This is a genomic window from Alteribacillus sp. YIM 98480, assembly GCF_009765375.1.
Taxonomy (GTDB): Bacteria; Bacillota; Bacilli; order Bacillales; family Marinococcaceae; genus Alteribacillus.
Genome location: NZ_VTOK01000009.1, coordinates 115,344 through 173,014 on the forward strand (window position 1 = coordinate 115,344; position 57,671 = coordinate 173,014).

Sequence of the window (57,671 nt, forward strand, 5' to 3'; positions counted from 1 at the left end):
AAAGAATATAGGTGTCAGCTGCTCCTCCATTTGTAATGAACACCTTAGAACCATTCAAAATATAACGATCCTTTTTCTTTACTGCTGTTGTTTTAAGGGATGCCGCATCACTTCCTGCGCCGGATTCAGTCAGCGCAAAAGCGCCAAGATACTTTCCGGAAGCCAATTTGGACACATACTTTTTCTTCTGTTCTTCATTGCCAAAATATATAATGGGATTTGTGCCAACAGACGTATGCACAGATAAAATAACTCCTAAAGCTGGACTCACTTTTGATAATTCTTGAATAGCGATTATATAAGAAAAAAACTCCATTCCAGCCCCGCCGTACCTCTCTTCGACTGGTATGCCCATTAAACCAAGCTGACCCATCTCTGTTACGAGCTCTTTTGGAAAACGATCTTCCTCTTCCATCCTTTTCACTTCCGGCTTTATACGATCATTAGCAAAATCACGAACCATTTTCCTCATCATGGCTTGTTCCTCTGTAAAGGTGAGATTCATTCGTGACTCCCCTCCGTTGTTATTTTACTTATTGTAGTTATAAAAGCCGCGGCCCGCTTTTTTTCCAAGCCATCCTGCTTTCACACACTTGCGGAGCAGTGGACAAGGCCGGTATTTATCATCCCCGAAACCATCGTGGAGTGTTTCCATGATGTACAAACAAGTATCAAGACCAATAAAATCGGCTAGGGTGAGCGGTCCCATTGGGTGATTCATCCCCAATTTCATCACTTGATCAATATCTTCTGGAGAAGATACACCCTCATATACTGTATAAATTGCCTCATTAATCATTGGCATAAGAATTCTATTGGAAACAAAACCTGGGAAATCATTTACTTCGACGGGGGTTTTATGAAGAGACTCTGCTGTTTGTTTGACTGCATCGAATACCTTATCACTTGTTGCGAGTCCTCTTATAATTTCTACTAACTTCATCACTGGGACTGGATTCATAAAGTGCATGCCAATGACTTGAGAAGGGCGTGATGTTTCTGCTGCAATTTCTGTGATAGGAAGAGAAGAAGTATTTGTCGCAAGTATGGCGTGAGGTGGAGCACATTCATCAAGCTCCTTAAATACTTTCTTTTTCACATCCATATTTTCAACAATTGCTTCCACTACTAAATCTGCTTTTGAAGCATTTTCTAACTCCGTGGATGGAACTATACGACTTAGTATTTCTGATTTTTCCTCACCTGAAAGCCGTCCTTTTTCGATTTGTCTCGTCAAATTCTTTTTTACTCTTTCTAAACCTTTTTCGACCTGATTCTCTTCTACATCGTGCAAGTAAACATAATATCCAGACTGGGCATGAACCTGAGCAATTCCTGACCCCATCTGACCAGCACCGACAACCATTATCGTTTGAATATCCATATTATCTCCTCCTGCATCCTCCCTATTTATAGGCTGGTACTAAGATCTGACTGTAGTTTTATACTTCAATCATGATGGCATCCCCCTGGCCGCCGCCGCTGCAAATAGCAGCAATGCCGGTTCCTCCTCCTCTACGTTTTAATTCATTAGCTAAAGTTAAGATGATCCGCGCTCCACTTGCACCAATTGGATGACCAAGAGCTACCGCTCCTCCGTTTACATTTACTTTGTCAGCATCAAGGCCAGCCAGCTGTTCACCAATCAGAGCCACTGCTGCGAAAGCTTCGTTTACTTCAAATAAATCTATATCCTTGAGGGATTTACCTGTTTTCTCTAATAATTTATTAATTACCAATCCTGGGGTCTTCGGAAAATCCCCCGCTTCTACTGCAAGAGCTGTGTGACTTATAATGGCAGCAAGGGGCCGTTTCCCTTCCTTTTTCGCACGCTCTTCACTCATTACTACCATAGCACAAGCACCGTCATTGACACCTGGTGCGTTCCCCGCCGTAACCGTACCTTCTTTTGCAAAAACCGGCTTTAACTTTTGCAGCGCTTCGATAGCAGTGTCTTTCCGAGGACTTTCGTCTTCAGAAACGACAAGAGGGTTTCCCTTTCTTTGAGGAATTTCTATCGGTGTAATTTCTTCTGAAAAATAACCCTTTTCTTTTGCTTCATTCACCCGCTGATGGCTGCGAAGAGCCCAGTTATCCTGCATTTCCCGGGAAATACCGACTTCATTCGCTGCTTGGTTCCCATATACTCCCATATGAACTCCTTGGAAAGAACAAGTTAAACCATCATGGACCATCAAATCTTTCATGGAAGCATCACCCATTCGTGCTCCCCAGCGTGCTTTCGGCACAAAATATGGAGCATTGCTCATTGATTCCATTCCTCCGGCAACTAAGACTTCTCCGTCTTCTGCTCTTATTATTTGATCAGCCAGCGTCACACTCCGCATCCCAGAAGCGCACACTTTATTAATCGTTTCTGTCTCTACTTCCCATGAAAGGCCTGCATGGCGTGCAGCCTGGCGCGAAGGAATCTGCCCCTGACCGCCTTGTAATACATTTCCCATAATGACTTCTTGAATTTCTTCAGGGTTTGTCTTTGTGGTCTCTAATGCCCCTTTTATCGCTTCGCCGCCTAACTCAGATGCCGTTAAACTGCTTAATGCTCCGCCAAATTTTCCAAATGGAGTACGTGCCCCGCCAACTATTACTGATTTTGCCATACTATCTTTCCTCCTTTTTGTGTAAGCAAGAAAAGTCCAGAAACCTCGCATTAATTTTTTGTATTTTCTAAACAATAAAAATTTAAAAATCGATCGAACGCTCGCTCACTTTTTGTATCAAAAAAAATCCGTATACATGTTGAAAAAAGGGGGAATATCGATTCCCCCGCTATCAATATTTCTTGCGCCTCTGCTGAAAACGCTTTCCTCACCTATTAAACTACTTCAAATTGGTATAAAAATCAAGTATTAATTTACCAGCACTACTTCATTTATTACTGTTTAGAAGCTGTCGTTATATGCTATTCTGCTTCTGCTGCTTTTTGTCTTTCCCCCACTACGGACCGTTCTAAGATTTCTGCAATATCCATCGTTTGGATATCCTCATCAGCTTCTTTGGCTTTGACCCCATCTGTCATCATCGTCAAGCAGTACGGACAGGCGCTTCCGATCATCGATGGACTCGTTTGGAGCGCTTGTTCGGTCCGGGCAACATTTACCCGCTGGCCAGCTTCTTCTTCCATCCACATCATGCCGCCGCCAGCTCCACAGCACATTCCATCCTGACGATTTCTCTCCATCTCAACGATGGTAAGTCCCGGAACCGCCTCTAAAATATCTCGCGGCGGATCGTACACTTCATTGTAGCGCCCGAGGTAACAAGAATCATGATATGTCATCGTTTCTTTCACTTCATGACGTGGTGTGAGCTTTCCTTCGCGCACGAGCTGGGCAAGTAATTCGGTATGGTGATACACTTCCACGTTTTCTAAACCAAATTCCGGATATTCATTTTTAAACGTATTGTAAGCATGTGGATCGATGGTGACGATTTTCTGCACGTCATTTTTTTGAAATTCGTTAACATTAGAAGAAGCAAGTTCCTGGAACAAAAACTCATTTCCGATACGTCTCGGTGTATCCCCGGAGTTCTTTTCTTTGTTGCCAAGGATTGCAAAGGTGACCCCTGCCTCATTCATTAATTTCGCAAACGATTGGGCTATCTTTTGGCTGCGCTTGTCATAAGACCCCATGGAACCGACAAAGAACAAGAATTCAAACGTTTTGTCTTCTTTTTTCAATTCTTTCACAGTTGGGGCTTCAATATCTTCGCGGGCTTCTCTCCATTTTTCGCGTTCTTTTCGGTTAATCCCCCACGGGTTGCCCTGTCGTTCAATATTCATCATCGCGCGCTGCGCTTCAGAATCCATTTTCCCTTCCGTCAACACTAAATAACGGCGTAGATCAATGATTTTATCGACGTGTTCATTCATAACCGGACACTGATCTTCACAGTTGCGGCACGTCGTACATGCCCAAATTTCTTCTTCGGTAATGACATCACCAATTAAGCTGACGTCATAGCCGGCAGCAGCTTCTTTTGCTCCTTTACCTTGAGCAGCCAGCTGGTTTCCATTCGTTCCGCTGAACGCATATGCCGGCAGCCACGGCGAACGGGACGTGACAGCTGCCCCTTTTTCGGTTAAATGGTCTCTCATTTTAATTAATAAGTCCATCGGGGACAGCATCTTCCCAGAACCTGTGGCCGGACACATATTTGTACAGCGGCCGCATTCGACACAGGCATAGAGATCTAACAATTGTTTTTGGTTTAAATCTTCAATCTTTCCAACCCCGAATTCCTCTTTGGTTTCATCTTCAAAATCAATCGATGACAACTGCCCTACCGGATGAGTCCGGCCCAGCCACACATTGGCGGGCCCCGCTATAAGATGAGCGTGTTTGGATTGCGGGACGTAGACTAAAAACGAGAGTAAAAACAATAAATGCGCCCACCAGAATACATAAAACAGTACACCTGCTGCCCCAGCACCAAGTGGGGAAGCAACAAAAGCAATGGCCGAAGCAATCGGTTCAAAGCCCGTTAATCCTTTGCCGAGCCACACCATCTCCATCCCTTTAGCAATCATTTTCGACGTCATTAAGCCGCCGATAAATATCAGCACCAATCCTGCTTTCCAGCCGCGTTTTAAGCGAACCAGCTTTTCTACATAGCGGCGGTAAAACGCCCAAACAACTGCCGCCAAAATCATAAATACAACGACTTCCTGAAACAAGGTGAAATAAGGATATACAGGCCCAAGCGGGAGGTGGCCCCCTATCTGCAGTCCTTTCCAAATCGTGTCGATGGCACTAAACTGCACGAGCAAAAATCCATAAAAGAACATCACATGAATGGTTCCGCTTTTCTTATCTTTCAGTAGTTTCTTCTGTCCAAACACGTTGGTCAAGATCGCTTCCCATCGCTCTTTGACCGTTTGATTAAATTCTGCCTTTTGACCGAGCTTAATGTATTCGTACCTCGTTTTCACAAGCTGAGCAAAAAGGTAAACAGCATAAAAGGTAACGACAATAAAAGCTATCCAATTCACAATTAAAAACGTATCCATATCTATTCTCCTTTCTACAGCAGGCATAACCCGGCAGCACTATAAAAGAAAACGCTTTCTTTTACGAGCTTTGATTATCGGTTCTGCGAGAGTTAGAACCGATAAAATTCTGAATTGGACCAATTTTATATACATTATAACAAAAAAATTAGTGAGTGAACATTCAGTCGAGTGTTTTTTTTAAATTCCTATCATTTCAAGTGCTAGTTTATTAATTTTCGGGCATTATAATAACAAGATCTCAAAATGTTACGGGAGGTTCTGCCGATGGTGTTTGTTTTTTATTTTCTTATCGCCATGTTGCTGGTCATTTTGTATATTTGGCTGGATTTTTTTCTAGGAAAAAGAAAACATCTTCACCAGCAAAACGCCGTTTTTTATCCATCAAGAGAAGGGCAAGTTCAATGGATTGATACCGGTAAAGTTTTTTTTGAAACAATGTTTGAAGACATTCAACATGCAAACAGCCACGTACATGTACTTTTTTATATCTTTCGAAACGACAGCATTGGCAGTCAGTTCATTGATCTTCTCATTCAAAAAGCTTCGGAAGGAATCGAAATAAAAGTTCTTGTCGATCGAGTTGGCTCTGGCTTGAATCGTGAAGGTCGGCAAAAGTTAAAGAAAGCAGGAGTTCTGTTTGCATATGCTAAAACTCCTTCTTTCCCTTTCTTTTTCTTCACTTTAAACCGCAGGAATCACCGTAAAATAACGGTGATCGATGGGAAAATCGGATATACTGGCGGATTCAATGTCGGGGATGAATACCTGGGGCATGATCCTAAATTAGGCCTTTGGCGTGATTTTCACTTGCGTTTTTACGGGGAAGGAGTACAAGATTTACAATCGCAATTTCTAGAAGATTGGAAACAAGCAAATAGGAATTCTTCTAAAAGAGAAAAAAGTTACTTCCCTTCGTTAGAAAAGGGCAGGCACACATTCCGTTTTTTTGCTACGGAAGGACACGGTTTAGATACTTTCTTTATGGAGGGTATAAAAAAAGCGAAAAACTATATTTATATTGCCAGTCCATACTATGTGCCGAGTATAGAGCTGCAAAGCGCTCTTCTGGATGCATTAAAACGAGGGGTAGACGTTCGTATTATTCTTCCAGAAAAAAAGGACCATCCCCTCGTAAAAGAGGCGTCCTTATCCTATTTAGAAGACTTGATAAAAAGCGGTGCTTCTATCTTTCATTTTCAGCAAGGGTTTTTTCATGCAAAAACTGTTTTAATAGATGATAAGTTCTGTGATGTGGGTACTGCTAATTTTGATCAGCGAAGCTTTTTTTTAAACTGTGAAATGAATACTATTCTTTCTTCTCCTTCAAATATAAGTTCTGTCAAAAACCGGCTTGAGAAAGACATGTCCCAATCAACCATACTTCATCTTGACGAATTGCAATACCGCCCTTTTAAAACAAGAGTAAGAGAAAAAATTGCAAGTATAGTGGAACCTCTTCTTTAGTACTTGCCCTTTCTCTTATTTCTTGGTGCCAATAACTGTTATAGTTAGAAATGGCTGTCCCACAAGTCCGTTTTCCGCAAACACAACAGGAATAATCCTCATGAACAAGTGCGCCATCTACTCCAACTCTCTTTGCTCGTTCTCATAGTATCTTCTTTTCTTTGCCGCGTGTGAGGTTCAGCTCCCTGGCATGTCTTCACATTGCCCTCTTCCCCGCAGACTCCTCGTATATTCCAGTTTCCCTTTAACTAACCTTTTGAGACAGCCATATCTCTAATGTATAGTTTATAGGAGGCTGTTTAGAATTCAAAAAATTTAATTTTAAAGTCCCTGATTTTTTAGTTTGGTTTTTGGAGATATTGTTCAAGAAGGCAGTGTCCCCTTGTGTAACTTTAGTGTGTGGAGGTTTTGAAAGGGGCATTCTTTAATTAAGAAAGCAAGTTATTATCTTTGCTTTGCAACTCATTAACAAATCGCTTAACTACTGCGTTGTATGCATCAGGTTCCAAGGTAGGAACTTGGTGCCCTACACTTCCTACGAGCACCACATCCTTTGCGGCCTTTAATGCGTACTTATAAAATAAATACTGATAATAATGGACATACCAATCACGAGATCCATAGACGAGCAATGTTGGAACTTGCAGCTGCGGCAGCCTCCAAGTACAGTTGTAATAAAGCCCTGATTCATAAAGAGACTGCAATAAAGATGGATTGATTCCTTTTACCGTTTCAGCGATAGCTTCTCTGTGTGAGGCTTTTTTTGAGTTTGAAAAAGAAAGCATTTGCGCAAGCATTACATTCCATTCATTTTTTGCAATCCAAATACCTGTTTCAAACTCTTTTCTTAAAAGGGTAGTACAAACCTCTGGAAAGGCTCCTACGAGAACGATGCCTGCTGTTCGATCCGGCCAATTTAAAGCGAATTCTAATGCCACCGAACTTCCGCTTGAATAACCGCACAATACAATTTTTTTATGGCCGCGTTCATTCGCTAAATTCAGAAGATCTACTGCCCATTCGGAAATGGATAACGTTCCAGCACCGTCACTGCTGAAACTATGACCCCTTGCATCCATTAACACTACTTGAAATTCAGGGGCAAGGTCACGCTGCTCCATAAAAGTAGCTGCTCCCATAGAAGGCGGATGAATAAAATATAATGGCATGCCGCGTCCCCATACTTGATAATGTAAGGTTGCTCCTTGAGAAGAGAAAAAAGGCACTAGTTGTTCACCTCAGTAACGGTCAACTTCCCCCGCCTTGTAACAAGGGAAGCACCCATTCATATATTTTATAACCTAGAAATATTCCAATGATACCCATCACTCCAGCAAGAGCCGGCGGTGCCGGGATCGGCAAACGAATGATAGCAAATACTAATCCCACTACGATCCCTGTAAAAAGGGATAAAATAACCTCTTGCATTCCAGTCACTTCCTTCTGCCTAATTTGTATCAAAAGCTCGTCTTTTATACTTTCTATCAAGATAATAACATGTATTATAAAAATTCAGTTTGCTTACGAAACAGTCTACAAAAACTAAATTTTATACTGTTTTGCTAATATTGTTTCCTCCCTATGTTTAGAAAACTCGTCCTTATACATGCTAAATTTTTATCCTTTTTTATCAGCGCAAAAGAGCCGTCCCAGATTAGGAACGGCCCTTTACTTTTTTACATTTTTTCTGGAGCAGAGACACCAATTAATCTCATTCCGTTTTGTAAGGTGGTTTGCACAGCTTTGACTAAAACTAGACGTGCTTTTGTTTTTCTTTCATCCTCGCTGTCAACGACCCGTTCCGCATTGTAAAAACTGTGAAAAGCAGATGATAGTTCATGCAAATAATTGGTAATGCGGTGTGGAGCATATTTCTCTGCAGCTAAAGCTACTATCTCAGGAAACTCACCCATTTTTTTCAACAAATCATATTCTTTTTCTGTTGCCACAGCACTTAGATCAGCCTCAGGCTCAAAAGCAAATCCTTTTTCCTCTGCTTGTCTAAAAATGCTGCATAAACGAGCGTGAGCATATTGAACGTAATATACCGGATTTTCATTGGACTGTGATTTGGCCAGATCCAAATCAAAATCTAAATGCGTATCCGCACTTCTCATAGCAAAGAAATAACGTGTTGCGTCTATACCGACTTCTTCCATTAAATCGCGCAGCGTCACTGCTTTACCAGTACGTTTACTCATTTTTACTTTTTCTCCGTTTTCATACAAGTTAACCATCTGGATGATTTGGGTTTCAAGCTGCTCCTTATTATATCCTAACGCTTGTACTGCTGCGCGCATCCGGGGAATATAGCCGTGATGATCCGCTCCCCATATGTTAATGACTTTTTTAAAGCCGCGTTCAAACTTATTTTTATGGTAAGCAATATCCGGAGTCAAATAAGTGTAAGTACCATCACTTTTTACTAGTACCCGATCCTTGTCATCTCCGTAGTTAGTTGATTTAAACCAGATCGCACCGTCTTCTTTATATACCTCCTGGCTTTCCTCTAAGAGTTGAAGTGTCTCTTCAATTTTGCCGTCTTCATAAAGGGAGGTTTCTGAAAACCAAACATCAAAATCAACCCCGAAATCCAGCAGGTCTTGCTTAAGCTTTTCCATTTCCCGCTTTAAACCATACTCACGGAAAAAAGCCAGCCGTTCTTCTTTTTCGACGTCGACATATTGTTCGCCGTGTTTTTCTGCTAATTCTTTTCCAAATTGCTGAACATCTGCCCCGTGATAGCCATCTTCCGGCATGTCTGCATCAACGCCTAGAGCCTGCAAATAACGAGCTTCTACCGACAGGGCAAGATTTGAAATTTGGTTGCCGGCGTCGTTAATGTAATACTCTCTGGTGACGTCATATCCTGCCATAGTTAATATGTTGCAAAGGGAATCACCTACTGCTGCTCCTCGGGCATGTCCTAAGTGCAGATTACCAGTAGGATTGGCAGAAACAAATTCCACCTGTACTTTTTCCTGCCCGCCATAATTAGTCTTTCCGTAGGTCTTTCCTTCATTGACTATAGAAGGAATCAAGTCACGTAAATAACTATTATCAAGAAAAAAATTAATAAATCCCGGGCCTGCTATTTCCATTTTTTCAATAGAGGCCTTGGATTTATCAAAATTTGAGGTGATATCTTCTGCAATGAGTCTAGGCGCCTTTTTGGCAACGCCAGCTAACTGCATGGCTAAGTTAGTCGCAAAATCGCCATGCTCTTTTTCCTTAGGTGTTTCTAGAATGATAACCGGCAGCTCTTCTTTTGAAACGATTCCTGCTTTTTCAGCTGCTTGAGCGACTTCTTCTTTAATTCGTTCCTTCATCTGTTCCACGATGTTCACGTTTATGTTTCCTCCTCTATTGAAATAGTGACATCATATCGTCCGGCAGCGGAACCTTGTAAGGTTAAGTCATAACCAAATTGAATTCGTCCGGTTTTTCCACTGTCAGACCACATAACAGCTACTTGATCTGTTTCTGCTTCTGTTCTTAGTTTACCAAAAGGTGTTTCATAACTTCCTTCAGTAATTTCTCCATATTGATAAAGCTGCCGCATTGCTACAGATCCTGAGCGAATCACTGTGATTTCCTGTTCCCCTACTTTTAAAACAGTAGACACCTCACCTATGTCATCTAATTCTTCTTTAAAATTAACATAAGTGAAATTATTTTTTTTATAAAGCTCACCTTTTGCTTCGAGGTTTACCTGGTCTTTTTCACCTTGTTGACGAATGTTTGTCGTCATTTTCACTTCTACTGGCGTTTTGAGGGTTTCAGACATGCTCTATTCACTCTCCTTCTGATTTTACGGAAGCCTTAGTCATTCCTTACACTTTATCCCTTTAACAAAGTTGCACATTAAAGTATAAATAAGGCACGTCCATTTATAACCAGGTCTGAGCAGCAGGGAAAATTTTTTACCTATCTAGTACTTCTCCGTATAGAAAGTGTAGCGATTCCTTATGATCCATGCAAGGAGAAAACGAAAATTTCCTTTATTTCACGGGCGTTGCTGCAAATGATCTGATTATAAACACTCTATGTACGAAATCTTTTATCTATTCCTACGAGAAATGATGCGCATCTGATTTCCGAGAACCTCTTGCATACTGTTTCCATCTTTTTACCGCTATTACAGACGTTCCAGCTCCAAAAAGAAAACCTGCCATAACATCGGTTGGATAATAATGACCAACATATATACGCGATATAATGACGAAAAGGGAGAACATAAAAGCTGTGACTCCTGCTTCTTTTTTATTAGGTAAGAAAGTATACATTTTGGCGTTTATGATGTCTAGCTTCAGTGCCCAGCCGCTCAGGCGCACACGATAAAGAGAAACTTTTGCTAAAAACGCCACGTCTTGTGGCATTTGCGACATTAGCACATCCTATGCGTCGACGTGTGCGATCTTAGTAGAAGTTCATTAAGATTAGCTGAACGTCTTATGTCTTTCCTTTCGACTCCGGGCCCCCTGCGCGAAAACTCCAGAACCTATCGCGGGCTCCCAGGATGGGAGTCAGTTCGGCGTTGTCACAGGACGTGACGCTCGTAGCCGAACTTCCTTCTTTTAAGGCGCTTGCGTCTTTCTTACTTACCACCCATAGCAAAACAGCGAATACACCCATAATCAATGCCTGATCACTAGGAAAAGAAGGAGATGCTCCTCTTTCTATCAACAGCATAACACTTTCATCATTCATAAAAGGCCTTGCCCTGTTAATAGACATTTTAATAAGCTCGTTTATTCCCATCGCAATTGTTAAAGTAATATTCCTAATACTCCCCATAGACGCTGTTTCATAAACAATAATACTAGAAGAGCTAAAACTCCAATTATAATGCCGTACAGAGATTAGAAAAACTCGGCTTGCCGCCAAGTCCAAATGGAGGGAGGCGTAGTTTTACTTACACTTTGATCCTTCAATAAACTTATTCTTTCCAAAGTATAAAAAACGCATGGCAGCATCCAGCCATGCTGTATTGCCTGCCATGCCATTAATCTTTTCAAACAAATACAAGTCCATAAGCTATATTCTCTTTATTCTGCGCAACTAATTTAAGTTTTGGCGTTTCAATTTATTTTTGGCGCGTTTTAAAGGAGAAAGCTTTTCTTGTTTTTGTTTATTTTTCTCTTTAAGGTTAAAGTTTTCAGCATCTTGCCTGTTTTTATCATCCGTCGCTTCTTCCGGTGGTTTCTTTTCCTGTTCTTCTGGAGAACGGGGAGTTTCTGTTTTTGGTTGAGGCGGTGCAGGGAGGTGAACGCTCGAAGCAGCAGACTCCCTTGATCCCGGCTGCATTAATAGAAGTCTTATAGCGTTTCCTACGAACACTCTTCCCTCTTCACTCTCTAAAAAGGATTGTTGTTCTTTGTTCAATCCATCTGAAGGAATAGAGAGGTTCAAATGATTTTCAACCTGAGACTGCTGCGCTCGCTGTGACTCTAATCCTTTTTTTATAAGATGCTCGGTTAAACGGTTTCGACTCCAATCAGGCTCTTCTTCTAAAATTTGATTGAATTCATCGACCCAATCCGCTTTTAAAGAAGGAGCAAACGTCCGGCCGAGACCTTTTACATACCCTGCTTTATTCCCTTTAGAATTGGACACGCCACCACCCCCTTTCTATTACCCTGAATTAAATGTTAGTTGACCGGCTCTAGTTTTGCTTCTTCTTTTTCTGTCAGCTGAATGAGATTAGCGATTAAATACCCTCTAGAAGTGAAAAATGGGGCTTCTTCCACTTTATCCGGCATGATTACCCACTCTTGTCCTTGAAGTTCCATAAACTTTTCTTGTACCTCTTTGAATACAGGATATCCAAAAAGAACGCCTCCGCCTACTAAGACCAGTTCATCGACACCGGCACTATTCCAAGCGGAAGTAAGTGCTTTTTTGTGGTCGTTCGCATATTTACGAATTTCTTCCATAACAAGCTCTGTGATATCGGTTGTTTTTTTGGATTTTAGCAGCCGCACTTCAAAGGTTGGCGTTTCCGTTTCCCCTCTGATTACTTCCAGAATACTAGGCTCAATTACTTCACTCATGAACTCCTCACGAGATTGATAAGCACGTTCTGAATCATCTAAATCAAATAATTCTTTCAGTGCTCTAAATTCATCAAGGTTGTCCACTTTTTCTCTAATTCTGTCGATATAAGGGTTCGTTCCTTCGATATCGAGACTTTGTGATAAATTCCCGTCAATACCTTCTTCGGTAAAAATAATCATTTCGGAAGTGCCTGCCCCTAAATCACCTAATGCATAAGTCTCTGACAACCGATCCTGCAGAGAGGTTTCCACTAATTCACCTTGCTGGATATCAAAGTTTAAAGAAAGATCTGTTATTGCACCTTCGCCATACATTTTTCCGCTTCCAATCACCAAAGTTACGGTTTTCTTCTCTAAAGGTCCGTCCATAAATTCTACTGTATGCGTTCCTTTTACGCTTTCTAACGCTTTTTCAGAGCCTAATTCTTTAATTTCGCTAACTGGAAGTCCGCCGGCATAAGGAATGTGTATTTCTTCTTTATTTTCTTTGGCTGCCATTACTGCTAAACCTGAGATGGTAGTTATGACATGAAGATCATTGGAGAATTTTGTTGTAGACATATTCTTTTGTGTCTCCTCCATCGGATTGTACGTTGGTTCTTCTTTTCCTTTTTTATTTCTGGCGTAATGACCAACATATACATATCTCTCTTGATTTACAGTAGACAGTGATTTTGAGGTGATTTTTAAGTGAAGCTTTTTCTCTATAGTATTCGTCTCTGTGGAGCCTTCTACGGCAGACTTTTTATCTTCTGCTGGAGCAACAATCGTTGGAATTGCAAAGGAGGCAATGTTCCCGTGTCTATTTAAGTAACTGAATTTCGCACTTTTATTTCCTTGGTCAACCCCTGAGATTATTATATTTTTATCATAGAGTTTTTGGATAACATCTAACATTTTTTCTCCTCCGTTCTGGATTTTTCTGATATAGTCTTCCAAATTAAAACATAAAACATTTCAAAGATTAGTATAAATGAATTCAAACATGTTCACAAACATGTTTGCGAAAAAATATTTTTTCTTTTTTATACTTTAGGAAAGTCTAACTTTGCTAAAGGAGCAAAGTATAAGAAAAACTACGGTTTCCGCCATTTGGACTTGGCTAAAATCCAATTTTTTCCAATGAGGCATCAGAAGCATACAGGTGATTTTAAATTTTCAAACAAGTTGACAAACATGTTTATAACTATTATTAACATGTTTATTAACATAACTATAAAACTTGTTAGCTAACATGTTTGCCTGATGAATAAGCGCCCCCTTTCTGAAAACTCTTTTCTCTTATTATACGTAAACTATCTTTTCTTTCGGATTACATTTTCATTTCGAGCAGTAAAATTTGAGCATGAAAATGCTTAGAAAAATTCGGCTGTTCTCCATGTAAACGAAACCGTCTGCCTCCATGTTCCTTATCCTGTTTACTACTTTTTTATCGTTCTAAAAAGAGACCGGCCTAACTATACTCTTGCTGCCAGTCTCTCCTCCTGCTGTATTACTCTGTAAATAACAAACCTTTCTCCGCTTCTATCAACTTGTCATATGCATAAACCGCTATCGCTGTATCCTGCACACCAGTTCCGGTCAAGTCACAGAAAGTGATCTCGTTCTCATTTTTTCTTCCTTGGGCTTTCCCTAAAGATAATTCTCCTAGTTCCACTATTTCACTTGTCTCCTCAATAACGCCATTTTCAAGGGCATGGTGGTGCTCTCCTAATCGAAAGACTTGATTTTTAGAATCACATGCAAGAACATCCACTGCCCCTAACACTTCAGGATGGACTTCATTTTTCTCCTCAGCATCCGACCCCATCGCTGTAATATGAAGACCTGGATGCAGCCATTCTTTTTGAATGATAGGTTCTTTAGCAGGAGTAGTTGTTATCACGGTGTCACACTGACGAACAACCTGTTCTGCACTTTCTGCAGCCGTTACTTTAACTTGAAGCTCCTTTTCCATATCTTTTATATACTCGTCTACACGTTCCTGACGGCGTCCGTAAACGAAAACCTCTTTCACGTGACGCACAAGGCTTAATGCGCGCAATTGATATCTTGCCTGTGTTCCTGTTCCTATAATACCTGCTATTTCTACATTTTGTTTGGCCAGGTACTTAGAAGCCATTGCGCCAGCTACGGCTGTCCGAACATCTGTTAAATATCCGTTATCTTGAAGAACTGCTTTTGGAAATCCTGTTTCCGTGCTAAAAAGAAGCATCATTCCGCTTAGGCTGGGAAGTCCTTTTGCATCGTTATTAAAAAAACCTGAAGAAATTTTTAACGCAAACTTATCAATCCCCTTTACATAGGCAGTCTTCACATCTACTTCCCCATTATTCTCCGGGATGTCTACTCGAAGAATTGGGGGCATCGTTACCTCCCCTTTTGCGAGCTTTTGAAACCCTTCCTCTATTAAATCTAATGCTTTCTCGTTAACACCTGTTACATTGCGGATTTCGTTTTCAGCAAAAATGTACACTGAGTACTACTCCTTTCTTCAAGTTTTGATGCATTTACGGCTTCATTCCTTCATATTCCTTCATGATTTTTTTTATTAAACCTTACCTCTTAATTTATACAAATATTTTATATCTCCTGCTTTCTTACACTCTTGTTCTTTCATAGAATAATAATTAATTTCCATGTATAATCAATAGCAGAAGATAATGTAAACGCTATTTGAAAGTTGGTGTCCAGTGTGAATTATCGTCAAATCGGGAATACGGAATTAAAGGTTAGTGAAATTAGTTTTGGAACGTGGGCAATCGGTGGGGCATGGGGAAAAACGAACGACGCAGACGCCATAGAAGGTTTGCGTCAAGCTATGGATGCAGGAGTAAACTTTTTTGATACAGCTGATGTTTACGGAGATGGACACAGCGAAGAATTACTTGCAAAAGCGACAAAAGGAAAAGAAAATGAAATATTTATAGCCAGCAAATTCTGCCGAGCAGGAGATATCCATGATCCGAAGACTTATTCAGAAGAATCGGTGAGAACTTATCTCGAAAATAGTCTAAGACGATTGCAGCGGGAACGGCTCGACCTCTATCAAATCCATTGCCCGCCATTTGACATTTTAAAAGACGGACGTGTGTTTGATGTGTTAGATAAGCTCCAAAAAGAAGGAAAAATACGTTATTACGGTGTAAGTGTCGAGACTGTGGAAGAAGGATTATTTTGTCTAGAAAACCCAAATGTTCGTGCTTTACAAGTCATTTTTAATATTTTTCGTCAAAAACCACTCGAGCAGCTTCTGCCGAGGGCAAAAGAAAAAGGAGTCGGTATATTAACAAGATTGCCCCTTGCAAGTGGACTTTTAACGGGAAAATTCAATAAAAGCAGTTCCTTTACAGAAGATGATCACCGTTATTTTAACCGAAATGGAGAAGCTTTCAATGTTGGAGAAACGTTTGCTGGTCTTCCATTTGAAAAAGGAGTAGAGCTTAGTGAGAATCTGTCGTGGATAGCTGAAGGTCGAGAAAATATGACAAGGGCTGCGATCCGCTGGATATTAGATCACGACGAAATTTCCTGTGTTATCCCTGGGTTTAGAAATGTAAAGCAAATTAAAGACAATTTAAAAGCGGAGGACGCAGCACCATTCAGTTCCAAAGACAAAGAACAGCTTCGGACTTTTTATCAAAAAGAAGTGCTGCCCCATATAAGAGGAGCTTATTAACTTTTTCTGAAAAATAAACCGCATCGGGTACTAAATCAGGGGGGGTAAAAGAATGAAAAATTGGAAAAAAGTAAGTTTTATGATTTTATGTGTTTACTTTTCCTTTTCTGCTGCTGCTTTTGCCAATGAAAGATTTACAGATATCGACAGCGATTATTGGGCTAATGAAGAAATTACCTATTTGGAAGAACGTAACATTATTGGAGGTTATCCAAACGGTGAGTTTCAGCCCGGCGAGAAAGTAACAAGATCTCAGGCAGCTCTTATGATTGCTGAAGCCCTTGAATTAGATACCGATAACAGACCTTCTCCTGCTTTTGAAGACGTAGATGAATCCTACTTATGCGTATGAGACTATTGCAGCTATCTCTGATGAAGGAATTATTAATGGACATGACGGAAAGTTTAGCCCAAACGATAACTTAACTAGAGGACAAATGGCAGCTGTTTTAAATCGTGCTTTTACGTTGTCAGGAAGTGATTCCATCGGCTTTAAAGATGTAGAGGAAGATTATATTTTTTATAACGACATTCAATCAATAGCAAGTGCGAATATTTCAACTGGGTACTCTGAAGATAATACGTTCCGACCTGGTGAAAGTACAACAAGAGCTCAATTTTCTGTTTTTTGTGCAAGAGCTTTGCATGATAAATTTAAAGAAGAACCAGCTGACACACCGTCCATTACTTACTTTGATGAACGTATAGAAGAAGCAGAAGAATCTATTGAAATGACCATGTATGAACAATGGGAACAGGAATTTTATGATAACGAACCTAAAGCTCCGTTTGAAGAATTAAAAGATACCTTTTTAGCCTATTATACGGAAGACATTACAACTAACAGATGGAAAGCATTTTATGAAGAGGAGCTTGACAACTGGGGACCTGAACTTGCTCAAGCAATGCCATATCGATCGATGGAGAATACTCATTTTACAGAGCGAACAGACGATAAAGTCGTCATCGGAGGTACAGAACCTGAAAATGAACTAAACGGTCAAGAAACCTACTATGAATATATATTAGTTAAGCAAGACGGAGACTGGTATATTGATGAATTTTCAGGAACTCCACAATAATATTAGCATTTGACTAGGGAGCTGACGCTTCCTAGTTTTTTACGTGCATGTCTAACTGCAGGTTAAAAACGACTACAGTGGGAACTACAGCGTTTGGCGGGAAGAAAGATAACATACATGCTGTAAATAGGGGCCCCTCTCCGCTTATTATAACGTTTATATTTTATATTTATACTATTTCACTTTCTTGAAATAATTTGTCTCCTTTGAAAGCTTTTATGAGCATGAAGGTGGTGACGGAGGACGTAACATCCCTAAATTTTAATAGTAGAACTTACCACAGCTAGTACTACTTCATATCATTCTTTTTTCCGCGCCCTGAAAAAACTTGGCTTTTCAAGTAATGAGAAATCAACCGGACTATCACATGGACCATATCTTACCCATAGCTAGTAGTTTATATGGAGGTTACATTGCAACCAACACTTATTACAGGGCTTTTAGCGAAAAGCAGAAATACTATTTTTGGAGATCGTCGCACGGATATTTTGTCCTTACTTTCGTAACAGAATAATTGTTTAGAAGGCTTACTGCTTGCTAGACTAAGATAGTAAAATATACTACCATCAATAAAACATTTGAATTCTTAGAGTATATGTGTTGTTTATAAATAGAAGAGAATTTTATTTTGTATACTCGGATTAGTTGGTTGTTAAGAAAAGTGCAAGCGCCTTACTCACGAGCGACAAGTCATGGAGGACCGGCATATGGAAAGCTGATCTTTGTTTTTCATTGACGAACCGAAGGAATCTCGAGCGAGTAGGCGGTGGAGGAAACGCCAAATATTTATTTTTCTTACCTTTTAAAAAAGACCATAGGTGCTGCGAACACCTACGATCCAAATAGCTTGGTTCCCTTGAAGAGGGATCGGCACGAAGGTAAGAAAATCACCCTGCTGAGCGGTCTAACTCCAGGGTGATTTATTTTTTTCTGACAGCAGTGTTACAATTAAAGCTCCAAACGTTAGCATGAGCATGAAGCTTCATATACTGTCACCATAGAACCACGTCTATCTTATAGGTAGGGTGTCGAACCACCTGTGTTTACCGAAATTATTGTCTTTTTATTCTAGCGTTTTTCTCGGACTTATGGAAAACTAAAATTAGTTGCCTTTCATAAATGGCACGCTTTGAAATTCCGTGCATTTAGGAGCCTCCATTAATACTTGGAAAGTTTCGGATTGACAAATCAAACGAACTTTGAATAATTATTAAGAAAGACAGTTTCTTAGCCTTCTCTCAGTCAGTCCTTAAATACAAGCCAGTGGACACAAAGATTTGATGCCAACCAGCCCGTCAAAGCGAGGAACAGGCTGGTTTCTTTTTGCACACTTATGAATGGCTTAGTCTCTTCTCCTTTTTAAATTACAAAGAATTACGTTCGAATGCTACTTGACTATTAGTTAGAATCTGGACTATGAACTGAATGATAATTTTCCAGCATGTTAACTTTTACTCATAGCATCTGATCTCATACACTGCTGCCGATGGATCTCCGTTTGTTGAATGTATTGTTAAACGCAGACGATTCGTATAAACAGATTCATCTAAATCATGCTGACGGTGGCGCTGATAGTTATCAGTCACGCGAAGGGCCTCTTGCCACTCTCCATCGACCCAGGCATCTACACTATAATCTTTTGCACATTGGGAATCACGGTAAAATGCTTCATAGGCGTGATACTCACGTAAAATACTACCTGGAAACGTTAACTCAACCTTTGAAATGGTTACAGGCTTATCCCATGACAATTCTAGCCAAGGTGCATCTGGTGATGTATCGTCCGACCGCCACAAGTTTGTTGAACGATACGGTCTTGTATAACCACTTAGAACATTTTCTGCTGGGTAGCAATTTTGTGCTGGTTCCACTTTATAACTCATTGAAATCCCATGGTCGTAGCGTCTCATTCTCTTACCAATATCAAAAGCACAAACTTGCCCTGGTTCAATTTTTCCTGCTCGATGCCACTCTACATTATTGTTTTGTAATAGGTCTAATCGTATATAACCATTTTTAGGTAAACCATTCGAATCATTAAGCTGTACAGGCCATGTTACCCATTTTTCTTTTCCAGGGGTGACTTCTAACGTTGTGCTTGCTAATTCTTTTACACCATCCAGCGAATAATCCCAAATATCTTCAACTACTACTACTTTTGCATCTACGTCTTGTGTTGTCCCAGAGTGGTTTGAAAGACATACAGATAATGTATCAATATTATTGCTTCCTACAGCAATCCATTGGCCACGCTGCTTTGATAAGTGATCTGTAGGTGATGTTTGATGCTGGGTTTTCCAAAACTTTAACCCTTCGTGTACCCCCTGTGAATTCGGACCTACTCCCTTACATATTGCTTCACTGCTTGCGGTCACTTTTGCTTTTCTAGCTAAATCGTTTTCATCTTCATTTTTAGTGTGTAATAAGAAACAGCCATCTCTCAATAACTGCTGTTTTACCGTATTTATATGGTGATCAGCTACTTCAGGTAATTTAACATCCTGGTTTACAGACACAGCAGCTGCTGTACCTACACCTTGTCCCATAATGGCAGTGGTTCCCATTACCCTGACAGTTCCAAGAGCAGTATGAGTAGCGCTTACATTTCTTCCAGCCATCATTAAGTTGTCCAAGTCTTTTGAGATCATCATATTTAATGGAATACCATAAGGACCACAAAGTGTTTTTCTTTGGAAGTCACTCACTGTCTTGTATCCTTCCATAGCTGCTGGTTCACTTGAAGGTGCAAGCAGGCCTCCAGGAGTATGTAGATCAACGTTCCATCCCCCGAATGCTACCTCATCTTCAAACGCTTTTTTATTTAAAGGGTCATGTTCGGTCATGAGGTATCTTCCCATAATCCTGCGGCTTTCTCTTTTCCCCGGAACCTGTCCAATCCATTCCAGAGCATAGTTTTTTGCCACTTCTTTTAATTCAGGATCTTTATTTTTAATCCAATCCCATACGCCTAGTGTATGCCGTGTTAATTCATGGCGGATATCTTCGTTTTCATAAATTGTATCCCAAGGAATGCCAATTTCTATCCACCAATATCCACCACGGTAACGATCATTTTCTTTATGCCCCGTATGCTCCAGTGGCCTTCCCTGTTTATAGAAAAAGCTTGCATCCTCATAATGCTTTATCCAGCTCGGAGCTTTAAACGGAGCAGGCTTGCCCATGTCCACTGCTTTAAAATGAATGGAACTTCCCATTACATTTTCAGTTGCTTCTTCAGGAGCATGCGGCTCATTAAACTCAGCGCGTGCTTCCTCTCCTAACCGCCATTCACAACCTGCTTGATCCGCTACAATTCCATCACCTGTACAATCAATAAATACTTTTCCTTGAACGGTGAGGTTTACTTCAGCATTTAGTATATAACAGTCAATGCTTTCAATTGTACGATCTTCTGATTTATTCACTCCTTGCACAGTAGTATTTAAGAAAACTTCTAAATTTGGTGTATTCATAGCCATATCATACATGGTCATATCCCACACACTGTTGGTCCAGCCATTTTCATTAATTTCCTCATGGTTTCTAGCTCTTTCTTCAATTAGCAGTTCAGAAATAACACCAGTTTCCCTCGCGTAAGCATGAAAGGCAGCTGAACCGTGGGTAGTTACTCTCACCTCAGAAGAACTATTTCCCCCAAACACTGGGCGGTCCTGGATAATTGCAGTCTTTGCCCCATTTCTTGCTGCTGATACCGCTGCACAAAATCCTGCCAATCCTCCTCCACATACAACTACGTCAAATGTTTCTGTTCTATTTTTCATTAATACTACACCTCATCTTTAACAATTTATTTGAAAAGGTATGGATTAACCTTTTACAGAACCCTCTGTCAAACCTTTAACAAAAAACTTCTGCAACAATAAGAAAAGAATAATGATAGGAGAAACCGCTACCACAGAAGCACTAATTACTAAATCCCATGGAACCAATGAAGAAGTAGTCTGGAAAGATGCAATGCCTAAAGGCAATGTCTTCATATGTTCATCCGTTAATACAAGGGATGGCCACATGAAATCGCCCCAAGTCCACATAAAATTAATAGCTGCGACAGTACAAAGTGTCGGTAACGTATTTGGCAGGATGACTGAAAACAGGATTCTAAGTCGGCCGCACCCATCAATGATCGCTGCTTCTTCGAGCTCTTTAGGAACAGATAAAAAGGCCTGCCTTAATAGAAAAACTCCGAAAGGACTGACTAACAAAGGCATGATGACTGCTGCGTACGTATTTTGTAATCCAAGTGGCGCCATCATCAGATACAAAGGAACAACTAACACTTGAATAGGAATAACAAGAGTAGCAAGCACTAAGAAAAAGAGAAGATTTCTGCCTCTGAATTTAAGACGCGCCAGCGCATAAGCAACAAGAGGGCAAAAAATTATATTGCCGATAACTACCATTGTGGCTACGAGAGTACTGTTAAAAAACCATCTAGCCATTGGATATTCGGAAAAAACCTTCTTATAGTTTTCGAAATAAAACCAATTTTCAGGAAAAAAATTAAAGCTGGATATAATCTGATCAAGCGGTTCGAGCGAACTTTTTACCATAATGTAAAAAGGAAATATCGCAAATAATGTTATTGGAATAATTATTAAGTACGCAATATAGGAAGAGATGTTGAGACGCTTTCGGCTCTTCATGCTTTTTACCTTTGGTGTGCCCGTCTCACTTTTCACCCTCTCTTCCTGTAACGAAAGGCTTTTCATGCTTTTTCATCCTCTCTTCCCATAATGAAATATTGAAATATCACTAAACAAAATACAATGATAAAAAGAGCAACAGATGAAGCAGTAGCAAGCCCAAAAGAAGTAAAAATCTTCTGATACATATAAACAACTAAAGTCATTGTTGCATTACCTGGGCCCCCTTGAGTCATCACCCATATTTGATCAAACACTTTAAACGAATTGATTACCAATAGTACGACAACAAAAAACGTGGTAGGACGCAGCAAGGGAAGAGTAAGATGGACAAATTTCTTCCAGCCTCCTGCACCGTCTATATCCATCCCTTCGTACAAATCTTTCGGGATTTGGTTCAGTCCTGTGACGAAGATGATTGCGTATAAACCAAATGTCTGCCAAATACTAACCACAATAATAGCAGGCATAGCTAAACTAGATTCATAAAGCCATTGTTGTCCTTCAATCCCAAACATATTTAAGAGAGTATTGATGAACCCGCTGGGAGAATACAACAGTGTCCATATAATACCGGTAATAGCCATTGGAATAACAAGTGGAGTGAGTATGGCAGTTCGGATAATGCGCATACCTCGTAAAGCCTTCTGCACAATCAGTGCTGTTCCCAGCGATAATATTAAACTGCCAAAAAAGTAACAGAGTGAAAAATAGACCGTATTCCACAGAGTAGTTGTAAAAACACTGTCTTTAAATAGTAGAAAATCGTAATTAGATAATCCGATAAAAGCTTTGTCACCTAGTAAATTCCAATCAAAAAAGCTTATAAATAAGGAATAAAGCATTGGAAAGATGAAGAAACCGCCTAAGAAGATAACTGCTGGCAATGAAAAGAGCCAGCCGGTTAAATTTTGATTTCTTTTGCTTAGTGACAACATTCTATTTCCCACCTTTCTCTTCATTATTTACGTTGAGGAGATATGGCGGGGGAATGCCATATCTCCCACATGAAACATAGGTTTACTGATTTATTGCTTGATTAACCTGGACATCAATGTTTTGCAAGGCTTCTTCAATAGGTGTCTCCCCTGTAATAGCAGGGATAAGATGAGAAGGTTGGGCATTCCATCGCTCTGTATACCCTTGCCTGGATTGGACGAATAAATCAACAGCTCCTTCATTTACGTTGTTATCAAGCTGCTGATTAAGGGCTTCCCAAACTTCAGAATGTTCACTCATCATTTCATCAATTTCTGCCTTTATCTCCGTGTCTACCTTGTCCAGATTAAATGGAGAAACATAATGTGCACTTTCCATAAATATTTTTGTTCTCTCTGGAGAAACAAGCCACTTAACAAATTCCCCGGCCGCTTCCTTCTTTTCGGAATTTGCATTAACAGCAACCCCATGTCCACCAAAGTGGCCTGCAGAAGATTCAGGCCCTTTCGGCATTGGAACCATTCCCCACTTATCAGCCATATTTGAATCATCATACCAGCCTTGTTGATCAGCAGTAGGCTGAGTAAAATAGAACATTGCTACTTCCCCATTCCCAAATCCATTCACTGCACTTGGACCTGGTACGGAAATATTGTCTTCATAAAAACTTTTCATAAATGATAATGTCTCTTGTCCTGCTGGAGAGTTTAAAGTCGATTCCTTATTCTGGATATACTCACCTCCTGCTGCTGCAAACATGGAACCCCAGGAGAGGTTGAGAGCATTAAGGTGTTCATCCATACCATTAATCTGCAGTCCCATCACTTCAGGACTTCCACCATTCATTGTTGCTTCAGAAATAGTTTTAGCTGTATTATATAGCTCTTTCCATGTTGCAGGTGGTTCTTCAAAACCGTGTTCTTTCAGAATATCCTTTCTGTAAAACAACATATTCATCTCATAGCCTAGAGGAAATGCCAGGAGTTCATCGTTTGCTTTATATCCTTCAATTAACGGGTTAAACAAATCTAATTCCTCTTGGGAGAATCCTAATTCTTCGGCAGATGCTAGTGTATCTGATTCTGTGAAAGCTTCATCTAAAGCTCCTAAGTAAAAGACATCCGGTCCTTGACCTGATGTAATCTCAGTCTTAATTTGTTCGCGTCCATCAGACCAGCCTAACATCGTTAAATCGACTTGGACATTATCATGAGAAGAGTTGAACTCCTCCACAAGAGATTCAAAGTCTTCCGGTTCAATAAATGGTAATAGAGAGACTTCAATCGTGTTAACCCCATCCCCTGAATCATCATTTCCACTCGCCTCATCACTGCCAGAACATCCAGCCACCCAAAGTAATATGAGTATCATTAATGTTATAGATTGCAACTTTTTAGGTCTCATCATTTTAATCTTACCCATAGGCTCCTCCTAATTAATGTTTAGATACTTGACTTTGCCCGTTGATTTTCTAATGATTAATGTTGTATCCAGTTCCACCTCCTCCTTTTTAATAGTTTCAGAAGATAACATGTTTACTACCATGTTGGCAGATTGAACACCAATTTCTTTTCTTGGCAGATCAACTGTCGTTAATTTAATCCAATGCAAGCTTGAAATCTCTAAATTCTCAAAACCAACAACTGAAACATCCTCTGGCACTTTATAATTGTTTTCTGCCAGCCACTCTAATGCTCCAATAGCTAGAAGGTCATTCGCTGCAAAAATAGCTGTTAAATTAGGGGTTTTTTCAAGTAATTTCTCAACTCCCTTTCTTCCATGCTCTATTTTGGTTCCAGCTATCACTATATTGTCATCGGAATAACTTATATTTTGGTTTTCCAAACAATTTATATATCCTTTTAATCTGTCTTCTCCTTCAGAGGCTTTTTTTGATATTCCTATAAATCCAAGATTGTCATGCCCAAGATTTATAAGGTGGTCAACCGCTTTATATGCGGATTCATAATGATTGACATCTATCGATGACACTTTTAAATGTTGTTCATACTCCTTTAACTTTCTTAAAAAAACTACGGGGATGTCTAACTGTTCTACTATGTTTAAAAGCTCTTCATCCAAGGCGCCGGGTTTGATTATTAATCCATCTATTTTTCTCTGAAGTAAACTGGATAAAACCTCCTTCTCTTTATCTGGATTTAATAATGTATTACCGTAAATAACTTGATAGCCTTCTGCTGATAGTACTTCTTCTATACCTAAGGCTATCTCAGAGAAGAAAGGATCAGTTATATCAGAAAGCATTAACCCTACCATTTTAGACTTTTTTTGGATTAAGCTTCTTGCATTTGCGTTCGGTGTGTAATTTAAACGCTTTATCCCCTCCAATATTTTTTCTTTTGTCTCTTTTTTAATATCAGGATTATCATTTAATGCTCTAGATACTGTTGAGACAGATACCCCAAGTTCTTTGGCAATATCTTTTATGGTTTTCATTGCTCGTCCTCCTAAAACACCGGCAACATTTTGGTAACGTTACCGGAAACGTTACCGGAAACGTTACCGGAAACGTTTTCAATAATATTATCTGAAAATTCAAATTCTGTCAAGTGTAAATTTATAACCACATAAAAACAACATCCTAAAACAATAGAGATATTTGTGTAATAAGACAAACTGTTATGTTTACCTGTTATAACTTTTTTGTTCTATTGTGCTTAAATATTAAGTGAGTTTACAGTTACAAAACTTTGCCATAAAAAGATTTATCAATCATTTAAGAAGTTTTACAATGCATATTTAATTGCTTTTGAATCCTTTTGGCTGTTTTATTAAATTCTCTTAAAAGAACTTTGCGTATTAAGAACGTGTCCCGTTGATGTGTGTCTTCTACTCTCTTTTTCTCTTTTTTTCTTGTTCCATCATCCCCAAAATAATTTCCCCAAAGTATAAAAAACTATATAATGGAACAAAAGAAATAGAAAAGGAGAGAGATACTAAATGAACCCTTCTTCTGAAAAGTTCTTATTCGATTTGCTGCACACCCCCTCCCCTTCTGGTATGGAAGAAGCTATTCAACGCAAGTGGCTGGATTACATAAAACCCTACGCAGACAAGCTGCAAACAGATACAGCCGGAAATGCCATGGCTTCCCTGCAGCCTGATGCTCCTTTTCAAGTTCTTTTAGCAGGCCATTGCGATGAAATTGGTTTTCTCGTTAAATCCATTGATGAGAAAGGATACGTTTATGTGGAAAAACTAGGCGGGATCAGTCATAAACCTGCACTTGGCATGAAGGTCGATATTTTAGGAACCCACAAACGTATTACAGGTGTTATTGGTGCGAAAGCAGAGCATCATGGCGGTGCCAAAGATTCATTTGGCTTTTCTGATTTGTTTATCGACTGCGGGGCCTCTAGCAAAAAGGAGCTGGAAAACTACATTGCTGTAGGAGATACGGCTGTTTATAAACGAGAACCGGAACAGCTTTTAAATAACCGGATCAGCGGACGCGGGCTCGATAACCGGACGGGAGCATTTATCGTCGCTGAAACGTTAAGACGTCTTCGCCAGCATACTTTACAGGTGGGCGTCACCGCAGTTAGTACGGTCAATGAAGAAACGAACATGGGCGGTGCTTATTTTGCAGGAGCTGGCCTTTCACCCAGCCTCGGTATTGCGGTTGATGTAACCTTTGCGACAGACTACCCAGGGGCCAATACGGATAAAACAGCCGATGTCACTCTTGATGGCGGGCCCGTCCTGGCCAAAGGAGCACCAATTAATCGGAAAGCTAATCGACTATTAGAGAATGCAGCGAAAGATAAAGAAATTCTCCTGCAATATGAACTCACTCCAAAACATACAGGTACGGATGCTGACCAGCTGCGAAAAACAGCAAAAGGAGTTCCTATTTCTGTTGTGTCCCTGCCGCTGCGTTACATGCACGCTCCCGTAGAAACAGCCAGTTTAAAGGATATAGACCAGACGATTGACCTATTAACTGCGTTTTTAACGAATTTAAATGGTTCCGAAGATTTACGGCCGGTACGTTTAGATTAAGCGAGACGACTTGTAACCCTCCATAGTACTTTCTCATACTATGGGGGGTTTTTTTCTTATTTTACACTGATAAGAATGTATAAAATTTTAGCGTGAATGAATCATCGACGTCGTCAAAATTTTGAGGAAATCAGTATAAGTGCAACTAGGCAATTGCCTGCATCTAAGGCTTGACGCTAGTCAAGTTTTCTTTATATTTTTTCTGAGCATATTAGAATCAATATCCAGGAATTTAAGTTACAATAAGAAGCGTTCCTTCTTAGCAAAAATGCAGAAAAACTCGATTCAATATTATAATTTTGTGCCAGTGTATAAAGAAAGGTCGCTTGATACATTTATGGAACCTACAACTTCCACATCACCTATAAGCGCCGGCCGTAGAATGTGGATGGCTGTTTTGCTGGGGTCGCTAGCTGCTTTTGGCCCGCTTACCATTGACATGTATTTGCCAAGTTTTCCATCCATTGCAGCAGACCTTCAAACGAGCGCATCCCTCGTGCAATTGAGCTTAACAGCATGTTTACTAGGGCTTGCTGGCGGACAACTGATAATAGGTCCATTAAGTGATATGAAAGGCAGAAAAGGCCCCATGCTTCTATCCCTATGTTTATATATCGCAGCTTCTATGCTTTGCGTTTTTGCTCCTTCTATTTGGGTTCTCATAGCTGCAAGATTCATTCAAGGTTTTTCTGCATCCGCTGGTATTGTCATATCTCGTGCGGTTGTTCGCGATATGTATACAGGCAAAGAACTGACAAAATTCTTTGCGCTTTTAATGCTCGTCAACGGGCTTGCTCCGATTTTAGCTCCCGTTGCAGGCGGAATAATATTAGACATGGTGAACTGGCAAGGTGTATTTGCCGTTCTCAGTGCTATTGGGCTATTTATGTTTATAATGGTGTTTATAGCTTTACCAGAAACACTCTCTCAAACAAATCGCTCAGATACAGGCATTAAAAGAACCATTCTTACTTTTGGAGATCTAATTAAAGACAACACATTTGCTGGATATGCTTTAACGCAAGGTCTTGTCATGGCAGGTATTTTTGCATATGTTTCCGGCACTCCGTTTGTATACCAGGGAATATATGGAGTTTCCCCTCAAATATTCAGTATTTTATTTGCGATGAATGGGATAGGACTAATTATTGGAAGTCAAATAACAGGCAGACTGGCAGGCGTTATAGATGAGAGTAAAATCCTGAAGACAGGGCTTTTCATTACAACAACAGCCAGCATTTTTTTAATGGCAGCGATTCTAATAAAAGCCCCTCTTCTTTTTATTGTCATCCCCATTTTCTTTATCGTGTCATGCGTCGGTGTAGTTACAACTACTTGTTTTTCTTTAGCGATGGAAACTCAGGGTCACCGTGCAGGAAGTGCTTCTGCTCTTCTAGGCTTACTTCCATTTGTACTAGGCGCGGCTTCCGCTCCGCTGGTAGGAGTTGCCGGGGAAGCAACAGCTATCCCTATGGGGCTGACGATTATGATAGCTGATCTTGGCGCACTCAGTATTTACTATCTCCTTGTGCTGAAAGCCCTCCCTTTTCGTGAACAAAAAAATTACTAACAAATCGCCCGCTGATCTTTGAACTTTTTAGCATGGTGCTTGTTCTCATGTTCGTGAAGCATTTGAATCAGTTCTTCAAACTGGTTTCAGCCAAAGCTTTTTGTACGCAATTTGTTTAGCGTTGCATTCGTTTTAGAAGCAGTGGCCTTGGATTAGTGCCATCCAGTAAGGAAATACTGCTTTTTTTAAAAAAGTAAGAAAGCATAAATATTTGGCGTTTTACATGTCTAGCGCAAGCGCCTACTCGCTCGAGATTCCTTCGGTTCGTCAATGGAAAGCAAAGCTCAGCTTTCCATATGCCGTCCCTCTAGGACTTGTCGCTCGTGAGCAAGGCGCTTGCGCTTTTCTTACTATTTCAGCCATCCATTTTCTTCCACGTTTTTGCTTTTTCTGCGGCGTTTTTAACTTCTTCTAATGAATACCCTAAGCCCGCTTCAACAGCTGCAATATAGGTACCCTCCACAATTGGTGCATCGGCAATTTGTACACTTCCTTCCATATCAGGCAGCATTTCCGCGGCCAGTTCTGCGTTCATAAAGGCACTGCCTAAGTCAAATAAAAGCAATACCCCGGCTTCGTTATATACTTCATTTATCGTTTTTGTAATAATATCTACACTTGTACCGATCTCTTCTTCTTCTGTTCCACCCGCAGCAGCAACTATTACGTCTTTTTGTTTCGTTTGTGAAACTAATTCCACAATGCCTTCTGCCAGCTGTTTACTATGAGAAATAACAACAATACTGACTTTAGCCATTGGCATCACCTTCATTTGTTATACTTCCTGCTAATGCTTCAAAAACAAGATAAGAGGAATAAGCTCCAGGGTCAACGTGTTCTATTGACTTTTCACCAAAATAAGCAGCACGACCTTTCTTGGCTTTCATTTCTTTTGTTTTCTCCATAGCTTCTTTTGCAGTCTTTTTCAGGTTTTCTCTCTCCAGCGGCTGATTGGTTACATATGTATGGACGGGCCCCCATACATCAAGCATTGTTTTATCTCCTTCCTTTGCTTTTCCTCGAGTTTTTATTCCTGCTATGGCAGCTTCTATTCCCTTCCCGAAAGTTTCTTGATCTATCGTTGTCTTTTCTTTCCACTGCTCAGACGCTTTCAAAAAGGCAGTCCCATATAGAGGTCCTGCTGCGCCTCCTACCTTTGAAATAAGTGTCATCGCTACTTGTTTAAAAAGACTGCCGGCTTCCTCAAAACTGTTATCTTCTATTTTATTTACCACTTCTTGAAAACCTCTTGCCATATTATGTCCGTGATCTCCGTCTCCAATCGCCTGATCAAGCTCTGATAAATATTCTTTGTTCTCTTGCATCTTTTCATTTGTGTTAATAATCCATCGTTGTAGTGCCTCTACTGTAAGCTGCATGAGTGCTCCCTCCTGCTGTTTAGTTTAAGTATGATTTCAATTGGTCATCTAATTTTAAAACGGTGATAGAGCAGCCTGCCATTTCCAGTGATGTCATGTACTCGCCAACAAAAGATTTTTGTAGTTGTATTTGTTTCCTTTCAAGAAGCTCTGCCACTTTTCGATGAACAATATACAACTCCATAAGAGGCGTGGATCCGAGACCATTTGTGATCACAGCTGCTTCCTCCCCTGGAGTAAATTCCATTTCATTGAGTAAGTTATTTATCATCTCCTCTGCCAGCTGGTCTGCCTGTTTAAACCATTGACGTTCTATCCCTTGTTCCCCGTGAATGCCTGTACCGATTTCTATTTCGTTATCATTTAGAGTAAAACCAGGTTTACCTGAAGCAGGGACGATACAAGGACTAAGAGACACTCCCATGGACCAGATGTTTTCTGCCGTTTTTTGGGCTATTTGTGACACTTCCTTTAAGCTTTTTCCTTCCGATGCAGCTGCGCCGGCGATTTTGTGTACAAAAATAGTGCCTGCTACACCACGCCGATCTTCTTTGTTGTCTACTGCAATGTCATCTCTGACAATGACTTGCTCCACTTCTATTCCTTCTGCCTGCGCCATTTCTGCTGCCATATCAAAGTTCATTACGTCTCCACTATAATTTTTCACAATAAGTAATACTCCTTTACCGCCATCCACTGCTTTTATGGCTTCAAGAATCTGATCAGGAGTTGGAGAGGTGAACACTTCACCAGCGACGGCTGCATCGAGCATATATTCCTCTACAAAACCAGCATGGGCCGGTTCATGACCACTTCCGCCGCCGCTAACCAGCCCTACTTTTCCTTTAATTGGCGCTTCTTTTCTAACGATCACATTTAATCCCGATAATCTTTTTAATTTTTCAGGATGGGCTGCTATTATTCCCTCAAGCATTTCGTCTACCACATGTTCTGGATGATTAATTAATTTTTTCATATCCACTTTTGGCCTCCTCATTCTAAAACCTCCCCTTTACCAATATTCTATCCCCTGTCTATTGTAACCTTCTATTACATAGAAAAACTTGTTTGACCTTGCACCAGCTCGATCGCTCTAGTAACCTGCTAAAACAATAGTCATAGCGTTATAAGCAGAAAAAATCCCCGCCACTTTTAAGATGACGAGGGGTTCAGTCTTTATGAAAGTTTTACCTTTTGAAGACGCAATGCATTCAACACAACAGATACGGAGCTACATGCCATGGCAGCCCCTGCAACCCAAGGAGCCAGCAATCCAATTGCCGCAATAGGAATACCTAAGGTGTTATAAATAAAAGCAAAAAATAAATTTTGCTTAATATTTCTCATGGTTCTTCTGCTCATTAAAACAGCATCTGCCGCACTGTTTAAATCGCCGCGCATAAGCGTTATATCCGCAGCCTCAATTGCCACATCCGTACCTGTTCCGATTGCCATGCCAATATCTGCCGTCGCCAGAGCCGGTGCATCATTGATGCCATCTCCGACCATCGCCACTTTTTTGCCTTGCTTTTGGAGTTTTTTTATTTCATCACTTTTTTGCTCTGGCAAAACTTCCGCAATGACACGGTCAATACCCACGTGACGGGCAATCGTGTTTGCGGTTCGCATATTATCTCCGGTCAGCATAACCACTTCAAGTCCAGCTTCTTTTAATCGCTTGACGGCTTCTTTTGATGTTTCCTTGACTGTGTCGGCAACAGCGATAATTCCTGCAAATGTGTTTTCATGTACAACAATCATTGCTGTTTTTCCTTCAAGTTCAAATGTCTGCAGTGCTTGTTCTGCGTCTTTCAAACTGACTCCTTCTTTTTCGAGCCATTTTCTAGTACCAATGCGAACCGTTTTGCCTTCTACACCTGCCTGAACACCATGTCCCGGTATGGCTTCAAAGTCTTTTGCATTGAGCAAGTTGACACCTTTTGCTTTTGCTCCTTCTACTATTGCTATAGCTAAAGGGTGCTCTGAAGATCTTTCTAGAGAAGCAGCCAGCTGCAGGAGATCCTCTTCTGTCCAATCTCTTGCCGGAAGCACATTAGTTAGTGACGGCTCTCCTTTTGTCACGGTTCCTGTTTTGTCAAGGACAATGCTTTGAATGTTTTGGGTGTTCTCGAGATACTCTCCGCCTTTAAAAAGTACTCCTATTTCTGCAGAGCGGCCGGAACCTGCCATAATGGACGTTGGAGTCGCCAGCCCTAAAGCACATGGACAAGCGATGACAAGAATGGAAATCATCGGAATCAGTGCACTGCCAAAGTCTCCAGGTGTCACAAACGTAATCCAAATAATAAAGGTTAATACGGCAATCCCGATTACGGTTGGAACAAACACACCTGAAACACGGTCTGCAAGTCGTTGAATATCAGCTTTAGAACTTTGGGCTTCTTCTACTACTTTAACGATTTGAGACAGAGCCATATCTTTTCCAACTTTTGAAGCTTTGATTTGTAAGACACCATTTTTGTTTATCGTTGCCCCGATTACTTCATCTCCCTTTTCTTTATCGATCGGGAGACTTTCTCCTGTTAACATGGATTCATCGACTGCCGATTTGCCTTTTTGCACTTCTCCATCAACAGGAATTTTATCACCAGGCTTAACAATCACTATGTCGCCTGGTACCACTTCTTCAACTGGAATCTCCTGCTCTGTTCCATCTCGTTTTACAACGGCTGTTTTTGCCTGCAAACCAAGCAGTTTTTGAATGGCTTGGGACGTTCGCCCTTTGGCCCGAGCTTCAAATAATTTCCCTAGTACAATAAGCGTAATGATGATAGCTGACGTTTCAAAATAAAATTCCGGCATACCGGTTCCGCCGTTACTCAGCCATGACCACCCTAAATAAATACTATAGAAATATGCTGCAGACGTGCCCATCGCTACAAGCACATCCATATTGGCACTTTTATTACGCAGGGCTTTATATGCCCCTTCGTAAAATTGCCAGCCGATAATAAATTGAACGGGTGTCGCTAGGGCAAATTGAACCCATGGATTCATCAAAATTTCTGGCATCCAAATAAAAGACAGCCATTCAAAATGAGTCACCATCGTCCAGAAAAGCGGAACAGAGAGAATAGCAGAAACAGTAAATTTGATTGTTTGTTTTTGTATTGCTTCGTCTTTTTGAGAAGGGCTTTCGTCGGTTTTTTCTTGGAGCGAGTAACCGATTTTATCAATTGCATCTATCATTTCACGCGGTGAAACATTGTCTGGATTGTATTCTACCGAGGCTGTTTCCAACGCAAAATTTACAGATGCCTCGGAAACACCCACCATGTTATTTAGCTTTTTTTCCACCCTGTTTGCACAAGCCGCACAGGTCATGCCGCTTATATCAAACTCTGTCTTGTCATGAACGACGTCATAACCAAGCTTTTGTATCTTTTTTTCAAATTCCTCTACACTCGTTTGATCTGGTTCGTATTTTATTTTAGATCGTTCCATCGTAAGATTTACATTGACTTCATGCACTCCGTCTATTTTTTTTAACCCTTTTTCAATACGGGAAGCACAAGCGGCACAAGTCATTCCTGAAATTTGCAGCGTTGTTTCTTTTTGTTGAGCCATTTCATACCCTCCTTTTCTCAAGGGCAAATACCCAAAATACCCATACGGTGTATTTATATTTTAAAAAATATAGAACCCGCTTGCAAGGGATTCTAAAATTCTTTAACATCATACCCCTGATCATCAATCGTTTCTACAATCTCTTCTAGGGATGTTTTTTCCGTATTATATTCTATGTCGACCGTGCCTTGCTCTAAATTCACTTTCACATGAGATACGCCATCTAATTCTCCAACACTGCCCTCTACAGTTTTTACACAGTGACCGCAAGACATCCCTTGAACGTTCAACGTTTCTTTTTTCATATTTATCATACACCTCCTCGGTTTTTATGGCTCAATTATACAATACTCCCCATTGGTATAGTCAAGCAATTTGTATTTATTTTATCATTCGTTTAATCACTTCCATCAATTCTTCGATCGATTCTTCCCCCTCGCCGTTTTTTATGGCATTTGCTACACAGTGATTCGTATGATCTTCCACCAGCGCTAAAGATACTTTGTTCATAGCTGACTGAATCGCAGCGATTTGATTTAAAATATCGACGCAGTAACGGTCGTTTTCTACCATATTGTGTATTCCTCTCACTTGTCCTTCAATTCTTTTTAATCTATTTAACAGTTGTTGTTTGTTTGGCTGCTCCGTGCTTTTATGATTCGTATGGGAATGATCTTTCATTTGTATGCCCCTTTCTTTATATATATACACCTACCGTGTATTACAACTTATCATTATCTTCCTGTGACTTCAATTTTTGCAGAAAAACTTCTTCTCTCCAAGTCCTTATGGCAATATACTTTGTTTCTTTCACAAAGTTAAGCTTTTTTAAACTATAAATTGGACCCCGCTTTTAGAGCTTGTCCTAAAAACGAGGCCTGACATTTATGCATTTATAGGCTGGTCCTTTCTAGTTGCTGGATTTTTTAACTGCTGTTGTTTTACTTCTTTAGCAATATTGCCAAGAATGGCAAGTGAAATCATAGAAACTAATAACGAGGAACCTCCATAGCTTACAAAAGGAAGTGTAATACCTGTAATAGGCATGAGTCCGCTGACAGCCGCTAAATTAAAAAATGCTTGGAACAATAGAAAAAACACGATACCAAAGGCTAATAGTTTACCAAATAGTCTTTTACACTTCATCCCAGCAATAAACCCCCGGTAAGCAATAACAATGAAGCAAGCTAAAATATATAGCATCCCAAATATCCCCAGCTCTTCAGCAATAACAGCAAAAATGAAGTCTGTGTGCGGTTCAGGAAGAAAATGCATTTTTTGTACACTTTGTCCTAAACCCGTCCCTGTTACACCGCCGTGAGCCATCGCTACATAGGACTGAATTAACTGATGACCGCTTCCTTGCATTTCATATTCAAATGGGTCCCTGAAAGCAACGAGCCGCTGCATTCGGTAAGGTGCTTGAAAAGCAAGCCAAGTTACTGCCAAAGATGCAAGTACTCCTAAAGTAATAAGATGACGCCAGCGTGCTCCAGATAAAAATACAACAGTACCTCCCACTAACAAAATCGTTGTTGCTGTACCAAGGTCAGGCTGCAGCATGATTAATGTAAAAATAAACACGACAATAATTAAAGGCGGAAGCACTCCTTTAATAAATTGATCAATATACTCGTGTTTTTTAGAATAGACATAGGCTAAGTAAAGAATCACTGCTATTTTCACAAATTCTGAAGGCTGTACTGTGAGCGGTCCTAAGGACAGCCAGCGCTGGGAACCATTAACGCTTGTTCCCATTAAAACGACAAGGATCAATGATATAACAGAAAGACCTACAATGAAAGGGATCAATTTCATATATAAACGATATGGAAAATGCAGTAAAATGAAAAAGAGAAAGAAACCAATGACTAACCAATTCATTTGCCTTTTTACGAAATAAAAAGCATCATCAGCCATATCCAGTCCAAGGGGGAAGCTGGCACTGTAAACCATAATCAGGCCGAAAATCATTAATAAAAAAGCTGCAATCAGCATCACCCAATCATACCGTTGTAATATGTTGGACAAGGAACCACCACCAATTTTTGTTATAAGTGTATCTCTCGGACATCTTAAGATGAGCTTATACTAGTTCTGCCTGCACTTGGCAGAAATGATGCACCATGATTGATTGAAGTTTCCTTTATTAAATTACTAGAAGGCACCGACAGGATCAATCCTCCACAAGGAGGGTTTTTACTGTTAGATTTCCTTTTTCTAAAGAAGTGAAAAGATAATTTTGAGATAACAGAAAGGAAGTAGAAGCTAACATGTCACGCAAACAAGCATACATTTGTGCAGTAGCAGGGGCTGCTTTGTGGGGTTTGATTGGAATATTCGTCCAAGTGCTTTACGATGCTGGTTTTACCCCCTGGCAAACCGTAGCAATCCGTGCCATTTTCTCTGTCATATTAATTGTAGGATATCTCGCCATCTTTAAACCTTCTTATTTGAAGATTAGATTAAAAGATTTTCCTTTCTTTATTGGAACAGGAATTATTAGTATTGTTTTTTTTAATTGGTGTTATTTTACGGTAATGGAAGAAGCAACTGTTTCCCTTGCAGTCGTCCTGCTTTATACAGGCCCCTTATTTGTAACCATTATATCACGATTTTTGTTTAAAGAATGGCTTACGAAACGTAAAATTCTATCGCTTCTATTTACCATTACAGGCTGTGCCTTTGCCGTAGGACTTCTCCCCGCATTTCAAACTAACCTTTCATGGTTTGTCATTGCTGCAGGGATAGGATCTGGATTTTTTTATGCCTTATACAGTATTTTTGGAAAATATGTAAGCAGCCGTTATTCCTCTATGACAATTACTGCTTATTCCTTTATTTGTGCCAGTCTGCTTATGATTCCTGCAGGAGGATTAGCTGAGAATCTGGGTAATCTGTTCAATATGCAAGTTGTTTTGTCTTCTCTTGGTCTTGCCTTCATAGCAACGGTTTTAGGTTACATATTGTATACTTCTGGGTTAACCTATATTGAATCCAGCCGAGCCTCTATTTTAACTACGGTAGAACCCGTGGTCGCTATAACAGTAGGTATGACTATATTTGGAGACACACTTAACCTTTGGCAGCTGCTTGGAGTTATTCTAGTTCTCACCTCCATTTTCTTGGTTGCTGAAAAATCAAATAAAAACACCGCTAAATCTACCGCGTAGTTGTTATGTAAAGCCGTCCTAAACCAGGACGGCTTTTCTAGTACGTCAGGAATATTTAACTTGGTTAAAAGATCAAAGGTATATTGCCATTTGTACTTGGCGGTAAGCCAATTTTTCTAAGATATTCAACATACAAGACGTAGATAATGCCGCCCTTCGCTTAGGATCACAGACAATAGTATAAAGACAACAATGCCTTTCCCATGTATTTAGGTCGGTCATTCATACGTGGTGACTAGAAGTCGAATTAGGTCTAATTAATCAGGAATAAACCATGTTTTTTCTAAATTCCCAAAGAACCTTTTGCATTTTCTTTCCTTATTTGTTTAAAATACAAGAACAAATGTTCGTATATATGGTTGTTTTTAAGCAAAAAATTTATCTATTGAAAGTAACTAGGACAGAAGGGAGGCACAACATGAATAATACTTTTTCAGATTTAAATGGAATATGTCCACGCCTCGACCGCTTTTTAAAAAGCAATACACACTTGTGTCAGAGCTCCGTCTTTCAACAATTTCTCGAGTATAAAGAACACAAACAATTATTCATATCCGCCATTTGTGAACCAAATAGGTCAAATGAAAAAGCATTGGACCAGGCCTTCCGTTCCCATTTTGGCAGTATCAAACTTACTTCTTATATTATAAAAACGCTTCACTGGCATGCTGTACAGTATGATCAGCTTTCCCGTAAATCAAATGAAAGATTTCCGTTAATTCTTGATAGGCCTCTTTCATTGGAACACGACTCTCCTCATCTGCTTGATCAAGTCCGTCTCGGGGATTCTCTTACAGACTATTACTTGGAGGAAAATCGAGCACATTTAGAAGATATTATCGGAACGGATGAATTATATTTGGCCTATCAAACACTTACCGATTACCAAAAAAGTATTATTGAAAAAAGTTATATGCAGGAATGGAAAGACACTGAAATTGCGGCCTATCTTCAAGTTAGTCAACAAGCGGTGTTTAAAACTCGTAAAAAGGCTCTTGATAAAATGAGAACGTTTATGCAGAGGAGGAATATATGATGATGGCTTTTACAAACGCTACTGAATTTGTTCAGCTGCTTGCAAATTTTGGTTTTCCAATAGTTGTTACCTTCTATTTATTGTTTCGTTTCGAAAGAAAGATTGAACAGATGTCTTTTACTCTTCAACAGCTTCATTCCTCTTTTTTACGACCAGACAACAGAAAGGAAGATGACGATGGATAACGTGTTTCAGCTGACCTTAGAAGCAAGACAGCATAATAGTGAGGCTTTGGCTCAGGTAGTAGAACATTTTGAACCTTTTATTCAAAAATCGTTACAGCAAACATCTTATAAAGAGAGAGAAGATTTAAGACAAGTTCTTCGACTAAAATGCATGGAGAGCATCTTTACTTTTCAAGTAGAAAATGTCCCCGGTTTTTGGGATTTCAAAAACGAACTCACACAATAATGATAGCTTCCCATACTTCCCCTCTAAAAGGACAACCAGGGAGGTGAAACAACGTCTATAAAGATATTCGTCCTAGTGAAATTAACCTGCCTCCCTAAATTTTTAAAATAGTAAGTCTTCTAAAATGTTTCACATGGAACAATTCTGGCCCTAAGTCTTACCGTTAAGTCCTTATGATACAGGCTAGAAACAGGAGGTTCTTATTTAAAATACCAATGACAAATGTATTGCAGAAGCGAATCTACTAAAGTTAACTTGAATGGTTTTTACGGTAACAACTCCCAATTTTTAAATATTTATATTTTAATGTTTCGTCACGTTTATGACAAAAGGATTACGACTGTATAACGGTTTGATTAGGACTATTTTTTACCATTTCGAGTTGCTTTATAATATTTAGATATAAACTTTTTGTATGCTGACTTTCATATAAAGGTGTTGGGAGTATGAATCGCAATAAATATTTAAAATGGAGTCTGCCAATATTTATTTTGGTAATCGTAGCTGGGACTGCTTATTTTTTCATTACTCCCATTTTTAGTCATGAATATAAACAGTTAACGGAACGAGTTGAAATTGGGTTAAAATACACAAACCCTGACGAAGCAGTTATGTATGTGCACCCTTACGTGGAAAACCCTAATAATACGTCTGATTTGACATTGACACACAAACAAAACTTTATTAATATTTACGTTCTTGATGAAGAAGGCAATATTATTGAAAATGCAGTTACAGTGGAACAACCGGAAAATAACAACACCGATCTATTACAAACAACACTCAAGCCAGGGGAAAAAGAAAAAAATATTTGTCATTATAAAATTAAATTCTCAGAAGATGCCAATAGTCTTCAACTTAATTTTGAAGGGGAAGTAGAGGATGAGTTTGGATCAGCAGAAATTGAGGAAATCATTGAAATCAATCTTGATTACTTGAATATATAATCACAATCGAACTAGTTTTCAAGCTTCATAGGAAACTAAAGGAGCCGTTCCCTTCTGAGAACGGCTCCTTTATCGTTTTCAAAACAGATCAAAACTCATTAATCATAAATCTGCGTTACCAGCGCGATGTCAGCATTTTTCTCCTTGTGTAAAACTCTACTCCATCCTTTCCATTGGCATGAAGATCGCCATAAAACGAATTTTTCCATCCGGAGAAAGGAAAGAATGCCATTGGAGCTGGCACATTTACATTTACACCTAGCATACCTACTTCAATATCCTCTCTAAATTCACGAACAGCATACCCGCTTGATGTATACAGCACAGAACCATTGCCGAATTCGGATTTGTTTGTAACTTCAATTGCCTCGGTTAAATCTTTTACTCTCACTATAGAAAGGACAGGAGCAAAGATTTCTTTTTTCCAAATATTCATATCTGGTGTCACATGATCAAATATCGTCGCTCCTAAAAAGTAGCCTTCTTCCATATTTTCAGCATCTTTTCTGCCATCACGGGCTAGCTCGGCTCCTTCTTTTTCTCCTTCCTCTATTGCCTCATACACTTTATCTAAATGGGATTGCCTAATAACCGGCCCAAGATTGACCTTCTCGTCGAGTCCATTTCCTAACGTCAGCTGATCTGCTGCTTTGCCAAGGCGTTCTACGACTTCATCAGCAATATCTTCTGTCACTACAACGACCGATGTCGCCATACAGCGCTGCCCTGCACTTCCGAAGGCACCTCCTATAATTCCGTTAATTGTTTTTTCGAGATCACAGTCCCCTAGCACAATGGAATGGTTTTTAGCACCAGCGAGCGCTTGTACTCTTTTCCCTTGGTTCGCAGCTGATTTGTATACATATTCTGCCACAGGCTGAGAACCAACAAAAGATATGGCATCAACTTCTTCATGTTCTAGTAAACCGTTCACCACATCGTGGGCTCCGTGAACAATGTTTAAAACTCCTTCTGGCAGCCCTGCTTTTGTTAACAATTCTGCTAATTTCTCTGCTAATAGCGGAGTTCGTTCAGAAGGTTTTAAAACAAATGTATTACCGCATGCAATCGCAAGCGGGAACATCCAGCACGGAACCATCATTGGAAAGTTAAACGGTGTAATGCCGCCCACTACTCCGACAGGATAACGGTACATACCAGATTCCATGTTCGTTGCAATATCTGGGAGAACATCTCCCATCATTAAGCTCGGTGTCCCGGCAGCAAACTCTACGCATTCAATACCCCGCTGAACCTCACCATAAGCATCATCATAGCATTTACCGTTTTCTTGAGTGATAATTTTTGCAAGCTCCTCATAGTTTTCCATCAGCAGCTGCTGGTATTTGAACATAATACGAGCACGTTTAGGGACCGCGGTTTTTTTCCACGTTTTATAAGCTTTTCGTGCAGATTTTACAGCTTGGTCGACATCTGCTTTTGTAGATATCGGAACTCGAGCAAGTTCTTCCCCTGTTGCCGGATTCGGAACAACCTCGTATGACGCGTTATCTGCTTCCACCCATTGACCATCAATATAATTTTTTAATGTTCTTGTTGTTTGTATTTTCATAACGTATTCTCCTCTCATTAATTGGTTTGACTGATGACGTGTTTTGGATATTGATACGTAAACGCTTTGTGATATAACTTTACAATTTCTTCTTTGTCAGGCACTTTCGGATTATTTGCTGGACTTCCGCTCTCTAAAGCATCTTCAGCCATTTTAGATAATTGGGAATAATATTGTTCTTCATCCACTCCCCAATCTTTCATATTTGGAATATCTAAATTTTTACAAATCAAGAGTACTTTTTCTACTAAATAATTGGCTGCCTCTTTATCTGCGAGCGCTTTTTTATCAGGAAAAACAAATCGAGCTACGTCTGCCAGTCTGCCTGTACAAGAATCCTGGCTGTATTCTAGTACGACCGGCAAAAGCATGGCATTAGATATACCGTGAGGCACATGAAACAATGCTCCAACCGGCCGTGACATACCATGAACTAAACAAACAGAAGCATTGGAAAATGCCATGCCTGCCTGCATTGCCCCTAGCGCCATATTTTCTCGAGCTTCTTCATTCGAGCCATCGTTATATGCCGTTTCCATATTATCCATTATCAGCTTGGCTGCTGATAAAGCAAGCTGATCCGAAAAAGGATGCGCTTTTTTTGAAATATAGGCTTCTAATGCATGGGTCAGGGCATCCACACCAGTGGCTGCTGTTGTCCCTTTTGGAGAAGACATAGAAAGCGCCGGGTCAACAATTGCAATTTCAGGCATAAATGCTGGTTGTTTTATCATCATTTTTACGTCGTTTGATGTATTAGTGATTACGGTAACGTCTGTTGCTTCTGCCCCAGTTCCGGCTGTCGTTGGAATAGCAATAAGCGGGAAAGGATGTTTACTAGCCGTTTTTTTGTTGTTCATGTATTCACTAATGTCTCCCCCGTTTGATGCTAACACTGCTACTGCCTTTGCTGTGTCTAGACAGCTTCCTCCCCCAAGCGCGATAATGACATCTGCCTGGTTCTTTTTTAATAATGCTAATGCTTCTGAGACGTATATATCCGTAGGTTCTGTAGCAACTTCTAAATAGTCTGTATAACCTATACCGGCTTCTTCAAGTGTATGGTGACAGCGTTCTAGATAGCCAAGATCTTTCATGATCCGGTCACTGATTATAAGAGCTTTTTTCCCTAATTTTGCTGTTTCTTCACCTGTTTTAAGTAAACTATCTTTGCCGTAAAACACATGTCTAGGAAAACACATCGTGGAAACACTCACGTTTGCATAACCTCCCTTTTTTTGTTTGGAAGATTATATTGCAAATGTTGTGCCAACATGTAAAAGCGGTTAATAGCGAAAATAAAAAAAGATCAAAGTAAATATATGTATATAAAAATATACAATTTGCCACTTATATGTATAAATATATATACATCAAGGGAGCAAATTGTATTCGTTTAACTTTTTATATAGGGTTGTTCTATGAATACCAAGAGCTTCAGCAGTTTTTGTTTTATTTCCTTCATGCTTTTCAAGTTCTGCTTCAATCAGCTCTTTTTCCTGCAGTATCTTTTTTGACTTCAATGAATGGTCAGCAGTCGAACTGCTTGGTAATACGCTGTTTCTTATATCATCGGGCAAATCTGATTCCTTGATCATCCGGCCTTCGGTTAACACCACAAGCTGTTCTGCTATGTTTGTTAATTCCCTTATATTCCCAGACCACCGATAATTCATTAAGCATTCCATCGCGTGTTGATCAATTTGTTTGACAGAAAGTCCATTTTCCTTAGAAAATTTTTTTACGTAATGACCGAATAAAAGCGGTATATCTTCCGTTCTTTCCCGAAGCGGAGCTATATTAATATTAATCACATTTAATCGATAGTATAAATCCTTTCGAAATTGTTTGTTTTCAACAAGGTCTTTAAGGTTTTCATTTGTGGCCGCTATTACTCTAACATTAAGCGGTATTCGAATATGACTGCCTATTTTCACTACTTCACGCTCTTCAAGAATGCGAAGCAGTTTTGCTTGCATCGGTAAAGGCATCGTACTGATTTCATCTAAAAATAAGGTGCCGTAGTTAGCTGCTTCAAACTTCCCTTTGTGACCGCCTTTTTTCGCACCAGTGAATGCCCCTTCTTCATAGCCGAACAATTCTGCTTCCAAAAGGTGTTCTGGAATCGCTGCACAATTAATACTTACAAATTCTCCTTTTCTTTCACTCATTTGGTGAATAGATTGTGCAAATAATTCTTTACCAGTACCACTTTCCCCGCTAAGCATAACCGTTGCCTTTTTTTTGGCTGCCTTTCTTGCTTTGCTTTTACTGTCCATCAAACTGCCGCTTTCCCCGAGAATCTGTTCAAATGAGTATAGGTTGGGTTGATTTTTCGTATGTGACCTTTCTTCATCTTCAAATGGCGGCACACTTTGCATATTGCCTGCATTTCCAAGAATTCGATACAGTTCACTAACCCCTTCAAAGATGAGCATCCCTATCGCCCCAGTTACCTCTCCATCTTTCCAAATAGGAATACGGTGAACGATCATCTTCTGCCCTTGGATAATTTGAATTTCTCCTTTTTCCGGCACTCCAGACTGAACAGTGATATGAAGCCTTGTATTTTCAATCACCTCTTGGACCGAACGTCCAATCACCTCTTCTTCCGGGGACAGGCCTAGAAAATTTCTGTAGGCACGGTTCATTTGCTGAATAATTCCGTGCCGGTCCACCACGGCAATACCTTCGTATGCACTGTTTAAAATAACATCGGTTATATCTGTATGGTGTTTGAGCGAATCCGATAATTCCTTATACGCCATAAACATGCTTTTGACAGTAAAAACACCGCATACTTTTCCTTTTTCATCAATAACTGGAACAGGCAGGTCTTCTTGGGCTACATCAAAAAAAGAATCCGTTACTCGACAAATCGGAGTCTTTTGTATCATTCCTTCTTTCATTTTTTTCTTAACGTTTTTATCTTTCGAAAGATAAGAACTTACTTGGGAAACAGAAAGCGTACCTATAGGTTCTCTCTTTTCATTAATAAACACGATCTGGTGAAGATCTTCATTGTTTTCTATTTCAAACAGAATTTCTTCTACTTTCGTTTTCCCTGCTTCAAAGGTAATAGCTTTCTCCATCCATTTTTTAATAGTAACGCACTGTTGAATATGTTCCATCATACCGGCCCCCCAAGTATACTCCAGTTCACATATTTTCTATTTTAAAAGCTGACATTCCTGCACAATGACGTACCTGGAAGTAAACAAGTTAATCTCAACTTTTTACATGGGGCCAGTATATAACTCATTTTAGCGTTTGAATCATCAATTCATGTTCTTTCTCCCTAACCACGGCATAATAGATGTCTTCTGTTTTCGCATACCCTTTTACATACAGTTCTTTTTTTAACCAATCTTTGTCTTTATTAATCAGCTTAAGATTTTTGTGCTGCACTCTTCCTTCGACGATCACTGCAATAGGCAGCCCTTTGTAATCAGGTGTAATATTTAAATTCTGAAGTGTAACAGGCGTGACTTCTGGTTTAGGTATGACACTCAGCTTTCCATTTGGTTCTAACAGTACATATTCAATCTCCTTAATATCAGGATAGCCAGCCGTCCGAATACTTGAAAGCAATTCCGCTAAAGAATAACGGCTTTTCTTTAAATTTTTAACACTAAGTTTCCCATGTTTAACTAAAATAGTAGGTTCTCCAATAATAAACTGGCTGAGAGGCTGAACAAGGCTTAATCTTGCAATCAAGCTGTATAATAACCCGATGACGAGAATGCTGATAACACCATGTGAAAAATCCTTTATTTCGATGACACTTAATCCAACATAAGATAAAAAGAAAATCGTGATCAAATCATAAGGCGTCCACTGTGATAACAATGATTTTCCTAACAATCTCATAATCACAAAAATCAATACAAACAAAACGGCTAATTTTAGAATCTCAATCCACATTGTCACCCTCAATTTTTTTAATATGTTGAATCATTTTCTATTTTAAACTTCAATCGTGATATCTATTCTCTATTGGCGGAAGAGAAAAACTTAGCTTGCCACAAGACAAATAACAGAACCCTTCGCTTTATTACTTTATTACAAAGCTCTAAAATAAAAAAAACACTAGTAAAGATTGTCAGCCCTCCTCTTTACTAGTGTTTTTGTGGATTATGAAAAGTCTACCGGCACTCCGGTTTTTTCTAACAGATTATAAAAAGTAGGACATGTTTTTGATACACAGCCAGGATCTTCTACCGTCACACCTGGAACTTTTGTGCCGATTAAGGACAGTGCCATCGCTACCCGGTGGTCATCATAAGAATGAAGAGATGTACCTTGCGGCGTTCCTGGATAAACCTTTAAACCGTCCTGAAATTCCTCAACTTTAATTCCCATTTTTTGCAGCTCTGTGCAAACCGCTTTAATTCGGTCCGATTCATGATGGCGGATGTGCTCAACTTCTGTAATCGTAATAGGCCCATCAGCAAAAGGAGCAATTGCTGCAAGTGTAAGGGTTTGGTCAGACATTTCTTTCATGCTGATTTCAAAGTTCCCTTTTAACTGAGAAACTCCTTGTACTTCAATATATCCTTCTCCTTTGGTCACCCGACATCCCATTTTTTCATACAGATCCACCATATAAATATCAGGTTGATTCGTTTGCATCGTAAGATTATTAATACGGACTCGTCCATTGTTAATAGCAGCTAGAGCCATAAAATAGCTTGCTGTTGAGGCATCCGCTTCTAATGCCATTTCTTTACCGGTATAACCCGATACCGGCACTTTCATATCAGTGAGATCTTCATTATAAACGGCTTCTACTCCGAAATCTTTCATAAGGTCGAGTGTTATTTTTACATAAGCATGCTGGACAATATAGTCAGGTATATTTATTGTCAGCGCTTGTTCTGCATATGTTCCGGCTAATAGTAACCCGCTTATAAATTGACTGGACACTTTACCTGATATGGTTACTTCTCCTCCTTTCAAGCCGTTTGCATGAATATTTAGAGGATAGAAACCTTCTTTTTCCAAATACTCTATTTTGGCTCCAAGCGTTTCCAAAGCTTCCATCAGCGGCTGTACAGGACGCTCACTCATACGCTTACTTGCCTCTACCTTAAATGTACCTGCCTTTGAAGAAGCCAATGCTCCTGGCAGAAAACGAGCAATGGTGCCAGCTGCCCCGATATAAAGGTCTGCCTGTTTTTCCGGCCAGTTTCCTCCGCATCCTTCAATCTTTACTGTATCTCCATCTACCTCAATCGAAATCCCGAGTTTTCGAAGAGCGTCGATACACCAATAAGAATCATCACTTCGTAAAATACCGGACAGTTCCGACGTTCCTTTTGCTAATGCTGCCATAATTAATGCACGATTGGTAAAACTTTTACTTCCAGGCACGGTAATGTTAGTGTTGACCGTTTCATCTTTTACAGGGGATATGTTTACGCTTTTTACATCATTTAAGGCTGCCCATGGGGACCGGGCTTTTAAATCTGGCTTACTCATCCAATCTTCCTTCCTATGTCTATATAATACATTATGTACTAAGTAATGAGCTATTTGTATGGTTACCATTACACCACCTTGTTCATCAATAATCAAGTGTCAATCGTTAAAAGAAAGGTAAAGAAAACTTGGCTAGAGCCAAGCCTTTAGGCGAAGGCGATTACCTAGCTGGACTTATACTGATTTCCTCAAAATGTTGACGACATCGGTGATTCATCCACACTAAAATTTTTTCATTCCTATCAGTGTTAAAAAAACTCGGTTTATCGTCAAGTTTAAATGGCGAAAGGCGTAGTTTTCCTTATACTTTGATCCTTTAACAATTGTAAACTTTTCTGAAGTACCAAAAAGCTCTTCCTCTCATGAGATAGAAGGAAGAGCTGTTAAACTAGACTATTTATAGTTTTATTTCTCTTTTAACTGACTCATCTGCCCGTTTCATTAAATGAACTGCACTTTCTTCACCCGGGCTTTTGCAGCCAAGCGGGTATTCTTGCGACGGACCATACTTGCCATGAAAATCAGAACCGCCTGTTTGAATGAGGTTATATTGCTCTGCATATTGTTTAGCTAATTCTTCGGTTTCTTTGTTATGCAAAGGATGGAAAACTTCAATTCCTTCTAATCCTTCTTCTACCCATTCTGAAATGGCTTCAAAATTATCGAATTGTCCTGGATGAGCAAGCACAGGTACACCTCCTGCTGCACGTATCTTTCGAATAGCTTCCACAGCATCCAAATATTCAATTGACATGTGAGCAATACCTGCCTCCCCATCCTTTTCGTCAGCAGAAAATAATGTTTTATACAATGGACTGTAGATCTCATCCGTATATCCTTTATCAATAAGAGCGTGCATAATATGCTGTTTATAAACAGCTGTGGACCCTTCGGCGTAGGACAGCACGTCTTCCCAGGTAATATCATAACCAGCTTTTATGATGCTGTTCACCATGTTATATGAGGCTTGATGACGTTTTTGCAGCATCGGCTTACAAAATGTTATCAGATCAGCGTTTCCTTGGTTCACATAATAACCTAATATGTGAGCTCTTCGATTGCGTTTAAAATCAAAAGCCGAAATTTCAATGCCAGGGATAATCGATACATTCAATTGTTCTCCAATAATTGAAGCTTGTTCCAAACCTGCTGTTGTATCATGATCGGTGATGGCTAAATGTGTAACACCTTTTTGAGCAGCCAAAGCAATAATTTCGCGAATGCTCATCGTGTTATCTGATATTTTTGTGTGACAGTGTAAATCAATCATTATTTCCTCTCCAATCTAAACCAATAAACGTCTGTTTGGATTAATGGTTATAAAGGTTTTATGTCATTAAAGATAATTGAGATTGATAGACAACATTTCCGTCAACGATTGTATGCTTTACGCGAGGTAAGTTTTCTTCTAGTTCTACTAATATCAAATCAGCCTGTTTTCCTTCTTCAATGCTTCCTCGTTTATCTTCAATGCCGAGTGCTTTAGCTGGATAATAACTCACCATCTTCACAGCCTGTTCAAGTGCCATGCCTTCCCGGTGCAATTTAAAAACAGACGGCAGTAAAGCGGAAGGATGGTAGTCAGAACAAATGATATGGGCCGCTCCGGCTTCTACTGCATCTATGGCACGCATGTTATTGCTATGTGAAAACCCTCTGATCAGATTAGGAGCCCCAACACTTACATACAAACCTTTTTGAATCGCATACTCAGCAGCCTCAAGCGTAATAGGGAATTCACTGATTTGAATCTCCAAATGTTTAAGAACGGAATCAATTTTTTCAATGGAGTCATCATCGTGGGACGCGAGGCATATTCCTTTTTCATTGGCAATCCTGCCTAACTCTCTTAATAATCCCCAATTCACTTTCTCTTTACGTGCAAGCATTTCATTTATGCGTTCTCTTGCATCTTCTTTTGGTATGCCATAAGAACTTGTAAGGTATTTTTGATAGCTGTCTTCCGATTTAAATTGGCCTTGTCCCGGGGAATGATCCATGAAGGAAAGTAAGTCCACTTTTTTTTGGTCTATAAAATCTTTTAAAGTATTAGATCCATTGTTATTGGTTACTTCGTAACGAAGATGAATTCGATTGCGCACCATTGTTGGAAAATATCGTCTTCGATAATCAATGCTGTTCATTAAGTGAATGACGTTGTCATCTTCTCTGCTGCCCGTTCCATCTGATAAAGAAACAGAATGATATATAGTAGTGATTCCGTTACCAGCTAGTTTTCTTTCCATTTCATTCATTGCCATCTCTAAAGGAAAAAATGTATTAGGTCTTGGCTCCATTTCTTTTTCAATAGCATCACAATGCGTTTCAATCATTCCTGGCGCTATGTACATATTTGTTGCATCTAATACTTCTATATCAGATGGAACTTTGACAAACCCCCCTTCTTTGATCATAGCAATGCGGCCATCATGAATAAGGATATCTCCTACGATCTTCTTATCTGTTTTGATAATCGTCCCGTTTTTTAATAATAGAGATTGATTAGTCATGCTTTCACACCTTCCTGCATCATACCCTCTTTCATGTTGTAATGCTGGTCAACCACGCTTTCCATAAACGTAAGGTCATGAAAAATACCGAGCATGCTCGTACCTTCTTCTTTTAATTGTTTAATCATCTCTTTGACAGATTGTTTTGATACATCGTCAAGAGAGGCAGTAGGTTCATCAAGCAGCAGCAGTTTAGGTTTTTTTACCATCGCTTGGGCCAGGTTTAAACGGAGTTTCTCACCCCCGCTAAATGTTTGGGGATAAGCATTCCATAAGGATTTTGCCAATTGAAAGTGGGATAACATATTTTTAGCTTCACTTTCTGCTTTTTCTTTTGGATAACCCATCTCCACTAATGCATTTTGGACAACTTCAAGGGCTGTGATCCTCGGCATTACTCTTAAAAATTGCGACACATATCCTATTTCGTTTCTTCTAATAGCAAGCATTTCACGCTCTTGTGCTTGAGCTAAATCAATTTTTCCATATTGATCTGAAGAATATAATATATTACCGCCCATTGGAACATACGTGCGATAGATACATCGCAAAATGGTAGATTTTCCAGCTCCGCTTTTCCCTGTAATACCTATGAATTCACCCTGGTTGAGCGTAAAAGAGACGTTGCTGCAGCCCATAATTTCTTTATCAAAATGATGCATCTTAAATGTTTTTTTTAAGTTTGCTATTTCTAATAATTGCGTCATTTTCATTTTCCCTCCTTGTTCTATTGTTTTTTGTATTTTTTAATGAACTGTTCGACATCGTTTAGTTCATCAAATCTCTCTTCTAGCTCCTCTCTTGTCCAATCCCACCAGGCAATCTGCTCTAGTTCTTCTGCTATTTCTTTTCGGAAACGTTTCCTAATTGGCTTTGCCGGAACTTCTGCAGCGACGGTGTAACTGTCAACGTCTTTTGTCACTACTGCTCCCGAACCAATTACAGCCCCATTTCCAATGGTTACACCAGGCATAATAATAGCGTTATGACCAATCCAAACATCATGACCGATCGTCACTTCATGCTCTTTACGCCAGTTAAAAATTTCTTGATCATCTGTGTTTCCAAACTGATATTGCACGCGCCGATATGTCATATGATGCTGACTTACACGCCACATGGGATGGTTACCCGGATTTATTCTTACGTGAGATGCAATCGAGCAAAATTTTCCAATATTTGCATAAATGATATTAACATCTCCGTCTGTATAGGTGTAATCTCCTATAATGGAGTCTTGAACCAGGGAATTTGGACCGATATCTGTCCATGTTCCTAATCTGCTGTTTAAAACGGTACTGCTTTCGTGCAGGTTCGGTTTTTCACTTAAAATTTTTGTGTTGGCAGGAATAGACATATGCCATAACCTTCTTTCCTTTTTAAAGTAAGGAATGCACTAAAAGCTGCGTGTAAGAATGCTGAGGATCTTGTAATATTTGATCTGTCAGACCTTGCTCAACAACTTTTCCTTCCTTCATCACTATTGTCCGGTCTGCGAGCATGCGGATGACTCCCAAGTCATGCGAAACGACGATCATGGCTACTTGCATTTCTCGTTGAATATTGCGAATCAAATCTAACACTTTTGCTTGTACAGACAAATCTAAACCTGTCGTTATTTCATCCAGTAAAAGCAGAGGAGGATTGTTGGCTAACGCTTTTGATATTTGCACACGCTGCTGCATTCCGCCACTGAACCGTTTTGGTTGTTCATCCATTCTTGAAACAGGAATTTCTACTTGATTCAGCAATTCCGAAGATCGCTCTCTAATCTTTCCTACATGATAGTGACCGGCTGATATCAGCTTTTCCGCTACATTTCCACTGCTAGAATAATCCATTTTTAAACCGAGGTGTGGGTTTTGGTAGACCATGCCCATCATATAATTTCGAATGTAGCGCTGCATTTGTGCCGATTGATCGAAAATATTTGTCTCTCCATCTTTAAAATCTGTGAGGATAGCACTTCCTGAAGTAACTTGCTGGTCAAAATATAAACATTTCACCATCGTGCTCTTTCCTGATCCACTTTCACCCACAACTCCAAGTATTTCTCCCTTATCTAACTCAAAGCTCACATTAGAGCATGCTGTAACCGTCCCGCATTCTGAACATAAATTGGTTTCTAGTTCATGGTTCTTGCAATAATCGCATCCTTCGCCGAATCGCTTCGTAAGATTGGACACTTGCAATATGGGAGAAGTGTCTTTGTCCTGACTTTCCTTTGTCAGGAGGGTATTAGGTACGGACATTAGCTTTCACCTTTCTTTCTGTCTGTTGTTTGCTACAATATCCTGTATCTGAGCATTGATAATATTTGTCTCCCGTAGAACTATCATATATTTCATCTAAAAACGTACTAGTACTTCCGCAAAGACGGCATGATTCCTCATTAAACTCTTCTACCTCAAACAGGTAGTCTTCAAATTGAAGTGGTTCGACGTCTGTATATGGAGGGACAGCATAAATCTTTTTCTCACGTCCAGCCCCAAATAAATATAATCCATCAGCCTGATGCAGCTTCTCTACATCGTAACGAGGAATCGGGCTGGGGTTAAAAATGTAGCGGTGATGAACCATACAAGGGTAATCCGCACCAATCGTGATTTCCCCCCACCTCACAATATCTTCGTACAAACGCACCCAAATGCTGCTGTATTCTTTTTCAGCATGGAGGCGTTCTGTTTGCGTTTCTCTTGCTTCTACCCTGCGCATTGGCTCTGGTTCAGGCACTTGCAAAACCAATATTTGATCATCACGAAGCTTTTCTTCTGGAATACGATGACGCGTTTGAATGACAGACGCTTCAACCGTATCAGTGGTTGTTTCTATGCCGCTGCTGGTTTTAGCCAGTTTACGAATACTTACAGCATTTACGCTGTCATCATGGCCCTGGTCGATCACTTTCAGGCAGTCTTGTCTGCCTAATAAAGAAAGTGTGAGCTGAAGTCCGCCTGTTCCCCATCCACGAGCGATGGGAAGTTCACGGGATGCAAAAGGTACCTGGTATCCCGGAATCGCAATACCTTTCAAAATGGTACGGCGAATTTCTCGTTTAGAACCTTCATCTAGAAAGGCAAAGTTGTATTCTGACATTTCAAAGTTATTTTGTACCGGCATAGTCTTCTTCTCCTTCGTTTGATGATTTGTGGTCCTGGGCCTGTCTAATTCGATCTAATTTCGATTGAAATGTTATGTAATGCGGAAGTTTTAAGTGAGAAACAAATCCATAAGACTCTACACTGTCAATATGGCTCAATACAAACTCTTCATCCTGGGCCGGCGCTTCTCCACTTGTTTCCAAGCTGCGATCTAAAATGGACATAGCAATGCCTTTAACCTCGTTTTGCCCCATAGTCAGCCCATACCCTACAGAAAATTGAACATCATTATTATCATCATTTTGACTAAAAGAGTTTATTGTTTCTACTTCGGTTAACAAGACTTCTCCTATATACATTCCATCTTCTTCGTCTTCACTAAAGGGATAAGGAATCGTAACAGCAGCGTATCCTACACGCAGCTCTCCAACGGTTGGATGAACGACTCCAAAACCACGCATACTGCTGTAAGCAAAAGACGTCAATGCGCCTGTTTCTCCTCTGGCCAGCGCTTGCAGACGGGCAGAACGAGTTGAAGGATAAGTTAGCTTATTTCTGGTTAAATCAAACGGCTCTTCTTTCTCTTCATGATTATCATGATTTGCTATTAACCCTTGTTCTCTCAATAAATCAGCAACCTTTGGGAAGGTAATTTCTCCCTCAACATATTCTGTAAATCCATAATCCTCTACGAAGTTTTGTAGTTCTCTTTCGTTTTCTTCACGAAGAGAGAATTGGAGCAGTCGATGGGTATAATCGTTTGTGGGGCCCAGCATCTGTCCGCCGGGAATATCTTTAAATGAAGCAGAGATTCGCCTGATCACTCTCATATCTCCTGTATCAATGGTATGGGAGTAATAATTTCTTGTAAGAGTTGACCGGTATGCTCTCATTAAAAAGACAGCCTCTAATGGGTCCCCCTCTGCCTGCTTTAATGCGATAGCTGCATATTCAGGAGCGTACAAACCTCCCTCTCCCATTACACGATCTACTAATAAACGCATTTGATTTTCTATCATCTCTGGATTTAATAATGTGCTTACATTTCTAGTTCGGTAAAACAATGACAAGTTATCCGCTTGTTCAATAGCTTCTTGTCCACCAGTAACAGCCACATAACCCATAATGCATCAGCCTCCTTGTATCTTTGTTGTTCTTGGTAATGCCAATAAGTCTCCGTTCTCGTTAACGAGACAAAGATCAATACCAAGTGGATACTCTGCTGTTAATTCATTTCTTGTTGTTATCCATTTTTCACACAACCCGATATTGCATGATTTTTCACCATTAATACCGGGACCGCTTAATGTTACTTGCTCGCTTTCTTTTTGATCGAATTCATTTATTTTCAAGAACAAGGTCGCACTCTGATGAGGATGTGTCAGCGTTCCGATTTTCACCTCATCCATAAGTTTATCTATTGCATTTTCATCCATATATTGATCAACGAAAATGTAATCTGCGTCCTTTGGTGCTGTTTGATTACAAAAAGTCTGCCAATGAATATACTGCTCTACGCCATCAGCATGATCATGTAATACAGAAAACGTGACTTCACGGTCTACTAATGTAAAAGCAAGTCCTGTCATAATGGCGGAAAATCCTTGCGGCGGGTTAATACTATTACAATAAGGGAGAATGTTAACGGTTTTTCCCGGCCGGCTGAAGGCCTCCACCAAGTTCCGAAAAATTTGCTGAGAATCATGAACTTTGTCAAAACCTTTGTTAGTCGTCTTGATCATCGTAACCCTCCATCGTATCAAAATTAACCTTTGTTCTTGCTGCCATTGCCGCTTCCTTATAGTGCTTTTGATCAATCTTTTCTTCTTCTTCAAGCAAACGTGTTTTCCACCGGTCAGCAGGAGGAAGGTCTGCATTAAATATTGCATCTATCACAGCAATCGCAAATGCTTTATCAGGTCTTTCACCCATAACGACCCCAAAACCTGAACTCCCTTCCACTGTTACACTGCATTCTGTCACCAAAACTTCTCCTGAATAGAAGGGCTGATTGGATACTGAGTCACTATTTTTCAACATAACAAGACTTTTTTCCGGGTCTTTGTCGATCGTTATATCATATTCTGAGACTGCTTCTTCTACAAGCGATTCGACAAATTCATCCGTTCCCTCGACTAGTATTCTCGTTAACCTTTTTCGTTTCATTGTCTTCTGCCTCCCCTTACCCGCAAATGTTTAATCTATTAAAGTGTTGATGTCACCTGGCACAAATCACCGCGGTATTTTGCTTTTGTATACTCAATACGTCCCTTTTTTTCATCTGATACGATACTTTCGATTTGAAGCAGCGGAGTGATCAATGGAATTTGTAAATACGATGCTTCACTCGTCGAAGGTATCGTGGCTGCAAATGTAGAAAACATTCGCTGCGGCTCGACGTCATATTGTTTTTGCAAAATACCATACAATGAAGAAAAGCTCGTCATATATTTTTCTAGCTCGGGAAATGCATTCGCCGGAAGCCACGTTTCATTCCAGGCTAATGGTGTTTTGTCAGCAAAACGCAGAATTTCAAAACGAAAAACTTCCCTGTTTTTAGGTAAATGAAGCGTTTCCTGTACTTTTTTAGAAGGAAGACATAATTCCTTCGAAATAACCAACGCAGATGGAACATGTCCAGCACTTTCTATCATTTTTGAAAATCGTGTAGAAGGTGTTATCGTGTAACGTACATCTAGCGGACGTTCACTAATGAAGTATCCTGCTCCTTGTTTCACATGGATTAACTGGATGTTTTTCAGCCGGTCCATCGCTTGTCTAATCGTGTACCTATTACAATAAAATCGCCTGCACAAAAGCGCTTCAGATGGAAGCCGATCCCCTTCTGAGTAAATACCGCCTTCAATTTCATTTTGTATCTCATCAGCAATTAACATCGCCAATGATGAATTTTTCTGCTTAGACTTCACAATAATCACCTCGAAAACTTTGCTCTGGCTGCAATGAACACCACTGCTAAAAAGATGAAGACATACTAGGTTTGTGAAGCATGCAAATTAGATTTAATTCGGGTGGCGATTATCTCAAGTAAAATGGCAAAGGCAAGAATGTAATAGGTAATCGTTCCAATTTCATTAAGGTCATAATAATAAGAACTTGCCATGAACATGTCATACCCAATACCTCCTGCCCCGGCAGCTGCACCCATTGCAATCGCAACAGCAAAGTTTATTTCAAATCTCAGAAACGTCCACGACACAAGGTAGGTCAATGATGATGGAATAACAGCCTGGACAACGATCTGCCACCAGTTTGCCCCGCTTGCACGAAGGGCTTCAATTACTCCTTTATCTAATTCTTCAAATGATTCCGAATAAGCTTTTACTAAATAACCCATGGAATGAAAAGTCATTCCGATAATAGCCGCAACACTTCCAAGTCCAGCCGAAACTGCAAATATTAACACCCATAAAACCGTTGGAACCGCGCGAATAATTGCAACAAAGCCTTTAATGCCGTTTGAAATTCTTCCTGAAGATAAATTTTCCGCGGACCAAAGTCCAAGAAACAACGCAATCACTGCTCCAAATACGGTGGTAAGTAAGGCAAGTCCCATCGTAATCATGACCGCATACAACCCTTGTAAAAAAGTGAAATTACTAAAATGCGGTGCAAAAAACATCGTTTTAAAATTTGTAATCGTGGCTGCAATACCGCCGAGCAAGTCCACGCTCTCATAATCAATCGTGATAAAACTGTAGACGGTTAGCAGAATTAATATTCCTAGCGTTAATCGAACGATAAGAGAAGGCTTTGTTAAGCGTTTGACTCTGATTTTGTTCGATTTATAATGCCGGTATGGTTTTTCGGGTGAAACATCTGATTTAACTGAATTAGCTTCCATTACAAAATCACCCTTCTCACATAGTTTGATAGATACTCAAGAATTAGTATGGAAACGACAATGGTTAGGACGACCAAACTTGCAGTATTGTAATCTAAATTCTTGTAGTACAAATCAAATGAGAAACCAATACCAGTACCCGTTAAAATTCCTACAAGCGTAGCACTCCTGATGTTGATTTCTATCATAAAAAGTATCCAGCTAATCATTTGAGGGGTGCTAGATGGAATAACCGACTTTAATATAATCATGGGATAACTTGCCCCTGTGGCTTTTAAAGCCTCGACGGAACTTTCTCCCACTTCATCTAACACTTCAATAAAAGCACGGGTCAAAAATCCAAATGATACAAAAAACAACGCAAAGTACCCTGTTAAAACACTTTGTCCAAATGAAAATAAGAGAATTAACGCCCAGGCTGCTACGTCTATGTTCCGGAACAACGTTGCAACTCCTCGGCTCATAATGCTTAAAATATTATTAACCTTAGTAATCTTAGAACCAAAAACCGAAAAGAATAACGCAAATACAGCTGCTATGGTAGAAGCTGCAATAGCTGTTAATATCGTTTCTAACAGTTTATTTAATATAGCAGGCAGTTTTTCAAAGGAATGAGCTGCGGGATAAAAATTTGAAATACCCCACTGTATGGCACTCGGGATAGAAGTAAAACCTTTCACGGCGTTAAATTGTGTAAAAATCATGGCTCCATATGAAACAGCACAGAACAGCAGCAAAAGACCGAATAACCTGCTTCGCTTTCTAGCAAATAAGTTATACTGCATTTTTATCACCTGCGGCAGCAATCAAATCATCGGCTTCTGATCCATAGATCGTTTTAATTTTTTCCTGGGTCATTTGCTCGGGGCTATCATTATAGACGATCTTTCCACCACTCACTCCAATTATGCGGTCCGAATACTTTAAGGCTACATCTACCTGGTGGAGATTAACCAAAACAGTAATCCCCATAGATACAGAAATATTCTGCAAGTAATCCATTATCTTTTTAGAAGCATTGGGGTCAAGGGACGCAATCGGCTCGTCGCATAACAGCAGCTTAGGATTTTGGGTTAAAGCTCTGGCAATTCCTACACGCTGTTTTTGTCCTCCGCTTAACTGATCACATCGTTTATAAATTTGATCTTCTAATCCCAATAATTTCAAAAGGTGGACAGCATGCTCTTTTTCCTCTTCTTTATATAAGCTTAAAATACCAGCAAAAGTAGATTTGTATCCGAGACGTCCATGCATGACATTTTCGATCACACTGAGCCTTTCTACGAGATTGTAATGCTGGAAAATCATTCCGATATTTGTACGAAGGCGGCGCAGTTCTTTCTTTTTTAAACCTACTACACTCTCGTTATCAAATGTAATATCTCCGCTGCTTACATTAATCATGCGATTAATGCAGCGAAGGAGAGTTGATTTCCCTGCACCGGATGGACCGATAATAGATACGAACTCTCCTTCTTCTACAGAGAAGTTAACATCGGATAACGCTAATGTATCTTGTCCATATTGTTTAGATACATCTTTCACGTTAAGTAAAGTAGTCATAGTTAACTCCCTTGTTACTTTAGTTTGGTTTAATTAGAAAGCTCACGAATAGGCTCAAACCAATCATCTTCTACTTCTAAAAAGCGTTCATTATCTGTTTTGTAAAATAGTCCTTCATCAGTATCCTCAGGAACAAAAACCTCTTCGTTATTAGCTGTTTCATCAGAGGTGAAAGCTTCTACAAGCTCACTCTGTGTGTCTTCGCTTAAAGTTTCCTCATTCATCACAAATGGTGCGTTTAGAACAGGGGTTACAGAAATGAGCTTAAATTTTTCGCCTGATAATGACTGAAAGGGATCAGCTGCGTCTTCACTTACTTGATAAACAGCTCCTATACTATTTTCTTCCCCTTCTACATTTTCAACATAGTTTTCGACACAAACGTCACAAAAAGCCGCTACGTCTGCTTTATCTGTAAGCAAATTAACAGCAGACCCCTGGTGAGAGCCACCAAAAAGAACTTCACTAAAGAACTCGCCGCCTTCTAATAAATCATCTTGTGTTAAGTCGCTGTATTCCTCTTTTTCGCTGA

The 57,671-nt window shown here is 39.8% G+C and carries 57 protein-coding genes and 1 pseudogene (2 of these 58 cut by a window edge); 12 read left to right on the plus strand and 46 right to left on the minus strand.

Annotated features, from left to right (window positions below; translation table 11 throughout):
- The 4 genes from FZF09_RS12875 to FZF09_RS12890 form a co-directional block, all read right to left on the minus strand.
- Positions 1-505, minus strand: partial view of an acyl-CoA dehydrogenase gene (locus FZF09_RS12875; protein WP_158737014.1) — the 5' end (the start) only. It extends 647 nt beyond the left edge of the window; only the first 505 of its 1,152 coding nucleotides appear in the window; its start codon is at positions 503-505; its stop codon lies beyond the left edge, outside the window.
- A gap of 24 nt (positions 506-529) precedes the next feature.
- Entirely contained in the window at positions 530-1,384 is an 855-nt protein-coding gene (locus FZF09_RS12880; protein ID WP_158737015.1) for a 3-hydroxybutyryl-CoA dehydrogenase, read from the minus strand.
- 58 nt (positions 1,385-1,442) lie between these two features.
- Positions 1,443-2,621, minus strand: coding sequence for an acetyl-CoA C-acetyltransferase (locus FZF09_RS12885; RefSeq protein ID WP_158737016.1), 1,179 nt, complete (start codon positions 2,619-2,621; stop codon positions 1,443-1,445).
- A 302-nt stretch (positions 2,622-2,923) separates the two neighbouring features.
- Positions 2,924-5,032 carry a heterodisulfide reductase-related iron-sulfur binding cluster gene (locus FZF09_RS12890; RefSeq protein WP_158737017.1) on the minus strand — a complete coding sequence of 703 codons (2,109 nt, stop codon included), beginning with the start codon at positions 5,030-5,032 and terminating at the stop codon, positions 2,924-2,926.
- A 267-nt stretch (positions 5,033-5,299) separates the two neighbouring features.
- Here FZF09_RS12890 and cls point away from each other — a divergent pair, with 267 nt between their 5' ends.
- Positions 5,300-6,499 carry a cardiolipin synthase gene (gene cls, locus FZF09_RS12895; RefSeq protein WP_158737018.1) on the plus strand — a complete coding sequence of 400 codons (1,200 nt, stop codon included), beginning with the start codon at positions 5,300-5,302 and terminating at the stop codon, positions 6,497-6,499.
- A gap of 428 nt (positions 6,500-6,927) precedes the next feature.
- Here cls and FZF09_RS12900 read toward each other — a convergent pair whose 3' ends face one another.
- The 10 genes from FZF09_RS12900 to FZF09_RS12940 all read right to left on the minus strand — a co-directional run bounded on the left by FZF09_RS12900 (position 6,928) and on the right by FZF09_RS12940 (position 15,031).
- Positions 6,928-7,725, minus strand: coding sequence for an alpha/beta fold hydrolase (locus FZF09_RS12900; protein WP_158737019.1), 798 nt, complete (start codon positions 7,723-7,725; stop codon positions 6,928-6,930).
- A 22-nt stretch (positions 7,726-7,747) separates the two neighbouring features.
- The gene (locus tag FZF09_RS12905; RefSeq protein ID WP_158737020.1) at positions 7,748-7,927 is read right to left on the minus strand and encodes a XapX domain-containing protein; all 180 of its coding nucleotides are present in this window, start codon (positions 7,925-7,927) and stop codon (positions 7,748-7,750) included.
- Positions 7,928-8,175: 248 nt separating this feature from the next.
- Positions 8,176-9,846, minus strand: coding sequence for an arginine--tRNA ligase (gene argS / locus FZF09_RS12910; RefSeq protein ID WP_158737021.1), 1,671 nt, complete (start codon positions 9,844-9,846; stop codon positions 8,176-8,178).
- Between the two features lie 2 nt (positions 9,847-9,848).
- Positions 9,849-10,286 (minus strand): YwiB family protein, encoded by a 438-nt coding sequence (locus FZF09_RS12915; protein WP_091586515.1) that lies wholly within the window; start codon positions 10,284-10,286, stop codon positions 9,849-9,851.
- Positions 10,287-10,569: 283 nt separating this feature from the next.
- The gene (locus FZF09_RS12920) at positions 10,570-10,887 is read right to left on the minus strand and encodes a phosphatase PAP2 family protein (RefSeq protein ID WP_158737022.1); all 318 of its coding nucleotides are present in this window, start codon (positions 10,885-10,887) and stop codon (positions 10,570-10,572) included.
- A gap of 64 nt (positions 10,888-10,951) precedes the next feature.
- A complete protein-coding gene (locus tag FZF09_RS12925) occupies positions 10,952-11,236 on the minus strand; it encodes a phosphatase PAP2 family protein (protein ID WP_233269491.1) in 285 nt (94 codons plus the stop codon).
- A 174-nt stretch (positions 11,237-11,410) separates the two neighbouring features.
- Positions 11,411-11,533 carry a hypothetical protein gene (locus tag FZF09_RS23070; RefSeq protein ID WP_255450543.1) on the minus strand — a complete coding sequence of 41 codons (123 nt, stop codon included), beginning with the start codon at positions 11,531-11,533 and terminating at the stop codon, positions 11,411-11,413.
- 27 nt (positions 11,534-11,560) lie between these two features.
- The gene (locus tag FZF09_RS12930; protein WP_158737024.1) at positions 11,561-12,115 is read right to left on the minus strand and encodes a hypothetical protein; all 555 of its coding nucleotides are present in this window, start codon (positions 12,113-12,115) and stop codon (positions 11,561-11,563) included.
- A gap of 35 nt (positions 12,116-12,150) precedes the next feature.
- On the minus strand, positions 12,151-13,452 hold the full coding sequence (locus FZF09_RS12935) for an acetate and sugar kinases/Hsc70/actin family protein (RefSeq protein WP_158737025.1): 1,302 nt from the start codon (positions 13,450-13,452) through the stop codon (positions 12,151-12,153).
- A gap of 595 nt (positions 13,453-14,047) precedes the next feature.
- Complete coding sequence (locus FZF09_RS12940; protein ID WP_158737026.1) at positions 14,048-15,031, minus strand: cyclodeaminase; 984 nt, start codon at positions 15,029-15,031, stop codon at positions 14,048-14,050.
- Positions 15,032-15,250: 219 nt separating this feature from the next.
- Here FZF09_RS12940 and FZF09_RS12945 point away from each other — a divergent pair, with 219 nt between their 5' ends.
- The 3 genes from FZF09_RS12945 to FZF09_RS12955 are packed head-to-tail and all read left to right on the plus strand — an operon-like array spanning position 15,251 to position 17,316.
- Positions 15,251-16,234, plus strand: a complete 984-nt coding sequence (locus FZF09_RS12945) for an aldo/keto reductase (protein ID WP_158737027.1) — start codon at positions 15,251-15,253, stop codon at positions 16,232-16,234.
- A 52-nt stretch (positions 16,235-16,286) separates the two neighbouring features.
- Positions 16,287-16,586: an S-layer homology domain-containing protein gene (locus FZF09_RS12950; protein ID WP_158737028.1), complete on the plus strand. Its 300-nt coding sequence runs from the start codon at positions 16,287-16,289 to the stop codon at positions 16,584-16,586.
- Positions 16,564-17,316: an S-layer homology domain-containing protein gene (locus FZF09_RS12955; RefSeq protein ID WP_158737114.1), complete on the plus strand. Its 753-nt coding sequence runs from the start codon at positions 16,564-16,566 to the stop codon at positions 17,314-17,316. The genes FZF09_RS12950 and FZF09_RS12955 overlap by 23 nt, the downstream gene beginning before the upstream one ends.
- A gap of 904 nt (positions 17,317-18,220) precedes the next feature.
- Here FZF09_RS12955 and FZF09_RS23350 read toward each other — a convergent pair.
- The 6 genes and pseudogenes from FZF09_RS23350 to FZF09_RS12980 form a co-directional block, all read right to left on the minus strand.
- Positions 18,221-18,295, minus strand: a pseudogene (locus tag FZF09_RS23350) (putative holin-like toxin); the annotation flags it as partial.
- 472 nt (positions 18,296-18,767) lie between these two features.
- A complete protein-coding gene (locus FZF09_RS12960; protein WP_158737029.1) occupies positions 18,768-21,098 on the minus strand; it encodes an FAD-dependent oxidoreductase in 2,331 nt (776 codons plus the stop codon).
- Positions 21,099-21,143: 45 nt separating this feature from the next.
- The gene (locus FZF09_RS12965) at positions 21,144-22,046 is read right to left on the minus strand and encodes a carbohydrate ABC transporter permease (RefSeq protein WP_158737030.1); all 903 of its coding nucleotides are present in this window, start codon (positions 22,044-22,046) and stop codon (positions 21,144-21,146) included.
- Positions 22,043-22,918 carry a carbohydrate ABC transporter permease gene (locus tag FZF09_RS12970; RefSeq protein ID WP_158737031.1) on the minus strand — a complete coding sequence of 292 codons (876 nt, stop codon included), beginning with the start codon at positions 22,916-22,918 and terminating at the stop codon, positions 22,043-22,045. The genes FZF09_RS12965 and FZF09_RS12970 overlap by 4 nt, the downstream gene beginning before the upstream one ends.
- Positions 22,919-23,000: 82 nt before the next feature.
- A complete protein-coding gene (locus FZF09_RS12975) occupies positions 23,001-24,341 on the minus strand; it encodes an ABC transporter substrate-binding protein (RefSeq protein WP_158737032.1) in 1,341 nt (446 codons plus the stop codon).
- A 9-nt stretch (positions 24,342-24,350) separates the two neighbouring features.
- Positions 24,351-25,376: a LacI family DNA-binding transcriptional regulator gene (locus FZF09_RS12980; RefSeq protein WP_158737033.1), complete on the minus strand. Its 1,026-nt coding sequence runs from the start codon at positions 25,374-25,376 to the stop codon at positions 24,351-24,353.
- A 504-nt stretch (positions 25,377-25,880) separates the two neighbouring features.
- Here FZF09_RS12980 and FZF09_RS12985 point away from each other — a divergent pair.
- The 3 genes from FZF09_RS12985 (at position 25,881) to FZF09_RS12995 (ending at position 28,927) form a co-directional block, all read left to right on the plus strand.
- Entirely contained in the window at positions 25,881-26,942 is a 1,062-nt protein-coding gene (locus FZF09_RS12985) for a M20/M25/M40 family metallo-hydrolase (protein WP_158737034.1), read from the plus strand.
- A gap of 337 nt (positions 26,943-27,279) precedes the next feature.
- Positions 27,280-28,512: a multidrug effflux MFS transporter gene (locus FZF09_RS12990; RefSeq protein WP_158737035.1), complete on the plus strand. Its 1,233-nt coding sequence runs from the start codon at positions 27,280-27,282 to the stop codon at positions 28,510-28,512.
- Positions 28,513-28,735: 223 nt separating this feature from the next.
- Complete coding sequence (locus FZF09_RS12995) at positions 28,736-28,927, plus strand: hypothetical protein (RefSeq protein WP_158737036.1); 192 nt, start codon at positions 28,736-28,738, stop codon at positions 28,925-28,927.
- Here the strand turns inward: FZF09_RS12995 and dhaM are convergent.
- The 7 genes from dhaM to ftsW form a co-directional block, all read right to left on the minus strand.
- Entirely contained in the window at positions 28,868-29,284 is a 417-nt protein-coding gene (dhaM, locus tag FZF09_RS13000; RefSeq protein WP_233269492.1) for a dihydroxyacetone kinase phosphoryl donor subunit DhaM, read from the minus strand. The genes FZF09_RS12995 and dhaM overlap by 60 nt on opposite strands.
- Positions 29,262-29,891: a dihydroxyacetone kinase subunit DhaL gene (gene dhaL / locus FZF09_RS13005; protein WP_158737037.1), complete on the minus strand. Its 630-nt coding sequence runs from the start codon at positions 29,889-29,891 to the stop codon at positions 29,262-29,264. Before dhaL ends, dhaM begins: the two co-directional genes overlap by 23 nt.
- Before the next feature lie 19 nt (positions 29,892-29,910).
- The gene (gene dhaK / locus FZF09_RS13010; protein WP_158737116.1) at positions 29,911-30,867 is read right to left on the minus strand and encodes a dihydroxyacetone kinase subunit DhaK; all 957 of its coding nucleotides are present in this window, start codon (positions 30,865-30,867) and stop codon (positions 29,911-29,913) included.
- A 200-nt stretch (positions 30,868-31,067) separates the two neighbouring features.
- Complete coding sequence (locus FZF09_RS13015) at positions 31,068-33,479, minus strand: heavy metal translocating P-type ATPase (RefSeq protein WP_158737038.1); 2,412 nt, start codon at positions 33,477-33,479, stop codon at positions 31,068-31,070.
- A 92-nt stretch (positions 33,480-33,571) separates the two neighbouring features.
- The gene (copZ, locus tag FZF09_RS13020) at positions 33,572-33,784 is read right to left on the minus strand and encodes a copper chaperone CopZ (RefSeq protein WP_158737117.1); all 213 of its coding nucleotides are present in this window, start codon (positions 33,782-33,784) and stop codon (positions 33,572-33,574) included.
- 76 nt (positions 33,785-33,860) lie between these two features.
- On the minus strand, positions 33,861-34,160 hold the full coding sequence (locus FZF09_RS13025; protein ID WP_158737039.1) for a metal-sensitive transcriptional regulator: 300 nt from the start codon (positions 34,158-34,160) through the stop codon (positions 33,861-33,863).
- A 204-nt stretch (positions 34,161-34,364) separates the two neighbouring features.
- Positions 34,365-35,510 (minus strand): putative lipid II flippase FtsW, encoded by a 1,146-nt coding sequence (gene ftsW, locus FZF09_RS13030; RefSeq protein ID WP_233269493.1) that lies wholly within the window; start codon positions 35,508-35,510, stop codon positions 34,365-34,367.
- 242 nt (positions 35,511-35,752) lie between these two features.
- Between ftsW and FZF09_RS13035 the strand changes: the two genes are divergently transcribed.
- The 5 genes from FZF09_RS13035 (at position 35,753) to FZF09_RS13055 (ending at position 39,046) form a co-directional block, all read left to right on the plus strand.
- The gene (locus FZF09_RS13035; RefSeq protein ID WP_158737040.1) at positions 35,753-36,652 is read left to right on the plus strand and encodes a DMT family transporter; all 900 of its coding nucleotides are present in this window, start codon (positions 35,753-35,755) and stop codon (positions 36,650-36,652) included.
- A gap of 418 nt (positions 36,653-37,070) precedes the next feature.
- Positions 37,071-37,688: a sigma-70 family RNA polymerase sigma factor gene (locus tag FZF09_RS13040; RefSeq protein ID WP_158737041.1), complete on the plus strand. Its 618-nt coding sequence runs from the start codon at positions 37,071-37,073 to the stop codon at positions 37,686-37,688.
- Positions 37,685-37,873: a YvrJ family protein gene (locus tag FZF09_RS13045; protein WP_233269494.1), complete on the plus strand. Its 189-nt coding sequence runs from the start codon at positions 37,685-37,687 to the stop codon at positions 37,871-37,873. The genes FZF09_RS13040 and FZF09_RS13045 overlap by 4 nt, the downstream gene beginning before the upstream one ends.
- Positions 37,866-38,099, plus strand: coding sequence for a helix-turn-helix domain-containing protein (locus FZF09_RS13050; protein WP_158737042.1), 234 nt, complete (start codon positions 37,866-37,868; stop codon positions 38,097-38,099). The genes FZF09_RS13045 and FZF09_RS13050 overlap by 8 nt, the downstream gene beginning before the upstream one ends.
- A gap of 446 nt (positions 38,100-38,545) precedes the next feature.
- On the plus strand, positions 38,546-39,046 hold the full coding sequence (locus tag FZF09_RS13055; RefSeq protein WP_158737043.1) for a hypothetical protein: 501 nt from the start codon (positions 38,546-38,548) through the stop codon (positions 39,044-39,046).
- A 115-nt stretch (positions 39,047-39,161) separates the two neighbouring features.
- Here the strand turns inward: FZF09_RS13055 and FZF09_RS13060 are convergent, their stop codons facing one another.
- From FZF09_RS13060 to FZF09_RS13150, 19 genes are all read right to left on the minus strand, one after another.
- The gene (locus FZF09_RS13060; RefSeq protein WP_158737044.1) at positions 39,162-40,619 is read right to left on the minus strand and encodes a CoA-acylating methylmalonate-semialdehyde dehydrogenase; all 1,458 of its coding nucleotides are present in this window, start codon (positions 40,617-40,619) and stop codon (positions 39,162-39,164) included.
- Positions 40,620-40,636: 17 nt separating this feature from the next.
- Positions 40,637-41,821, minus strand: a complete 1,185-nt coding sequence (locus FZF09_RS13065) for an iron-containing alcohol dehydrogenase (protein ID WP_158737120.1) — start codon at positions 41,819-41,821, stop codon at positions 40,637-40,639.
- A 171-nt stretch (positions 41,822-41,992) separates the two neighbouring features.
- The gene (locus FZF09_RS13070; protein ID WP_158737045.1) at positions 41,993-43,753 is read right to left on the minus strand and encodes a sigma-54 interaction domain-containing protein; all 1,761 of its coding nucleotides are present in this window, start codon (positions 43,751-43,753) and stop codon (positions 41,993-41,995) included.
- Between the two features lie 124 nt (positions 43,754-43,877).
- Complete coding sequence (locus tag FZF09_RS13075; RefSeq protein ID WP_158737046.1) at positions 43,878-44,543, minus strand: DUF421 domain-containing protein; 666 nt, start codon at positions 44,541-44,543, stop codon at positions 43,878-43,880.
- Between the two features lie 210 nt (positions 44,544-44,753).
- The gene (gene aroA, locus FZF09_RS13080) at positions 44,754-46,100 is read right to left on the minus strand and encodes a 3-phosphoshikimate 1-carboxyvinyltransferase (RefSeq protein ID WP_158737047.1); all 1,347 of its coding nucleotides are present in this window, start codon (positions 46,098-46,100) and stop codon (positions 44,754-44,756) included.
- Positions 46,101-46,497: 397 nt separating this feature from the next.
- Complete coding sequence (locus tag FZF09_RS13085) at positions 46,498-47,370, minus strand: PHP domain-containing protein (protein WP_158737048.1); 873 nt, start codon at positions 47,368-47,370, stop codon at positions 46,498-46,500.
- Between the two features lie 58 nt (positions 47,371-47,428).
- Positions 47,429-48,610, minus strand: coding sequence for an alpha-D-ribose 1-methylphosphonate 5-triphosphate diphosphatase (locus FZF09_RS13090; RefSeq protein WP_158737049.1), 1,182 nt, complete (start codon positions 48,608-48,610; stop codon positions 47,429-47,431).
- Positions 48,607-49,317: a phosphonate C-P lyase system protein PhnL gene (gene phnL / locus FZF09_RS13095; RefSeq protein ID WP_199256789.1), complete on the minus strand. Its 711-nt coding sequence runs from the start codon at positions 49,315-49,317 to the stop codon at positions 48,607-48,609. Before phnL ends, FZF09_RS13090 begins: the two co-directional genes overlap by 4 nt.
- Before the next feature lie 20 nt (positions 49,318-49,337).
- A complete protein-coding gene (locus tag FZF09_RS13100) occupies positions 49,338-49,967 on the minus strand; it encodes a DapH/DapD/GlmU-related protein (RefSeq protein WP_158737051.1) in 630 nt (209 codons plus the stop codon).
- 22 nt (positions 49,968-49,989) lie between these two features.
- Complete coding sequence (locus tag FZF09_RS13105) at positions 49,990-50,862, minus strand: ATP-binding cassette domain-containing protein (protein ID WP_158737052.1); 873 nt, start codon at positions 50,860-50,862, stop codon at positions 49,990-49,992.
- On the minus strand, positions 50,849-51,730 hold the full coding sequence (locus FZF09_RS13110; protein ID WP_233269495.1) for an alpha-D-ribose 1-methylphosphonate 5-phosphate C-P-lyase PhnJ: 882 nt from the start codon (positions 51,728-51,730) through the stop codon (positions 50,849-50,851). The genes FZF09_RS13105 and FZF09_RS13110 overlap by 14 nt, the downstream gene beginning before the upstream one ends.
- Positions 51,714-52,835, minus strand: coding sequence for a carbon-phosphorus lyase complex subunit PhnI (locus tag FZF09_RS13115; RefSeq protein WP_158737053.1), 1,122 nt, complete (start codon positions 52,833-52,835; stop codon positions 51,714-51,716). The genes FZF09_RS13110 and FZF09_RS13115 overlap by 17 nt, the downstream gene beginning before the upstream one ends.
- Positions 52,836-52,841: 6 nt before the next feature.
- Entirely contained in the window at positions 52,842-53,453 is a 612-nt protein-coding gene (phnH, locus tag FZF09_RS13120; protein WP_158737054.1) for a phosphonate C-P lyase system protein PhnH, read from the minus strand.
- Positions 53,437-53,877 carry a phosphonate C-P lyase system protein PhnG gene (phnG, locus tag FZF09_RS13125; RefSeq protein WP_158737055.1) on the minus strand — a complete coding sequence of 147 codons (441 nt, stop codon included), beginning with the start codon at positions 53,875-53,877 and terminating at the stop codon, positions 53,437-53,439. Before phnG ends, phnH begins: the two co-directional genes overlap by 17 nt.
- A gap of 38 nt (positions 53,878-53,915) precedes the next feature.
- Positions 53,916-54,641, minus strand: a complete 726-nt coding sequence (locus FZF09_RS13130; protein ID WP_158737056.1) for a GntR family transcriptional regulator — start codon at positions 54,639-54,641, stop codon at positions 53,916-53,918.
- 65 nt (positions 54,642-54,706) lie between these two features.
- Entirely contained in the window at positions 54,707-55,576 is an 870-nt protein-coding gene (locus FZF09_RS13135; RefSeq protein ID WP_158737057.1) for a PhnE/PtxC family ABC transporter permease, read from the minus strand.
- Positions 55,576-56,361, minus strand: a complete 786-nt coding sequence (locus FZF09_RS13140; protein ID WP_158737058.1) for a PhnE/PtxC family ABC transporter permease — start codon at positions 56,359-56,361, stop codon at positions 55,576-55,578. Before FZF09_RS13140 ends, FZF09_RS13135 begins: the two co-directional genes overlap by 1 nt.
- Positions 56,351-57,139, minus strand: coding sequence for a phosphonate ABC transporter ATP-binding protein (phnC, locus tag FZF09_RS13145; protein WP_158737059.1), 789 nt, complete (start codon positions 57,137-57,139; stop codon positions 56,351-56,353). The genes FZF09_RS13140 and phnC overlap by 11 nt, the downstream gene beginning before the upstream one ends.
- Positions 57,140-57,168: 29 nt before the next feature.
- Positions 57,169-57,671: the 3' end of a phosphate/phosphite/phosphonate ABC transporter substrate-binding protein gene (locus FZF09_RS13150; protein ID WP_158737122.1), read on the minus strand. It continues 526 nt past the right edge of the window; 503 of the gene's 1,029 nt are visible here — the last part of the coding sequence; its start codon lies beyond the right edge, outside the window — the gene reads right to left on this strand; its stop codon occupies positions 57,169-57,171.

Coding starts and splice junctions, on each gene's coding strand:
- FZF09_RS12880 (WP_158737015.1), bottom strand. CDS start 1,384: ATGGATATTCAAACGATAATGGTTGTCGGTGCTGGTCAGATGGGGTCA.
- FZF09_RS12885 (WP_158737016.1), bottom strand. CDS start 2,621: ATGGCAAAATCAGTAATAGTTGGCGGGGCACGTACTCCATTTGGAAAA.
- FZF09_RS12890 (WP_158737017.1), bottom strand. CDS start 5,032: ATGGATACGTTTTTAATTGTGAATTGGATAGCTTTTATTGTCGTTACC.
- cls (WP_158737018.1), top strand. CDS start 5,300: ATGGTGTTTGTTTTTTATTTTCTTATCGCCATGTTGCTGGTCATTTTG.
- FZF09_RS12905 (WP_158737020.1), bottom strand. CDS start 7,927: ATGCAAGAGGTTATTTTATCCCTTTTTACAGGGATCGTAGTGGGATTA.
- FZF09_RS12915 (WP_091586515.1), bottom strand. CDS start 10,286: ATGTCTGAAACCCTCAAAACGCCAGTAGAAGTGAAAATGACGACAAAC.
- FZF09_RS12920 (WP_158737022.1), bottom strand. CDS start 10,887: ATGTCGCAAATGCCACAAGACGTGGCGTTTTTAGCAAAAGTTTCTCTT.
- FZF09_RS12925 (WP_233269491.1), bottom strand. CDS start 11,236: ATGTCTATTAACAGGGCAAGGCCTTTTATGAATGATGAAAGTGTTATG.
- FZF09_RS23070 (WP_255450543.1), bottom strand. CDS start 11,533: ATGGACTTGTATTTGTTTGAAAAGATTAATGGCATGGCAGGCAATACA.
- FZF09_RS12935 (WP_158737025.1), bottom strand. CDS start 13,452: ATGTTAGATGTTATCCAAAAACTCTATGATAAAAATATAATAATCTCA.
- FZF09_RS12950 (WP_158737028.1), top strand. CDS start 16,287: ATGAAAAATTGGAAAAAAGTAAGTTTTATGATTTTATGTGTTTACTTT.
- FZF09_RS12955 (WP_158737114.1), top strand. CDS start 16,564: ATGAATCCTACTTATGCGTATGAGACTATTGCAGCTATCTCTGATGAA.
- FZF09_RS12960 (WP_158737029.1), bottom strand. CDS start 21,098: ATGAAAAATAGAACAGAAACATTTGACGTAGTTGTATGTGGAGGAGGA.
- FZF09_RS12965 (WP_158737030.1), bottom strand. CDS start 22,046: ATGAAAAGCCTTTCGTTACAGGAAGAGAGGGTGAAAAGTGAGACGGGC.
- FZF09_RS12970 (WP_158737031.1), bottom strand. CDS start 22,918: ATGTTGTCACTAAGCAAAAGAAATCAAAATTTAACCGGCTGGCTCTTT.
- FZF09_RS12975 (WP_158737032.1), bottom strand. CDS start 24,341: ATGGGTAAGATTAAAATGATGAGACCTAAAAAGTTGCAATCTATAACA.
- FZF09_RS12980 (WP_158737033.1), bottom strand. CDS start 25,376: ATGAAAACCATAAAAGATATTGCCAAAGAACTTGGGGTATCTGTCTCA.
- FZF09_RS12985 (WP_158737034.1), top strand. CDS start 25,881: ATGAACCCTTCTTCTGAAAAGTTCTTATTCGATTTGCTGCACACCCCC.
- FZF09_RS12990 (WP_158737035.1), top strand. CDS start 27,280: ATGGAACCTACAACTTCCACATCACCTATAAGCGCCGGCCGTAGAATG.
- FZF09_RS12995 (WP_158737036.1), top strand. CDS start 28,736: ATGTCTAGCGCAAGCGCCTACTCGCTCGAGATTCCTTCGGTTCGTCAA.
- dhaM (WP_233269492.1), bottom strand. CDS start 29,284: ATGAAGGTGATGCCAATGGCTAAAGTCAGTATTGTTGTTATTTCTCAT.
- dhaL (WP_158737037.1), bottom strand. CDS start 29,891: ATGCAGCTTACAGTAGAGGCACTACAACGATGGATTATTAACACAAAT.
- dhaK (WP_158737116.1), bottom strand. CDS start 30,867: ATGAAAAAATTAATTAATCATCCAGAACATGTGGTAGACGAAATGCTT.
- FZF09_RS13015 (WP_158737038.1), bottom strand. CDS start 33,479: ATGGCTCAACAAAAAGAAACAACGCTGCAAATTTCAGGAATGACTTGT.
- copZ (WP_158737117.1), bottom strand. CDS start 33,784: ATGAAAAAAGAAACGTTGAACGTTCAAGGGATGTCTTGCGGTCACTGT.
- FZF09_RS13025 (WP_158737039.1), bottom strand. CDS start 34,160: ATGAAAGATCATTCCCATACGAATCATAAAAGCACGGAGCAGCCAAAC.
- FZF09_RS13035 (WP_158737040.1), top strand. CDS start 35,753: ATGTCACGCAAACAAGCATACATTTGTGCAGTAGCAGGGGCTGCTTTG.
- FZF09_RS13040 (WP_158737041.1), top strand. CDS start 37,071: ATGAATAATACTTTTTCAGATTTAAATGGAATATGTCCACGCCTCGAC.
- FZF09_RS13045 (WP_233269494.1), top strand. CDS start 37,685: ATGATGATGGCTTTTACAAACGCTACTGAATTTGTTCAGCTGCTTGCA.
- FZF09_RS13050 (WP_158737042.1), top strand. CDS start 37,866: ATGGATAACGTGTTTCAGCTGACCTTAGAAGCAAGACAGCATAATAGT.
- FZF09_RS13055 (WP_158737043.1), top strand. CDS start 38,546: ATGAATCGCAATAAATATTTAAAATGGAGTCTGCCAATATTTATTTTG.
- FZF09_RS13060 (WP_158737044.1), bottom strand. CDS start 40,619: ATGAAAATACAAACAACAAGAACATTAAAAAATTATATTGATGGTCAA.
- FZF09_RS13065 (WP_158737120.1), bottom strand. CDS start 41,821: ATGTGTTTTCCTAGACATGTGTTTTACGGCAAAGATAGTTTACTTAAA.
- FZF09_RS13070 (WP_158737045.1), bottom strand. CDS start 43,753: ATGATGGAACATATTCAACAGTGCGTTACTATTAAAAAATGGATGGAG.
- FZF09_RS13075 (WP_158737046.1), bottom strand. CDS start 44,543: ATGTGGATTGAGATTCTAAAATTAGCCGTTTTGTTTGTATTGATTTTT.
- aroA (WP_158737047.1), bottom strand. CDS start 46,100: ATGAGTAAGCCAGATTTAAAAGCCCGGTCCCCATGGGCAGCCTTAAAT.
- FZF09_RS13085 (WP_158737048.1), bottom strand. CDS start 47,370: ATGATTGATTTACACTGTCACACAAAAATATCAGATAACACGATGAGC.
- FZF09_RS13090 (WP_158737049.1), bottom strand. CDS start 48,610: ATGACTAATCAATCTCTATTATTAAAAAACGGGACGATTATCAAAACA.
- phnL (WP_199256789.1), bottom strand. CDS start 49,317: ATGACGCAATTATTAGAAATAGCAAACTTAAAAAAAACATTTAAGATG.
- FZF09_RS13100 (WP_158737051.1), bottom strand. CDS start 49,967: ATGTCTATTCCTGCCAACACAAAAATTTTAAGTGAAAAACCGAACCTG.
- FZF09_RS13105 (WP_158737052.1), bottom strand. CDS start 50,862: ATGTCCGTACCTAATACCCTCCTGACAAAGGAAAGTCAGGACAAAGAC.
- FZF09_RS13110 (WP_233269495.1), bottom strand. CDS start 51,730: ATGCCGGTACAAAATAACTTTGAAATGTCAGAATACAACTTTGCCTTT.
- FZF09_RS13115 (WP_158737053.1), bottom strand. CDS start 52,835: ATGGGTTATGTGGCTGTTACTGGTGGACAAGAAGCTATTGAACAAGCG.
- phnH (WP_158737054.1), bottom strand. CDS start 53,453: ATGATCAAGACGACTAACAAAGGTTTTGACAAAGTTCATGATTCTCAG.
- phnG (WP_158737055.1), bottom strand. CDS start 53,877: ATGAAACGAAAAAGGTTAACGAGAATACTAGTCGAGGGAACGGATGAA.
- FZF09_RS13135 (WP_158737057.1), bottom strand. CDS start 55,576: ATGGAAGCTAATTCAGTTAAATCAGATGTTTCACCCGAAAAACCATAC.
- FZF09_RS13140 (WP_158737058.1), bottom strand. CDS start 56,361: ATGCAGTATAACTTATTTGCTAGAAAGCGAAGCAGGTTATTCGGTCTT.
- phnC (WP_158737059.1), bottom strand. CDS start 57,139: ATGACTACTTTACTTAACGTGAAAGATGTATCTAAACAATATGGACAA.